Source organism: Mycolicibacterium hodleri (assembly GCF_025822245.1).
Taxonomy (GTDB): Bacteria; Actinomycetota; Actinomycetes; order Mycobacteriales; family Mycobacteriaceae; genus Mycobacterium; species Mycobacterium hodleri.
Window position 1 is genome coordinate 167603 of sequence record NZ_JACKTL010000008.1, and the last position, 57671, is coordinate 225273.

Annotated in this window: 50 protein-coding genes and 1 pseudogene (2 of these 51 running past the window's edge); 30 read left to right on the top strand and 21 right to left on the bottom strand. The window is 67.5% G+C overall.

The genetic code is table 11. The annotated features are described in order from the left end of the window. Positions 1 to 392, bottom strand: the 5' portion of a protein-coding gene (gene rplJ / locus H7J06_RS01945; protein WP_264036490.1) for a 50S ribosomal protein L10. It extends 223 nt beyond the left edge of the window; 392 of the gene's 615 nt are visible here — the first part of the coding sequence; its start codon is at positions 390 to 392; the stop codon falls past the left edge of the window. A 566-nt stretch (positions 393 to 958) separates the two neighbouring features. Between rplJ and H7J06_RS01950 the strand changes: the two genes are divergently transcribed. Next, positions 959 to 1336 (top strand): hypothetical protein, encoded by a 378-nt coding sequence (locus H7J06_RS01950; RefSeq protein WP_264036492.1) that lies wholly within the window; start codon positions 959 to 961, stop codon positions 1334 to 1336. On the opposite strand, the gene H7J06_RS01955 is transcribed toward H7J06_RS01950, so the two are convergent. Next, entirely contained in the window at positions 1337 to 2980 is a 1644-nt protein-coding gene (locus tag H7J06_RS01955) for a glycoside hydrolase family 13 protein (RefSeq protein WP_264036493.1), read from the bottom strand. It lies immediately after the preceding gene. A gap of 225 nt (positions 2981 to 3205) precedes the next feature. On the opposite strand from H7J06_RS01955, the gene H7J06_RS01960 reads away from it, so the two are divergent. From H7J06_RS01960 to H7J06_RS01990, 7 genes are all read left to right on the top strand, one after another. Beyond that, complete coding sequence (locus H7J06_RS01960; RefSeq protein ID WP_264036495.1) at positions 3206 to 4516, top strand: extracellular solute-binding protein; 1311 nt, start codon at positions 3206 to 3208, stop codon at positions 4514 to 4516. Further along, positions 4513 to 5457, top strand: coding sequence for a carbohydrate ABC transporter permease (locus H7J06_RS01965; RefSeq protein WP_264036496.1), 945 nt, complete (start codon positions 4513 to 4515; stop codon positions 5455 to 5457). Before H7J06_RS01960 ends, H7J06_RS01965 begins: the two co-directional genes overlap by 4 nt. Next, on the top strand, positions 5454 to 6287 hold the full coding sequence (locus tag H7J06_RS01970) for a carbohydrate ABC transporter permease (protein WP_264036497.1): 834 nt from the start codon (positions 5454 to 5456) through the stop codon (positions 6285 to 6287). Before H7J06_RS01965 ends, H7J06_RS01970 begins: the two co-directional genes overlap by 4 nt. Positions 6288 to 6289: 2 nt before the next feature. Further along, positions 6290 to 7498 carry an ABC transporter ATP-binding protein gene (locus tag H7J06_RS01975; protein ID WP_264036498.1) on the top strand — a complete coding sequence of 403 codons (1209 nt, stop codon included), beginning with the start codon at positions 6290 to 6292 and terminating at the stop codon, positions 7496 to 7498. Positions 7499 to 7510: 12 nt separating this feature from the next. After that, positions 7511 to 8776 (top strand): DUF4032 domain-containing protein, encoded by a 1266-nt coding sequence (locus H7J06_RS01980; protein ID WP_264036499.1) that lies wholly within the window; start codon positions 7511 to 7513, stop codon positions 8774 to 8776. Positions 8777 to 8881: 105 nt separating this feature from the next. Next, positions 8882 to 10069: a cytochrome P450 gene (locus H7J06_RS01985; RefSeq protein ID WP_264036500.1), complete on the top strand. Its 1188-nt coding sequence runs from the start codon at positions 8882 to 8884 to the stop codon at positions 10067 to 10069. Positions 10070 to 10081: 12 nt separating this feature from the next. Further along, complete coding sequence (locus H7J06_RS01990; RefSeq protein WP_264036501.1) at positions 10082 to 10279, top strand: ferredoxin; 198 nt, start codon at positions 10082 to 10084, stop codon at positions 10277 to 10279. Here the strand turns inward: H7J06_RS01990 and H7J06_RS01995 are convergent. After that, positions 10266 to 10925 (bottom strand): TetR/AcrR family transcriptional regulator, encoded by a 660-nt coding sequence (locus tag H7J06_RS01995; protein ID WP_264036612.1) that lies wholly within the window; start codon positions 10923 to 10925, stop codon positions 10266 to 10268. The two genes, H7J06_RS01990 and H7J06_RS01995, sit on opposite strands and share 14 nt — an antisense overlap. A gap of 135 nt (positions 10926 to 11060) precedes the next feature. On the opposite strand from H7J06_RS01995, the gene H7J06_RS02000 reads away from it, so the two are divergent. From H7J06_RS02000 to H7J06_RS02020, 5 genes are all read left to right on the top strand, one after another. Further along, on the top strand, positions 11061 to 12182 hold the full coding sequence (locus H7J06_RS02000; RefSeq protein WP_264036503.1) for a VOC family protein: 1122 nt from the start codon (positions 11061 to 11063) through the stop codon (positions 12180 to 12182). Continuing rightward, on the top strand, positions 12179 to 13117 hold the full coding sequence (locus H7J06_RS02005; protein ID WP_264036505.1) for a fumarylacetoacetate hydrolase family protein: 939 nt from the start codon (positions 12179 to 12181) through the stop codon (positions 13115 to 13117). Before H7J06_RS02000 ends, H7J06_RS02005 begins: the two co-directional genes overlap by 4 nt. After that, the gene (locus H7J06_RS02010; protein WP_264036507.1) at positions 13114 to 15000 is read left to right on the top strand and encodes an acyl-CoA synthetase; all 1887 of its coding nucleotides are present in this window, start codon (positions 13114 to 13116) and stop codon (positions 14998 to 15000) included. The genes H7J06_RS02005 and H7J06_RS02010 overlap by 4 nt, the downstream gene beginning before the upstream one ends. Before the next feature lie 8 nt (positions 15001 to 15008). Further along, positions 15009 to 16562, top strand: a complete 1554-nt coding sequence (gene mhpA, locus H7J06_RS02015) for a bifunctional 3-(3-hydroxy-phenyl)propionate/3-hydroxycinnamic acid hydroxylase MhpA (RefSeq protein ID WP_264036509.1) — start codon at positions 15009 to 15011, stop codon at positions 16560 to 16562. A gap of 394 nt (positions 16563 to 16956) precedes the next feature. Next, positions 16957 to 18108, top strand: a complete 1152-nt coding sequence (locus H7J06_RS02020) for a PucR family transcriptional regulator (protein ID WP_264036511.1) — start codon at positions 16957 to 16959, stop codon at positions 18106 to 18108. A gap of 72 nt (positions 18109 to 18180) precedes the next feature. Here H7J06_RS02020 and H7J06_RS02025 read toward each other — a convergent pair. Continuing rightward, positions 18181 to 18363: pseudogene (locus H7J06_RS02025) on the bottom strand (cytochrome P450); the annotation flags it as partial. A gap of 155 nt (positions 18364 to 18518) precedes the next feature. On the opposite strand from H7J06_RS02025, the gene H7J06_RS02030 reads away from it, so the two are divergent. Genes H7J06_RS02030 through H7J06_RS02040 form a run of 3 tightly spaced genes read left to right on the top strand, consistent with a single transcriptional unit; the run spans position 18519 to position 21943 of the window. After that, positions 18519 to 19490, top strand: coding sequence for a fumarylacetoacetate hydrolase family protein (locus tag H7J06_RS02030; RefSeq protein WP_264036513.1), 972 nt, complete (start codon positions 18519 to 18521; stop codon positions 19488 to 19490). After that, on the top strand, positions 19487 to 20122 hold the full coding sequence (locus tag H7J06_RS02035; RefSeq protein WP_264036515.1) for a VOC family protein: 636 nt from the start codon (positions 19487 to 19489) through the stop codon (positions 20120 to 20122). The genes H7J06_RS02030 and H7J06_RS02035 overlap by 4 nt, the downstream gene beginning before the upstream one ends. A gap of 3 nt (positions 20123 to 20125) precedes the next feature. After that, positions 20126 to 21943 carry an FAD-dependent monooxygenase gene (locus H7J06_RS02040; RefSeq protein ID WP_264036516.1) on the top strand — a complete coding sequence of 606 codons (1818 nt, stop codon included), beginning with the start codon at positions 20126 to 20128 and terminating at the stop codon, positions 21941 to 21943. 63 nt (positions 21944 to 22006) lie between these two features. On the opposite strand, the gene H7J06_RS02045 is transcribed toward H7J06_RS02040, so the two are convergent. From H7J06_RS02045 to H7J06_RS02075, 7 genes are all read right to left on the bottom strand, one after another. Continuing rightward, positions 22007 to 22912, bottom strand: a complete 906-nt coding sequence (locus tag H7J06_RS02045) for an ROK family protein (RefSeq protein WP_264036518.1) — start codon at positions 22910 to 22912, stop codon at positions 22007 to 22009. Continuing rightward, the gene (locus H7J06_RS02050; RefSeq protein WP_264036519.1) at positions 22912 to 23613 is read right to left on the bottom strand and encodes a DUF7158 domain-containing protein; all 702 of its coding nucleotides are present in this window, start codon (positions 23611 to 23613) and stop codon (positions 22912 to 22914) included. The genes H7J06_RS02045 and H7J06_RS02050 overlap by 1 nt, the downstream gene beginning before the upstream one ends. Beyond that, positions 23520 to 27647 (bottom strand): glycoside hydrolase family 38 N-terminal domain-containing protein, encoded by a 4128-nt coding sequence (locus H7J06_RS02055; RefSeq protein ID WP_264036521.1) that lies wholly within the window; start codon positions 27645 to 27647, stop codon positions 23520 to 23522. The genes H7J06_RS02050 and H7J06_RS02055 overlap by 94 nt, the downstream gene beginning before the upstream one ends. A 90-nt stretch (positions 27648 to 27737) precedes the next feature. Then, positions 27738 to 28691, bottom strand: coding sequence for a helix-turn-helix transcriptional regulator (locus H7J06_RS02060; protein WP_264036523.1), 954 nt, complete (start codon positions 28689 to 28691; stop codon positions 27738 to 27740). A 37-nt stretch (positions 28692 to 28728) separates the two neighbouring features. Beyond that, positions 28729 to 30138 carry a DUF1254 domain-containing protein gene (locus tag H7J06_RS02065; protein WP_264036525.1) on the bottom strand — a complete coding sequence of 470 codons (1410 nt, stop codon included), beginning with the start codon at positions 30136 to 30138 and terminating at the stop codon, positions 28729 to 28731. 102 nt (positions 30139 to 30240) lie between these two features. Then, on the bottom strand, positions 30241 to 31656 hold the full coding sequence (locus H7J06_RS02070) for a carboxylesterase/lipase family protein (protein ID WP_264036527.1): 1416 nt from the start codon (positions 31654 to 31656) through the stop codon (positions 30241 to 30243). Next, a complete protein-coding gene (locus tag H7J06_RS02075) occupies positions 31649 to 32557 on the bottom strand; it encodes an MBL fold metallo-hydrolase (RefSeq protein WP_264036529.1) in 909 nt (302 codons plus the stop codon). The genes H7J06_RS02070 and H7J06_RS02075 overlap by 8 nt, the downstream gene beginning before the upstream one ends. Before the next feature lie 102 nt (positions 32558 to 32659). Between H7J06_RS02075 and H7J06_RS02080 the strand changes: the two genes are divergently transcribed. From H7J06_RS02080 to H7J06_RS02105, 6 genes are all read left to right on the top strand, one after another. Further along, positions 32660 to 33529 carry a helix-turn-helix transcriptional regulator gene (locus tag H7J06_RS02080; protein WP_264036530.1) on the top strand — a complete coding sequence of 290 codons (870 nt, stop codon included), beginning with the start codon at positions 32660 to 32662 and terminating at the stop codon, positions 33527 to 33529. A 51-nt stretch (positions 33530 to 33580) separates the two neighbouring features. Beyond that, positions 33581 to 34543, top strand: coding sequence for an ABC transporter substrate-binding protein (locus H7J06_RS02085; protein ID WP_264036532.1), 963 nt, complete (start codon positions 33581 to 33583; stop codon positions 34541 to 34543). Then, a complete protein-coding gene (locus H7J06_RS02090; protein ID WP_264036534.1) occupies positions 34533 to 35444 on the top strand; it encodes an amino acid ABC transporter permease in 912 nt (303 codons plus the stop codon). Before H7J06_RS02085 ends, H7J06_RS02090 begins: the two co-directional genes overlap by 11 nt. After that, positions 35437 to 36204, top strand: a complete 768-nt coding sequence (locus H7J06_RS02095) for an amino acid ABC transporter ATP-binding protein (RefSeq protein ID WP_308205674.1) — start codon at positions 35437 to 35439, stop codon at positions 36202 to 36204. Before H7J06_RS02090 ends, H7J06_RS02095 begins: the two co-directional genes overlap by 8 nt. Beyond that, a complete protein-coding gene (locus tag H7J06_RS02100) occupies positions 36201 to 37934 on the top strand; it encodes an aminotransferase class V-fold PLP-dependent enzyme (protein WP_264036536.1) in 1734 nt (577 codons plus the stop codon). The genes H7J06_RS02095 and H7J06_RS02100 overlap by 4 nt, the downstream gene beginning before the upstream one ends. A 112-nt stretch (positions 37935 to 38046) precedes the next feature. Further along, entirely contained in the window at positions 38047 to 38559 is a 513-nt protein-coding gene (locus H7J06_RS02105; RefSeq protein ID WP_264036538.1) for a hypothetical protein, read from the top strand. 67 nt (positions 38560 to 38626) lie between these two features. Here H7J06_RS02105 and H7J06_RS02110 read toward each other — a convergent pair whose 3' ends face one another. Continuing rightward, a complete protein-coding gene (locus tag H7J06_RS02110) occupies positions 38627 to 39373 on the bottom strand; it encodes a hypothetical protein (RefSeq protein ID WP_264036539.1) in 747 nt (248 codons plus the stop codon). A gap of 94 nt (positions 39374 to 39467) precedes the next feature. After that, positions 39468 to 42131, bottom strand: coding sequence for a cadherin-like domain-containing protein (locus H7J06_RS02115; RefSeq protein ID WP_264036540.1), 2664 nt, complete (start codon positions 42129 to 42131; stop codon positions 39468 to 39470). Here H7J06_RS02115 and H7J06_RS02120 point away from each other — a divergent pair. The 4 genes from H7J06_RS02120 (at position 42100) to H7J06_RS02135 (ending at position 45005) form a co-directional block, all read left to right on the top strand. Further along, positions 42100 to 42624 carry a hypothetical protein gene (locus H7J06_RS02120; RefSeq protein ID WP_264036542.1) on the top strand — a complete coding sequence of 175 codons (525 nt, stop codon included), beginning with the start codon at positions 42100 to 42102 and terminating at the stop codon, positions 42622 to 42624. The genes H7J06_RS02115 and H7J06_RS02120 overlap by 32 nt on opposite strands. A 305-nt stretch (positions 42625 to 42929) precedes the next feature. After that, on the top strand, positions 42930 to 43472 hold the full coding sequence (locus tag H7J06_RS02125; RefSeq protein ID WP_264036545.1) for a hypothetical protein: 543 nt from the start codon (positions 42930 to 42932) through the stop codon (positions 43470 to 43472). Positions 43473 to 43522: 50 nt separating this feature from the next. Continuing rightward, complete coding sequence (locus H7J06_RS02130) at positions 43523 to 43909, top strand: hypothetical protein (RefSeq protein ID WP_264036546.1); 387 nt, start codon at positions 43523 to 43525, stop codon at positions 43907 to 43909. Between the two features lie 76 nt (positions 43910 to 43985). Further along, the gene (locus H7J06_RS02135; protein ID WP_264036548.1) at positions 43986 to 45005 is read left to right on the top strand and encodes a serine hydrolase domain-containing protein; all 1020 of its coding nucleotides are present in this window, start codon (positions 43986 to 43988) and stop codon (positions 45003 to 45005) included. A 50-nt stretch (positions 45006 to 45055) separates the two neighbouring features. On the opposite strand, the gene mraY is transcribed toward H7J06_RS02135, so the two are convergent. From mraY to H7J06_RS02160, 5 genes are all read right to left on the bottom strand, one after another. After that, entirely contained in the window at positions 45056 to 46135 is a 1080-nt protein-coding gene (mraY, locus tag H7J06_RS02140) for a phospho-N-acetylmuramoyl-pentapeptide-transferase (protein ID WP_264036549.1), read from the bottom strand. A gap of 131 nt (positions 46136 to 46266) precedes the next feature. Further along, entirely contained in the window at positions 46267 to 46905 is a 639-nt protein-coding gene (locus H7J06_RS32295) for a DUF3887 domain-containing protein (RefSeq protein ID WP_264036551.1), read from the bottom strand. Between the two features lie 181 nt (positions 46906 to 47086). Continuing rightward, positions 47087 to 47437, bottom strand: a complete 351-nt coding sequence (locus H7J06_RS02150) for a type II toxin-antitoxin system HicB family antitoxin (RefSeq protein WP_264036553.1) — start codon at positions 47435 to 47437, stop codon at positions 47087 to 47089. 257 nt (positions 47438 to 47694) lie between these two features. Continuing rightward, positions 47695 to 48216 (bottom strand): aldo/keto reductase, encoded by a 522-nt coding sequence (locus tag H7J06_RS02155; protein WP_264036555.1) that lies wholly within the window; start codon positions 48214 to 48216, stop codon positions 47695 to 47697. Positions 48217 to 48304: 88 nt separating this feature from the next. Continuing rightward, a complete protein-coding gene (locus H7J06_RS02160) occupies positions 48305 to 49204 on the bottom strand; it encodes an SDR family oxidoreductase (RefSeq protein ID WP_264036556.1) in 900 nt (299 codons plus the stop codon). Positions 49205 to 49291: 87 nt separating this feature from the next. Here H7J06_RS02160 and H7J06_RS02165 point away from each other — a divergent pair, with 87 nt between their 5' ends. Beyond that, the gene (locus H7J06_RS02165; protein WP_264036557.1) at positions 49292 to 49867 is read left to right on the top strand and encodes a TetR/AcrR family transcriptional regulator; all 576 of its coding nucleotides are present in this window, start codon (positions 49292 to 49294) and stop codon (positions 49865 to 49867) included. Positions 49868 to 49883: 16 nt separating this feature from the next. Here the strand turns inward: H7J06_RS02165 and H7J06_RS02170 are convergent, their stop codons facing one another. Further along, positions 49884 to 50792, bottom strand: coding sequence for a LysR family transcriptional regulator (locus H7J06_RS02170; protein ID WP_264036558.1), 909 nt, complete (start codon positions 50790 to 50792; stop codon positions 49884 to 49886). A gap of 121 nt (positions 50793 to 50913) precedes the next feature. Here H7J06_RS02170 and H7J06_RS02175 point away from each other — a divergent pair, with 121 nt between their 5' ends. Then, the gene (locus H7J06_RS02175) at positions 50914 to 51654 is read left to right on the top strand and encodes a 3-oxoacyl-ACP reductase family protein (protein ID WP_264036560.1); all 741 of its coding nucleotides are present in this window, start codon (positions 50914 to 50916) and stop codon (positions 51652 to 51654) included. A gap of 255 nt (positions 51655 to 51909) precedes the next feature. Next, positions 51910 to 52527, top strand: a complete 618-nt coding sequence (locus H7J06_RS02180; RefSeq protein ID WP_264036561.1) for a nucleotidyltransferase domain-containing protein — start codon at positions 51910 to 51912, stop codon at positions 52525 to 52527. 58 nt (positions 52528 to 52585) lie between these two features. Here H7J06_RS02180 and H7J06_RS02185 read toward each other — a convergent pair whose 3' ends face one another. Then, positions 52586 to 53323 (bottom strand): VC0807 family protein, encoded by a 738-nt coding sequence (locus H7J06_RS02185; RefSeq protein WP_264036562.1) that lies wholly within the window; start codon positions 53321 to 53323, stop codon positions 52586 to 52588. A 482-nt stretch (positions 53324 to 53805) separates the two neighbouring features. Between H7J06_RS02185 and H7J06_RS02190 the strand changes: the two genes are divergently transcribed. Beyond that, the gene (locus tag H7J06_RS02190; protein ID WP_264036616.1) at positions 53806 to 56961 is read left to right on the top strand and encodes an arabinosyltransferase domain-containing protein; all 3156 of its coding nucleotides are present in this window, start codon (positions 53806 to 53808) and stop codon (positions 56959 to 56961) included. A 253-nt stretch (positions 56962 to 57214) separates the two neighbouring features. Here the strand turns inward: H7J06_RS02190 and H7J06_RS02195 are convergent, their stop codons facing one another. Next, on the bottom strand, positions 57215 to 57671 hold the 3' portion of the coding sequence (locus H7J06_RS02195; RefSeq protein WP_264036564.1) for a TetR/AcrR family transcriptional regulator. It continues 155 nt past the right edge of the window; the window shows 457 of its 612 coding nt (coding positions 156-612); the start codon falls outside the window, past its right edge — the gene reads right to left on this strand; the stop codon is at positions 57215 to 57217.

The following is a 57671-nucleotide window of genomic DNA, read 5'->3' on the forward strand; positions in this document are numbered from 1 at the left end:
ACCTCGCGCGACTCGAGGTCGGCGATGCGGTTGACCTCGTCCACGGACAGCGCCTTGCCGTCCATGAAGCCGCCCTTGATGACGAGGGCCTTGTGATCCTTGGCGAACGTCTTGATTGCCTTGGCGGCATCGACGGGCTCACCCTTGATGAACGCGATGGCGGTCGGGCCGGTGAACAGCTCGTCGAGACCCGTCACACCTGCCTCGGACGCGGCACGCTTCACCAGGGTGTTCTTGGCGACCGAGTAGGTCGCGCCGCCACCGAGGGACTTGCGCAGATCCGCAAGGTTGGCCACGGTGAGGCCGCGATACTCGGTGACGACCGTGGCGGTCGACTCCTTGAACTGCTCGGCGATGTCGGCAACGGCGGTGGCCTTGTCAGCTTTGGCCATGCATGCCTCCTATCTCGGTTGGGTCCGGTCCCCGGAAAGAGGGAAGACCCCGGAAACGACGAACGCCCCGGACGCAGTGCGGCCGGGGCGTGAAGATCCGCTGACGCTAGCCAACGGTGATGCCTCGTCCTCCTGCGTGGGCCGCCCGGATCCTGATGAGCCGCTTGCGCGAAGAACAACAGGCGTAGCCGGGACCTTCAACCGATTTCTCGGTGACCGACGGTCTTCGGTGGAACAGAGGAGAGAATAGCGCGCCGGGCGCCGATCAGCCAAAACGCGCGCCTTCCGCTGGTCCATGGCGACGTCGAACGCGGGCCGCGCGCGGGCCCGAACCTGGAGAAATGCTGGGAATGGCCCGCGCCAGCTACTCACAGCTCGCTGCCAGAGTGCGCGGCCGCTCCGCGACGCGCTCGCCGGGTTCCTTCCATCGGTCGCCTTCCTTGCAGGTAACACGTAATACTTTCCGCATTGCCATTGCGGTGGGGGGCTGTAATCATTGGTGCACTGATTGGGGGATCGGCAAACACATGAAAAGTTCCAACGGGCGTCGTCATGATACGAACGCAGTGGTTCGCTCAACATCTCGGAACAGCCCGGAGCTGGAACGTCTGATCGAAGCGCAGGCCACACTCGACCACGCGCGACGCAACGCCAAGTGGAAGCGCGAGTGCAAGAACTTGCAGTCGGCCTCGCACGCGGTGCAGGTCGCGGCCTTGGCCGCGCACGAGGCCGGAATCGGGTGGGCCGAGATCGGCGACGTCCTCGGGATCGAACGTGCGATGCCGCAGCCGAGTAGCGCGACCGTGGCCCCGTTGCCGACCCCGCCTCCGCCGCCCGTGCACGAGCCCGTCGTCGAACTCGACCCCGCCCGGCACCGCAACCATCACGTGGTCACCGCGGCCCACTGCCTCTTTCCCGACAAGAGGCAGTGGGCCGCGAACTAGTCAGGCCTTCGGGGTCACCAGCCAGGCCGCCGCGTCGGGCGGCAGCTCGGTGGTGGTGCCCGCAACCGATGCCAGCACCACCGTGGCGTCGGTCGGCAGCTCTACCACCCGGTCGCCCGTGTTGACCCAGCACTGCGCGTCGCCCCGCCGGAACGCGGCCACCTCGGGCGCGGTGGGGATCCACTCCAGCTCGCCTGACTCCACCCACGTCGACGCACGCACCGACAGTGCTTCGCGATACAGGTTGAGCGTCGAGTCGGGATCGCGGTCCTGCGCGGCGGCGGTGCGCGAGGCCCAGTGTCGAGGTTGCGGCAGCCACGTCGTGGCGTCGGCGTTGGGCGAGAATCCGTATGGCGCAGCGTCTCCGGCCCACGGCAGGGGTACCCGGCATCCGTCACGACCGACGTCGGTGTGCCCGGACTGCTCCCAGATCGGATCCTGACGGACGTCGTTCGGCAGGTCCTCGACCTCCTCGAGCCCCAGCTCCTCGCCCTGGTAGACGTAGGCGGTGCCCGGCAGCGCCAGCTGCAGCAGCGCCGCCGCCCTGGCTCGGCGCAGCCCCAACGCGTAGTCGGCGGGCTCTTCGCCCCAACGGCTCCGTTCCCAGTCGGTCTCGACGAGGTGGTCGGGTTGCGACCTGGCGTATCGGGTGACGGTGCGGGTCACGTCGTGGTTGGACAGCACCCAGGTCGGCGGGGCGCCGACGGACGCCGCTTCCTTGACGGCGTCGTCGACGACGGTTCGCAGGATGCTTGCCCGCCAAGGCGCGCGAAGGAAGTCGAACTGGAACGCGGTGTGCAGTTCGTCGAAGCGAAGGTAGCGCGCCAGCCGCTCGTTGTTCGGCACCCACGCCTCGGCGATGAAGATGCGTTCGGGCACATAGCGATTCGCCACCGCGCGCCACCCCCGGTAGACGTCGTGGACGCCGTCTTGGTCCCAGGCGGGGTGGGACTCGTTGTGCTGGACCAACGTCGGCGCGGCATCGTGCCCGGGGCCACCGTCGGGCAGCCCGTCGGCCTTGACCAATCCGTGGGCGACGTCGATGCGAAACCCGTCGACGCCCTTGTCGAACCAGAACGCCAGGACGTCTTCGAACTCGGCGCGCACCTCCGGGTTCTCCCAGTTGAAGTCGGGCTGACCGGGCGCGAAGAGATGCAGGTACCACTGGCCGTCGGGCACCCTGGTCCAGGCGGGCCCGCCGAAGACGCTCTGCCAGTCGTTGGGCGGCAGCTCGCCGTCCTTCCCCTTGCCGGCCCGAAAGTGGTAGCGCTGCCTGGCCTTTGAATCACCAGCCAGTGCCGCGACGAACCACCTGTGGTGATCCGAGCTGTGGTTGGGCACGATGTCGAGCAGCACGCGGATGCCGGCCTCGTGCGCCTCGGCGATCACCAGGTCGGCCTCGGCCAGGGTTCCGTACAGCGGTTCGACGTCGCGGTAGTCGGCCACGTCGTAACCGCCGTCGGCCAGCGGTGACGGATACCAGGGGTTGATCCAGATGGCGTCGACGCCGAGCCGCGCCAGGTACGGCAGGCGGTCGCGCAGGCCCGCGATGTCACCGACGCCGTCACCGCTTCCGTCGGCGAAGCTGCGGATGTAGACCTGGTACACGACGGCGGTCTGCCACCAGGATTCTGCGGGTGCCACGGCTCTCCTCGGATCGGTTGGACGGACGTCGTTGCGGACTACCCGCTGGGCGGCCCGACGATACCCTCACGCCGCTGGTCGATCGGGAGTCTCAGTTCTACAACGGCTTTCGAGAGTCGGCGTCGACCGTCGTCGTCAAGCCTGGGCAACCTCCCCACAGTCCCTGTGAGTTGTGCCACACTCGTGTGCAGGTTGAGATGGCTGCTGCTCGACAGACGAGGATGCATGAAACGAATTCAGTTCGCCCATTCACCGATACGACGGGCAATCGCGCTGGCCAGCGCTTCGATGGTGGCGGCAACGGTGTTGTCCGGCTGCGGGAGTGAGGGTGGTCCCCCGACGCTGACGTGGTACATCCTGCCCGACAACGGTGGATCCGCCGCACGCGCCGAACAGTGTGCGGACGCCTCGGGTGGTGCCTACGAGGTGCGGATCGAGTCGCTGCCCAGCACCGCCACCGCGCAGCGGGAGCAGATGGTGCGGCGCCTGGCGGCCGGGGACAGTTCGATCGACGTGGTGAGCCTCGACGTGGTGTTCACCGCGGAGTTCTCCCATGCGGGCTTCCTGCGCCCGTACTCCGCCGAGGAGACCGCCCGCCTCACCGCGGGAATGCTGCCGGCGCCGGTGAAGACCGGCATGTGGGACGGCAAGCTCTTCGGCGCACCGTACAAGTCCAACGCCCAGCTGCTCTGGTATCGCAAGTCGTTGGCGGCCGCGGCCGGCGTCGACCCCACCAGTCCGAACTTCACCTGGGACGACATGCTGAAAGCCGCTGTGGGTCAAGGGAAGAAGATCTCCACCCAGGGTCAGCGGTACGAGGGTTACATGGTTTGGATCAACGCGCTGGTGCTCTCCGCCGGCGGCCAAGTGCTCCAGGACGTCGAGGCGGGACGCAAGGCCAAGCCGTCGCTGGCCAGTCCCGCCGGCGAGAAGGCCGCCGAGATCGTCGGAAATCTCGCACGATCCACTGCCGCGCCCGTCGACCTGTCCAACGCCGCCGAGGAGCAGGCGCGCGCGACGTTCCAGTCGGAGCAGGGCATGTTCATGTTGAACTGGCCATACGTGCTCGCCGCCGCCCGCACCGCGGCCAAGGCGGGGACACTCGACCAGGCCGTCGTCGACGACATCGGCTGGGCCCGCTACCCGAGGGTCTTCGCCGACCGTCCCAGCGCTCCCCCGCTCGGCGGGGCCAACCTGGGCGTCGGCGCCTACTCGAAGCATCCGGACCAGGCCGTCCAGCTGGTGGAGTGCATCAACGCCGAACCGAAGGCCACCCAGTACATGCTCGACGAGAGTGAGGCGTCGCCGTACGCCGCCTCCTACGACGATCCCAAGGTCCGTGCCGAGTACGCCAACGCAGACCTGATTCGCGAGTCCATCGGCGAGGGCGGTCCCCGCCCGGTGACGCCGTACTACACCGACGTCGCGGGGGCGATCACCCAGACGTGGCACCCGCCTGCGTCGGTGACCGAGAAAACACCCAAGGAGTCAGACCAATTCGTGGCCGACGTACTGGCGGGAAGGCGGCTGCTGTGACCGCGGTCGAGGAGGCGCCCGTCCAGACGAAGGACGCCGGCAAGTCGGGCAAGAAGGTGACCAGTGAGCGTGTCCGCGGCGAGCGTCGGCTCGGCATCTATCTGACGCTGCCGTCGTACGTGGTGATGCTGCTGGTCACCGCCTACCCGCTGGGTTACGCACTGGTGTTGTCGCTGTACAACTTTCGGCTCACCGACCCGGATGGCCGCACCTTCGTCGGGCTGGGCAACTTCGGGGTCATCCTGACCGACCCCGTGTGGTGGAACGACTTCGTCACGACGCTGGCCATCACCGTCGTCACCGTCGCGATCGAACTCGTGCTGGGGTTCTGCTTCGCGTTCGTGATGTTGCGCATCATTCGGGGCCGCGGCCCGCTGCGCACGGCGATCCTGATCCCCTACGGCATCGTGACCGTGGTGTCGGCCTTCATCTGGCGGTACGCCTTCGCCACCGACTCCGGGTTCGTCAACCAGTGGCTCAACCTGACCGACTTCGACTGGTTCGGCAACCGCTGGTCGGCCATCTTCGTGATCTGTCTGTCCGAGATCTGGAAGACGACGCCGTTCATCTCGCTGCTGCTACTGGCCGGTCTGGTTCAGGTGCCCGAGGACATGCAGGAGGCCGCCAAGGTCGACGGGGCGACGGCGTGGCAGCGGCTGTGGAAGATCACGCTGCCGAACATGAAGGCCGCCATCATGGTGGCGCTGTTGTTCCGCACGCTGGACGCGTGGCGCATCTTCGACAACCCGTACGTCATGACCGCCGGTGCCAACAACACCGAGACCATCTCCTTCCTGGCTTATCGGCAGAACGTCACGCTGGTGAATCTGGGCATGGGCTCGGCGATCTCGGTGCTGTTGTTCATCACCGTGGTGGTCATCGCATGGATCTTCATCAAGGTGTTCAAGACCGATCTCTCGCAAGTCAGGGGTGACCAGTGAGCAGCGCCAAGAGCGCCCGGTGGTGGACGATCGCCGGCATCGTGATCGTGCTCTACAGCTTCGTGCCGCTGCTGTGGATGATCAGCCTGGCCTTCAAACCGCCGTCGGACATCGTGTCGGGAACGCCGCAGTTCCTGCCGAGCACCTTCACCCTGGACAACTTCGCGCAGATATTCAGCAACCCGCTGTTCACGCGGGCGCTGATCAACTCGATCGGCATCGCGGTCATCGCCACCCTGATCTCGGTGGTGGTCGCCATGTTCGCCGCGTATGCGATTGCGCGGCTTGAGTTTCCGGGCAAGAAGGTGCTGCTGTCGCTGGCATTGGGCATCGCGATGTTCCCGCAGGCCGCGCTGGTCGGCCCGTTGTTCGACATGTGGCGCGGACTCGGGATCTACGACACCTGGCTGGGGTTGATCATCCCCTACCTGACGTTCGCGCTGCCGCTGTCGATCTGGACCATGTCGGCGTTCTTCCGGCAGATTCCGTGGGAGATGGAACACGCCGCCCAGGTCGACGGTGCCACGGCGTGGCAGGCGTTCCGCAAGGTCATCGTGCCGCTCGCGGCGCCGGGGGTGTTCACGACCGCCATCCTGACGTTCTTCTTCTGCTGGAACGACTTCCTGTTCGCCATCTCGTTGACCTCCACCGACAGTGCCCGCACGGTTCCCGCGGCGCTGGCGTTCTTCCAGGGTGCCTCGTACTTCGAGTCGCCGGTGCCCTACATCATGGCGGCGTCGGTCATCGTCACGATCCCCGTCGTCATCCTCGTCCTCGTCTTTCAACGCCGCATCGTCGCCGGCCTCACCTCCGGCGCAGTGAAGGGATAACCATGGCAGCGATCACCATGCGCAACATCGTGAAGAAGTACGGTGACGGCTTTCCCGCCGTCAACGACGTCAGCATCGACGTCGCCGACGGTGAGTTCATGATCCTGGTCGGTCCGTCGGGTTGCGGGAAGTCCACGCTGCTGCGGATGATCGTCGGATTGGAGGACATCACCTCCGGCGACATGATCATCGGCGACACCCGCGTCAACGACAAGGCGCCCCGCGAGCGCAATCTGGCGATGGTCTTCCAGAACTACGCGCTGTACCCGCACCTGACGGTGTTCGAGAACATCGCCTTTCCACTTCGGTTGTCCGGCAAGCACTCCGAGGAGGAGATCCGCAAGCTGGTGTCCGAGGCCGCTGCCACCCTCGAACTCGGCGATCACCTCGACCGCAAGCCGGCCAACCTGTCCGGCGGTCAGCGGCAGCGAGTGGCCATGGGCCGCGCGATCGTGCGGCAGGCCGACGCCTTCCTGTTCGACGAGCCGTTGAGCAACCTCGACGCCAAGCTGCGCGGCCAGATGCGTACGGAGATCCTGCGACTGCAGCGCCGTCTCGGCGTCACCACCGTCTACGTGACCCACGACCAGACCGAGGCCATGACGCTCGGCGATCGCGTGGCGGTGTTGAAGAAGGGTGTGCTGCAACAGATCGCCAGCCCGCGGGAGCTCTACGACCAGCCGGTCAACCTGTTCGTCGCCGGCTTCATCGGGTCTCCCCCGATGAACTTCGTGCCCGCGCGCATCACCGGTGACACCATTGAGTTGCCATTCGTCACGATCCCGCTGCGCGACGAATGGCGCGACACCGTCGAGGACGGGAAGGTCTACATCGCGGGCATCCGTCCCGGCGCCTTCGAGGACGCCGAGTTCGTCGACGCGGGCAAGAAGTCGCGCGGCGTCACCTTCGACGTCACCATCGACGTCACGGAGTGGCTGGGCAACGAGCAGTACGCGTTCGTGCCGTTCGAGGCGCCGGCCGAAATCAGCTCGCAGCTGGCCGAACTCGCGAGCGAGCTGGACAGCGAGCAGATGCGTACCCAGCTCTGCGTCGAGCTCGATCCGCTGAGCCGGGTTCGCAACGGCGACGAGGCGACGCTGTGGCTCGACGCCGAGCGCATCCACCTGTTCGATCCCGCGACGGGTGACAACCTGACCCGAGTCGGCGAGACCAGCGACACCTCGGGCCGCCACGCCGCCGCCACGGGCTGACGGAGGCCGGTCGTGGCCGCGCCCGAGTTGCGGCTGCGGACCCCGTCCCCCGGGCTACTGGGTCTGCCGTGGGAACGGCCGCTGGCCGAATGGCTGGTGCCCGAGGTGCCGTTGCGCGACATGGCCGTTGGGCCCAGCAGGCACCTGGTCAAGTTCGTCGAGTGCGACGGCGCCCTGTGGGCGCTCAAGGAGCTGCCGCCGCGCATCGCGGTCCGGGAGTACGACGCGCTGGGCCGCATCGAGGGGTTGCACCTCAACGCGGTGCGGCGGGCGGGTCTGGTTCGGCAGCCCGACTTCGACACCGCAATCTTGCTGACCCGGTACCTGGAGGGGTCGTGGCAGTACCGCCGGCTGTTCCTGCGACTGCCGCCCGACGCACCCAAGCAGCGGTCCCGGCTGCTCGACGGCATGGCGTCGCTGCTGGTGGAACTGCATCGCCGGGGCGTGTTCTGGGGGGACTGTTCGCTGGCCAACACGCTGTTCTCACGGGACGGTCAGGTGCTGCAGGCGTCGCTGGTGGACGCGGAGACCAGTGAGGTCCATTCGCATCTGTCCGACGGCCAGCGCGAGCTGGACGTCGACGTGATGGTCGAGAACGTCGCCGCCGGGCTGATGGACGTCGCGGCCCGGATCGACGGCGGCACGGCGTTGCGCGATCAGCTCATCGGGGAGGCGCTGAGCCTACGGACGCGTTATCTGGGGCTGTGGGAGCTGCTGCACGACGAGCCGGTGTTCGGCTATGCCGATCGTTACCGCGTGGAGGGGCGGATCCGGAAGCTCAACGAGTTGGGCTTCGCCGTCGACGAGGTGTCGCTGCAGCACGTCGAGGCGGCCGGTGACCAGTTGCGCCTGAAAGTCGCAGTGGGCGACCGCAATTACCACGCCATCCAGCTGCGGGAGCTGGCCGGCATCGACGTCGGCGAGGGTCAGGCCACCCACCTGCTCGGCGACCTGCACGCCTATCAGGCGCAGTTGTGCAGCGAGGCCGGCCACGACGTCGACCTGCCGAGCGCCGCACAGCTGTGGGTGATGGAGCTCGTCAGACCAACCATGGCCCGCGCGCACGTGGCGGTCGGGCGCCGGGGTACGCCAATTCAGGCGTATTGCGATCTGCTGGAGGTGCGCTGGCTGCTGTCGGAGCAGGCCGGCCGGGACGTGGGCACCGAGCGGGCGTTGGCGGCCCTGGCGAACGCGGTCGTGCCGAGCGACTCGGCAGCGCAGTTGATGGTCGTGGAGATTCCGACCGAGCCGTTCCCGGTGCTCGACGACGTGGACTGAACGCCGTCACCCGGTAGGTGCCAGATTCACTCATACTTGACGATATCGTCATTCTTTGGTTTGGTTGACCTCGCCAGCGCCAAACGCTCGAGGGAAGGACCTGCCATGGGCAATGCCGCCCACGCTCCGGTCTATCGCCGGGACATGTTCTCCCGCAGCGGAATCCGTGATCCCTACCCCCACTACGCCTCACTCCGCGAGCTCGGCCCGGTGGTCTGGTTGAGCCGCCAGCGGGTGTACGCACTGCCCCGCTACACCGAATGCAAGGCGGTGCTGCGCGACGACACCAACTTCATCTCCGGTGAAGGCGTCGCACTCAATCCGCTGACCAACCGGCTGTCCCGCGGAACCACCCTCAACAGCGACGGCGCCGACCACCAGCGCCGCCGCAAGTTGCTCGCCCACCGCCTCACCCCGAAGGCGCTGCGCGCGATGAGCGAGGCCGTCGACGCCAAGGCGCAGGCGGTCGTCGAGGCGGCGGTCGCCCGGCGACACGTCGACGGGGTGCGCGACGTGGCCATGGCGTTGCCACTGGCCGTGGTGCCAGACCTGGTGGGGTGGCCCGAGGACGGCCGCGAGAACCTGCTGACGTGGGCGGGGGCGACGTTCGACTCGCTTGGACCGCTAAACCGGCAATGGCTGCGGACGACACCCGCCGCCATGTCGATGCTGCGCTTCTCGCGACGCGTCGTCCGCGACCGCAGCGTGCTTCCCGGCAGCATGGGCGACGACGTGCTGCGCGCCGCCGACGACGGTGCACTCCCCCGCTCGGAGTGTTCGGCACTGATGATCGACTACCTGGCCCCGTCTCTCGACACCACGATCAGTGCCATTAGTTCGGCGCTGCATCTCTTCGCGACCCACCCCGACCAGTGGCAGGCCCTGCGCGAGGACCCGTCGCTGGTGGCCAACGCCCTCAACGAGGTGGTGCGCCTGGAGTCGCCCCTTCGGGCGTTCACCCGAAAGTCCGTCACCGACGCCGACGTTGGCGGCGTCCGAATTCCGAAGGGGTCACGGGTTCTGGTGGTCTACGCCTCGGCCAACCGCGACGAACGCGAGTGGGACGATCCCGACACCTTCGACATCACCCGGGACGTCAACCGTCACTTGGGGTTTGGCTACGGCACCCACGGATGCGCCGGACAGGGCTTGGCCCGGTTGGAGTCGCAGGCGATTCTGCGCGAGCTCGCCGCCCGGGTGGATCGCATCGAACTCACTGGCACGCCGACCTGGGCGATCAACAACATCATCCACCGCTACGACCAGCTTCCCCTCGAGCTGGTCCCGGCCTAGAAGGGACCGCCCATGCGCGTCACCATCGACCACGATCGCTGCGAGGGCCACGGCTTGTGCACGCAGGCCGCTCCGGCCATCTTCTCCTTCGACGACGACGGCGAACTGGTCAACGCCTTCGCCGACGTCGACGTGCCCGACGACTTGGCACCGGCGGCCCGCGAGGCCGCCGACGTCTGTCCCGTCGCAGCCTTGCTCAATCGGGAGTAGCCGGGGCGATCGCGTCCAGGTCGGGCAGCGGCCGGGAGCAGACGTCGGCCGCATCGGCGGCGGACATGCCGAACAGCCGCAGCACGTCCGCGGTGACGGAATCGGCCGCGACGGCGTCGTCACGATCTGGATCGTTGCTCAGCAGCGCACCCAGGCCCATGATTGCGCCGCCTGCGACGGCGAGTGCCAACTGCGGGTCCTCGACGGTGAAGCGACCGGCGGCGACGCCGGCTTCGATGTCGCGAAGCGCGCGGGGCGCCAACCCCCTGTCCGAGGTCAACAGGGCGACGCCGTTGGCGAGCAGGATTTGGCTCTCTTGGGGACGGCGGCGGAAGAGCCGTCCGGTGAGCCGGAACCGGCAGCCGAAAGTCTCTGCGGGATCGTCGATGTCGGCGGTCAACTCGTCGAGGAGCGCGCCGTGGGCGTCGAGCGCCTCACCCACCGCGACGGCGAAGAGCTCTTCCTTGCTGTCGAAGTAGTTGTAGAACGAGCCCATCCCGACGTCGGCGGCCTGGGTGATGTCCAGCACCGGCACGCTGAGCCTGCCTTGGGCGATGAATCCTTGCGCCGCGGTGATCAGCGCGGCCCGGGTGCGTTGCTTGCGTCGCTCTACTCGACTGACGCCCGGCTCGGCCGACTCCTGCATCACTACCTCACCGTCTCTGGAGGGACGCGGTGAATATACCAGTCGCCTCAATACTGAGGATTTCGTCAATCACCTTGACTGAGCAAGGCGTCGTATGTGACGATTTCATCAGTATTCGAGAGGAGCGACCCGCCCATGGCTGGTAGCCACAGCGATTTGCACAGCGAGCAGGGTGCCGTCCGCGGCGAGCACCCCGGCCGCGCGGCGAATCCCGTCATCAAGATCCGCGACATCGCCTGGCTAGAGTTCGACAAGCCCGACTTGGTTCGCGCCGAGGCCTTTGCCCGCGCATTCGGGTTCCAGACGTCGTCGCGCGGACCCGACGAATTGCATTTGCGCGGAACCGATTCCGGCGCACCGTGTGTACAGCTGCGGCGCGGCGACAGGTCACGCTTCACCGGGATCGCCTTCCGCGCCGCCGACGAGGCCGACGTCCGTCGCCTCGCCGCCAAGACCGGGTCGACGGTGCAACCCCTGCCCGATGACGTCGGCGGCTCGGAGGTTCGGCTGGTCGACCCGAGCGGCATCCCGGTGCGCGTCGTCGCGGGTCTCCACGACCTGCCCCAATTACCGACGCAAACACCACTGCTCGTCAACTCCGGACATGACGTCATCCGGGCGAACGCCACCCAGCGCCCCCCACGGGCTCCGGCCCGGGTGCAACGGCTCGGGCACGTGGTGTTGCAGTCCACCAAGTACGTCGCGGCGTTGAACTGGTATCTCGAGAACCTCGGGATGATCGTCAGCGACTTCCTCTTCTTCCCCGGGCAGCGCGAGCGTGGGCCGGCCATGAGCTTCATCCGCTGCGACCGCGGGTCGGAGTTCGCCGACCACCACACCCTGGCGATGGCTCTCGGCCCGGCCAACCGCTACGTGCACTCGGCGTTCCAAGTCAGCGACCTTGACGCGCTGGCTGCCGGCGGCGAATACCTGCGCGACCGTGGCTACTTCAGGTCGTGGGGGATCGGCCGCCACATCCAGGGCAGCCAGCTCTTCGACTACTGGCGCGATCCCGACGGGTTCCTCGTCGAGCACTTCGCCGACGGCGACATGTTCGACGACTCGCTCGAACCGGGCTGGGCGCCGTTCACCGCCAGCGGCCTCGCCCAGTGGGGCCCACCGGTGAGTGGCGACTTCCTCGGCACCAGCCCCCGCGGGGCGCGCGCAGAAGCCCTGTCGATTCTCCGCGCGCTGCCACGACGCAACGAATTCGACGCCCACCGCCTCATCGGCCTACTGAAAGTTGCCCGCTCATGAGCACTTCCGTCATCCGCACCTCCGACGCCTGGTGGGTCAAGAACGCCGACCGCGCCACCAAGATCGACACCACCGCAGTCACCACCGGGGAGCTCCTCGCCGACCGCGCCGCGATCACCGCGGCCGCCACCTCCGGCGAGTCCGTCGCGGTGGAGGGGCTGACCCTGCTCTCGCCGGTGACGCGGCCGTGTCGAGTCGTCGCCCAGATGACCAACTTCGAGTCCCACGTCAAGGACTCGGGCATGGATCCCAAGACCATTCCACTGACGTTCTTCCGGAAGTCCTCCGCGTCGATCAGTGGTCCGTTCGACGACATCGTCAAGCCCCAGCACGTCCGGTTCCTCGACTACGAGGTGGAGATCGGTCTGGTCATCGGCCGCGACATGCCGGTAGGCACCGTCCTCACCGACACGAACCTCGGTGACTACGTCGCCGCCCTGGTCATCACCAACGACGTGTCGGCGCGCGACATTCAGCTCCCCCAGACCCAGTTCTACGAGGCCAAGTCCTACCCGACCTTCACCCCGGTCGGCCCCGAACTGGTGCTGATCGACGCCACCGAACTCGCCCGCTTCGGCGATCTGCGACTGACGCTCAGCGTCAGCGGCGACGAACGGCAGAACTCGGTCGTCGAGGGCGACATGCTCGTCCGTCCGCTGGCCGCGTTGCAGTCGTTGACCCGGTTCCAGGACCTCGCGACCGGCGACCTCGTGTTGACCGGCACCCCGGCGGGCACGGCGTTGAAGGCCCCGCCCAAGCCCGTCGAGATGATCGGCGCGCTGCTCCCGCCCGCGGTGAAGTGGAAGGCGTTCTTCAAGCGCCAGGCCGGCAACCAAAAGTACCTCCAGCACGGTGACGTCGTGGAGGCCACGGTCGCCACCGACGACGGCGCGATCGATCTCGGTGCTCAGCGGATGAAGGTGGTCTACGCGTGACCGACGACGCGTTGTGGCCGCGGTACACGGGCCCGGACGACCTCGACGCGGTCGAAGGCGTTGCGCTGCACGATCGCGCACTGCCGACCTCGACCTACGACATCCTCGAGCGCGCCGCAACGCTGTGGCCGGACGCCCCTGCGGTGACCGTCCTGCCGAACGCGACGCAGTGGGAGCACGGCGTCTCCCGCACCTTCGCCGACCTGGCCGCCGAGGTGCGCCGAAGTGCAAACTTCCTTCGTGACATCGGAATTCAACGCGACAGCGTCGTGGCTTTACTCTGCCCCAACTGCGACGGTTTGATCACCGCCACGTTGGCGGCGCAGCTCGCCGGCATCGCGGCGCCCATCAACAGCGGACTGAGTGCCGCTCATGTGGCCGAGCTCGTCGCCCGCTCCGGTGCACGCACGCTGATCAGTGCATCGCCTGAATTCGACTCCGCAAGTTGGGACTTGGCGAAGTCTCTGGTTGCCGAAGGCCAGATCGACACGGTGCTGCTGCTCTCGCCGACGGGGACGGAACCGACCGAGCCGGCCCCCGCACTTCACGGCGCCAGCGTCGGCTATCTCGCGGTCATGGCCTCGGGCTACGACGGCGCCGCCTTCGACGGACCGCTGCCCGAAGCGGGCGACGTGGCGGGGATATTTCACACCGGTGGCACGACCGGCACACCCAAGCTCGCCGCCCACACCCACGCCAACGAAGTCGTCGACGCGTGGATGGTCGCCGCCGCCGACACCGTGTTGGACCACGACTCGGTGGCCTTCGCCGCACTTCCGCTCTTTCACGTCAACGCCTTGATCGTCACCCTGTTTGCCCCGATGCTGCGTGGCCAGCAGGTGATCTGGGCCGGACCGCTGGGCTATCGGGATCCCGACCTGTACGCGAACTTCTGGAAGATGGTGCAGCACTACCGGATCGCGGCCATGAGCGCGGTTCCCACCGTCTACGCGGTGCTTGCGCAATGCCCAGTGGACGCCGACGTCTCAAGCATGAAGATCGCCATCGTCGGCGCGTCTGCCCTGCCGCCTGCCGTGCGCAAGGACTTCGAATCCGCCACCGGAATCACCCTTGTCGAGGGGTACGGGCTGACGGAGGCCACGTGTGCGAGCGCCCGCAGCTTTCCCGACCATCCCCGCCCTGGCTCGGTCGGACAACGACTGCCCTACCAGCGCATCGGCGCGGCCAGGCCCGACGGAGAGGGTCGCTTCGAAGAGCTTCCGCCCGGTGAGATCGGCACCCTGTTGATCGAAGGCCCGACGGTGTTCGCCGGCTACGTGTCGGGCATCGACGAGCACGGGCTGCGGCTCGACGGGCTCGGCAGCCTCGTCGACGGGCGACTCGACACCGGGGATCTCGGGTGGGTGGACGACGACGGCTTCGTCTATCTGACGGGGCGGGCCAAGGATCTCATCATTCGCGGTGGGCACAACATCGACCCCGCCCAGATCGAGGACGCCTTGCTGACACATCCCGCGGTGGCCTCTGCCGCGGCGGTCGGTGCTCCCGACGTCCACTCCGGTGAGGTGCCCGTCGCTTACGTCACGCTGCATGCCGGGTCCGACGTCAGCGAGTCCGAGTTGGCGACGTGGGCCGCTACGGTGGTGGGCGAGCGGGCCGCCGCGCCGAAGTCCGTCACCGTGCTCGACGCCCTGCCGGTCACCGCGATCGGCAAACCTTACAAGCTGCCGTTGCGCACCGACGCCGCCCGCCGTGTCGTCGTCGAGGCGCTCACCGGGCAGCCCGGTGTGACCGTGGACGCCAACGTCGAGGACGGCGCAACCGCACTCACCGTCATCATTGCCGACCAAGCGCAATGGGAAGACGTCGACCGCGTACTGTCGCGCTACGCGCTGGCGTATCAGATCGCCATCACGGACTGACGCCAAAAATGTTGCAAAACAACGATATTCAATGTGCGCCTGTCGTCATCGTCGGAGCCGGACCCACCGGCGCCACCGCGGCGATACTGCTGGCGCAGTATGGCATCAGAAGTCTGGTCCTCGACCGCTGGGACGGGGTGTACCCGCAACCCCGTGCCGTGCACATGGACGACGAGGTGTGTCGCGTCGTGGCGCGGCTTGGGCTCGCCGACCGGTTCGCGAGCATCTCGCGGCCGGCGCACGGATTGCAGTTGCGTGACCAGCACCACCGCGTGCTGGCCGAATTCCGCCGCGACACCGCCCCCAGCTCGAATGGCTATCCGCAGGCGAACATGTTCGACCAGCCCGAGCTGGAAGCCGTGCTGCGTGACGAGCTGATGCGGCAGCGAAGCATCGAATTGCGCGGCAACGCCGAGGTGACCGGCGTCGAGCAGGTCGACGGCCGTGTCCACGTCACCTACCGCGACCACGCCGGCGAAACCACGACGAGCGTCGACGCCAACTTCGTCCTGGGGTGCGACGGCGCCAACAGCTTCGTGCGCTCGACCATCGGTTCCCGGATGGAGGACCTGCACTTCGACCAACGCTGGTTGGTCGTCGACGTCGACACCGACGCGGATCTGAAGCAGTGGGAGGGCGTCCACCAGGTGTGCGACCCGGCACGGGCGGCGACGTACATGCGCATCGGCGCCACCCGTTATCGTTGGGAATTCCAGCTGCTACCCGGAGAGACCGCCGCGCAGTACGCCAAGCTCGCCGCTGTCGAACCGTTGATCGCGCCGTGGACGCGCGGCATTCGTACTGACCAGCTGCAGTTGATCCGCGTCGCCGAGTACACCTTCCGCGCCCAGATCGCAGACCGGTGGCGGGCTGGCAACGTGTTCATCCTCGGCGACGCCGCCCACCTGACGCCGCCCTTCGTCGGCCAAGGCATGGGCGCCGGACTTCGAGATGCGCACAATCTGGCGTGGAAGCTGGCCGGCGTGCTGCGGGGCGATCTGTCGCCAGGGATCCTGGACAGCTACCAGCAGGAGCGAAAGCCACACGCGCGGGCCATGATTCGACTCGCGTTGGCGGTCGGTCGATTCATGACCGCCGGCGGCGAGGTCGGGAGCGTCCTGCGCGGCGTCGTCGTGCCGCGGCTGGGCCTGATTCCCGGGCTTCGCAGTCGGATCGTGGACTCGTCGACTCCCGCATTACATCGGTCGCCCCTCGTTCGGCGCCGACTGGGCCCACGGTCGCTCACCGGAACGTTGTGCCCCAACCCGACGCTGCCGGACGGTCGTCGGCTCGACGACGTCCTGGGGTTGGGCTTCGCGGTGGTCACCGCGGTACCACCGACCTCCGAACAGCGGACCCTGATCGAACAGCGCGGCGCCACCGTGTATCTCGCCGAGCCGGGCACCGAGCTGGCCCGGTGGCTCCGTCAGCGCCGTACGGCCGCCGCACTGGTCAGACCCGACCGCACCGTGATGGCCACCGCGCGGCGGCCCGGCGATCTGCTTGCGCACACACCACGCTACCGCCGCACGGTGGTCTTACCGCACGCGAGGGAGGACTAGCCCTGAACGAACCAGTCGCCTGAACCCGGCGACGGCGAGCCCCTGTTGGTGTCGAGCCGCCTGATCGGGTCACCCTCGCAGGCAAGGGCACCGGCGGAATGAACGTCTCGTCGACGTTCTCGGTGGAACCCGAGGGTGACGGCAAGGCGGTCGCTACCATCGAGGTCGACCTAGCCGGCGCGCTGTTGTTCGGCCCCTTGGGTTAACGCATCGACAAGAGCCTGGTGGCCGGAGGAGACAGGTGCACAGCATGCAACGTCCGTGGCTTGCCGGCTTGGAACCCGTTGATGCGCAATCATTTTCGACAGCATCGCTCAGTCGTGCCCGCGCCGACGAACTAGCCTCCCTGTTGGGGCCCGGACCGGCTGGATGGGCCGTCGAACTCGGTGCGCTCATGGCCGCTCGTATCACGTCGGCAATCCCCGAGCTGGCGGTCGACGCGGTCGCCACGGAGGTGCGCAGGGGATGCGAGGCAGTGGCGGTGGGCACGCTCATTGCGCTCGCCAGGGATACGGACGTGACGTTCGCGGCGATGTCGGAGGTGCTCACCGGCCCGGCCGAGGTGGTGGCGCGCGGCATCGGCGTCGAACACATGCTGCGGAGCATCCACATCGCGCACGCCGCCGCCACCGAGGTGCTGCTCGATGCTGCCGAACGCGCGATACCCGAACCCCAACGCTTCTCCGAGATGCGGCGGATCAACGACCTCTTGTTCGGCATCGTCGACGTCGTGACCGCGTACATGTCGACCGAGTACGCCCGCGCGCACGAGGCGTGGTTGACCAGCTCGACCGCGTTGCGCATGGAGGTCGTCGAGGATCTTTTGAGCGGCAACGAGATACCGCTTGGTCGAGCGACCCGCGTCCTGGGATATGACCTGAGCCGCTGGCACCTTGCCGTGATCGCCTGGACCAGTGGCGACACCCCGGCCGATCCGACGCAGCTGCACACCATCGCGGCCGAGGTACTGGCCTCCGCGGGCTGCGTCTCCACCCTGGTGCTTCCGGTCGGCGCCCACCGCGTGTGGGCGTGGGGCTCTCGTACTGCTGTGCCACCGATGCCGACGGACGCTGTGGCGGTGGTACCGCCGCCGGGCGTGCGGGTCTCGACCGGATTGGGCGCCATCGGCGTCGACGGGTTTCGACGCAGCCACCACCAGGCGAGCTCCGCGGCCCGCGTCGGCATCATGTCGACCCGCGACGAATGGCTCGTTCGCTACGACGACCTCGACGTCGTCGCGATGCTCAGCGCCGACCTGGCAGCTGCCGGCGAGTTCGTCGTCCGCGAGCTCGGCGCGTTGGCAGGACCCGGCGAGTCCGTAGCCGTGGTGCGCCACACCCTCAAGTGCTACCTCGACCGTGATCGCAGCCTCGCGGGGACGTCCGACCATCTTCACGTCGCCCGCAACACCGTGGCCTACCGGGTGCGACGAGCCGAGGAACTGCGGGGACGCCCTGCCTCCGACCGACGATTGCAGCTGCACGCCGCGCTGGTCCTCGCTCACGAACTCGGCGACGCGGTGCTGCCCCGGACGTCGTCAGACTGACTTCACCACGGGCGAGAGACGCACGGGCAGGGTCGCCCAACCGCGCAGTACGCGGGTGTCACGCCGGCGGCCCGCGCGGCCACGGACCAGCCTGCCAGCTTCGCGCAACTCGTCGGCGAACGCGCCCGGGTCCGCGCGGACGGCGGGATCGGCGATCAACCGGGCCTGGGGGTCACCGCGGCGCTCCCCGAATGCCGCGGCGGAGCGGACCACCCCGTGAAGGGCGAGCCCGTGCAGGCGCTGCCGGACTGTCATGACACGAGCCTAAAGACGCCGCAGCACGTCTCGTTTGCATCGAAGTCCAACAGCACGTCCGCCCTTTGGGACTCAAGGCCAAGCTCGGCCCGGAAGTCGTCGCATTGACTCTTGGCAGATCCCCAGAGTGGGCTTCACGAACCGAAGGAGAGCACGTGGTCGTCCACCTCGTCCGCTACCGGCACGACCAACGCGTCGCCTGGGGCGTTCTCGACGGGGGCCTCATTTCCCCACTGAAGGGCGATTACGACCGCACGGCCGACGTGATCGAGGACGGTGAACCCGATTGGCGGGCGGCCGCGGCGACGCCGGGACACCTCGCGTTCGGCGACGTCGAACCGCTCGCGCCGATCACCACGCCATGCCGGGTGATGTGCCAGGGCGCCAACTACCGTCAGCACGCAATCGAGTCGGGGATGAACCCCGACGAGCGGGCGTTCAACCTGTTCTTCGACAAGACCGACGCTTCGGTCACCGGTCCCCACGCCCCGGTTGCGCGTCCGGCGCACGTGGAACTTCTCGACTACGAGATCGAACTGGCTCTGGTGATGCGCCGACGTGTCACCCAACCGACGACGATCACCGTGAAAGAGCTGCCCGAGTACGTCTTCGGCGTCACCATCGCCAACGATTTGTCCGCCCGTGACGTGCAGCTGCCCCAGGGACAGTTCCTCAAGGGCAAGAGCTACCGCGGGTTCTGCCCAACCGGCCCGGTGTTGGCGGTGCTCGAACCCGAGGAGTTTCCCCTACTCGACGACCTCGACCTACGGCTGAACGTCAACGGCTCACCGCGCCAACAGGACAACACCGCAAACATGCTTTACCGCCCCGCCGAAACGCTGACCGAGTTGACCGAGTTCTGCAACCTCAGCCCCGGTGACGTCCTGCTCACCGGCACCCCACATGGATGTGTCGCGACCTCCCCGCCGCCGCTGGTGCGCCGACTGGCCACTGCGCTTCTGCCCGAGGACAAGCTCTGGGCATCGTTCATCAAGCTGAACAAGAGCAAGCCGTATCTGCAACCGGGCGACGTCGTCGACGCGACTATCCGCAACTCCAGCGGTTCGCTCGACCTTGGGTCGCAGCGAACCACCATCACCGCACCATCGAAGGGACTCTCGACGTGAGCGCCACCCCCGATCTGGATCAGCTCCCCGACCGTGTGGTGCCCGCGTTCATCGCCCACTGGGTGGTCAAGACCGCCCGCAGTGCCGAGATGATCGACTGGTACGGACACGTCTTCGGCGCCCGGGTCGTCCACGAGGACGACAGGATCGCCTTTCTCACCTGGGATCACGAAAGCCATCGACTCGCTCTGGTCAAGCTTCCGCCTCCGGTGCGCCACGTCTTTCCGTTGGCCCGGCTGCGACGCAAGACCTACGGCATCGACCATCTCGCGTTCACCTTCCCCTCTCTGAAGCACCTGCTGCTGACCTACGAGCGGCTCAAGAAGGTGGACATCACCCCCGTGTGGTCGATCAATCACGGCCCCACCACCAGCCTCTACTACGAGGACCCCGAGGGCATTCGGCTGGAATTCCAGGTCGAGAACTTTCCCACCGCCCAGGAGACCGCCGACTACTTCAACAGCCGGGAGTTCGCCGACAACCCCATCGGCGTCAACACCGATCCGGACTACCTGTTGGAACGACTGCGCTCGGGCACCGGAGAATGCGAACTGCTTCGCCGAGGTGCTGGCACCCGGCCAGGCACCAAGCAGCGCTCCAACAAGCGAACCATCACGTGGAAGACGCTGTGACGCATGGAGTCTGACGCAGTAGTCATAGTCGGCGCCGGCGCTGCGGGATCCACCCTTGCGTTGCTGTTGGCGCGTTACGGCATTCCCAGCACCGTCGTCGAGCAACGGACCGATACACGGCTGCATCCCGCCGCGCACGTGATCAACGCCCGTACCCTCGAGATCTGGAAGCAGGCCTCGCCCAGGCTGTTACGCGCGGTAGAAGCCATCACCCCGCCGATCGACGAAGTCAACGTCATCCGGTGGTGCACCGACGTCCGAGCCCTCCCGCTGGGCGAGATCGATCTGCTGTCCGAACCCGACCGACTTGCAGAAGTCCGGGCGCACAGCCCATTCCTGATCTCTCACATTGGTCAGCACCTGCTCATGCCGGCGATGTGGGAAGCGCTCGACGACGAGGAGCTGGTCGACTTCCGCCGCGGCTGGCGCGCCGACATGGTCGACGACATGCTTACCCTGCGACTGCCCGGGCAGCCACCGAGCACCGAGACGCCGCGGTACGTCATCGCCGCCGACGGCGCCAACAGCGCGCTGCGTGACGCGGCCGACATTGAAATGCACGGACCCGTCCTCGCCAACATGGGAAGCGTCTTCTTTCACGCCCCGAACCTGTACCCCGACGGTCATGCCCGCCCGCTGCTGAGTTGGATCTACCATCCTCGCTTCAGCGGGGTGATGATCGCCCACGCCGACGACGACTACGTGCTGATGACCCCGTATCTGCACGAGGCCCAGGCCTTGGCGCGCCGCAGCCGCGACTACTGGAACCGTCAGCTATCCCACGTGATTGGCACGACGGACTACGAGATCCGTTCCACGGGAACGTGGACCATGACATCACAGATGGCCGAGAGCTTTCGCCGCGGTCGCTTACTGCTAATCGGCGATGCGGCACATCGCTTTCCGCACACCGGTGGGTTCGGCCTCAACAGTGGCGTCCAGGACGCTCACAACCTGGCTTGGAAGCTGGCCGCGGTGCTCACCTCCGGCGCACCTGACTCACTGCTGGACACCTACGAGACCGAACGCCGGCCCGTCGTGTCGCGGTTCGCCGAACAGAGCACGACCAACCACTTCAGGCTCGACGAGGTCACCAAGCCACTGGGCATCACCAACCGCTCGCTGCACCAAGCCACCGAGTTCATGGCCAAGCCGTGGTTGTCGTGCGTCCCCGACCGTGTCATGGCGGCGGTCGCCGACGGTCTGACTCGTGCGCAGACGTCACGGACGAAGGCTCTCCTGCAGGATCATTCACGCGGCAAGCGATTGCGAAGGAGCATGGCGGAGTCGATTCCGGGACAACTGGAGCACTTCGTAGCCAGCGGTTTGGAATTCGGCTATGCCTACGAGAGCCCACTCATCGACACCGCCACCGACGGGCCCTGCCCGGTCGGCGACGTCTCCTTCTATCACCCGACCACCCACCCGGGCGCCCGACTGCCGCACACCTTGGTCCTCGACCAGACCGGTGCACCCCGGCCCCTGCATGACCTGATCGCGACGACCGGGCTCACGTTGTTCACCCCCAACCCTCGGGGATGGACCGCACGGATGCCGCGGTCGCTCGTCGACGTCCCGCTCTCGGTAGCGGCGTTGACCCCACCCAACCCCGACGCCCGGCAGGCGATACTCGACCTCCTCGAGGTCGGTGAGCGCGGCGCGGTCGTCGTTCGCCCCGATGGTCACGTCGTGTGGCGCAACCGAACTGGACCCGATGAGGTTGATGCGTTGGAGAGGTTCGTGCTCGCAGCCTGGGCCCCGCTGAACGGAAGCCATGCCAACCCCACGCGTTCGCTCGCGGACGATCGAGTCGAACGGTGAATGAGCGAGTCGCGAGCCGGTCAGGTGAGGGCGTCGACGTTCAGCTCAGCACGCACCAATCGCTCAGGAGGAGGCGTTGAACAGCGCCGCCGCACCCACCAGCCCGGCCTCCCCGCCGAGTTCGGCAGGCAACACGCGCAGGTCCCTGATGAAGCTCAGGCCGGCATAGTGGCCGAGCGCGTCGCGCAGCGGATCGAACAGCAGCGCACCGGATTTCGCGACACCGCCGCCGATCACCACCAGGTCCAGGTCGCACACCGCCGCCACCGAGGCGATCATCCTGGCGATCGCATTCGCCCCGCGACCGAAGGCCCGCAACGCCACCGCGTCACCGGCATTCGCCGCGTCGGCGAGCTCCTTGGCGTTGGCATCCGGTGGTGCGTCCCAGCCGTTGGCGCGGGCCCACCGGGCCAGGTGCGGCCCGGCCGCCACCGTCTCGGCGCATCCGTGGCCTCCGCACGTGCAGAGGTCGCCGTCCGGTTCGACGACGACGTGGCCGACGTGCCCGGCGTTGCCAGTGCGCCCGTCGTAGGGTGCGCCGTCGAGCACCAGTCCGCCGCCGATGCCGGTCGACACCACCATGCCCAGCAGGAACTGGGCGTCACGGCCCGCTCCGCGCCAACGCTCGCCCATCGCCGTGCACAGCCCGTCGCCGCCGAGGCGCACCGCGAGACCGGTCGCGGCGGTCACTCGCTCGACGATCGGAAAGCGTTGCCACGCGGTGATGTTGATGGGACTGACGGTGCCGCTCGGCAGGTCGACGGGCCCCGCCGACGAGATGCCGACGCCGCGCACGTCGTCGGTGGCCGTCGCCAACACGTCGGCGATGAGTCGGTCGGTGACCGACCAGATGGCCTCGGCGTCGGTGCGCGGCGTGGGCAGCTGTGCGTGGTGCAGCAGAGCGCCGTCGGAGTCGACGAGCCCGACGGCGATCTTGGTGCCGCCGACGTCGACGGCGAGTGTGCTCATCAGTGTTTGTGGGAGTTGTCGGGTTGGCGCGGGTCGCCCGGATGCTCGAAGCCGGGGGCCAGGTGCACCAGTTCCGCGCGGCGGACGTCGAGCCACCGGCGGAACTCACGGCGGCGGGCCGAGGCCAGCAAGTACCCGGCGATCTCGCCGCGGACGTCGTCGAGCACGGCCTCGGTCGGTCGACCGCGCCACCCATCGGCGCCGACGGAGCGACCGCCGAAACGAAACGGGTTGCGGGCGTGGTAGTCCACGATCTCGCGATCGGTGACGGCGACGCCGGCGGTGACGTGGACGAACACCGCTCGCGCCACGCCGTCCTCGAGCGCCGACGCGGCGACGCTGCCGATCTCGAGACGCGCGGACACGTCGGGCAAGAGCTCCTCCTCGGTCGGCGCCCCGTGGGCGGTCAGGCCGGCGGCCGCCGCCTCGGCAGCCACGATGCGAGCGGTGACGAGTACCTGCACCAGCCACCGTCGGAGTTGCCGGCCTTCGCTGGTGCCCGGTCGGGGCAGGGCGCCGGCCAGTCGGGTCGCGCGCAGTCGATCCTCGCTGGCGTCCACCTCGCCCTCGAAGACGGCGTCACCACCGACGGTCGCCACGACCGCGTTCACTCCACCACCACCTTGACCGCCGGCGAATACAGTAGCTCGCCCGCACAGGCGACGCGGATCAGCGCCCACCACTCGCCGGGCTCCTGCCACGCGGGTGGGGCGACGTCGAACTCCAGGTCGACCGTTCCGCGGGCGGCGAGGTCTGCGCCGATGGCGTTGGGCCCCATCCACTCCCACGTCCCCCACGGGCTGATCAGATGCGCCTCGACCGCGAGGTCGGCGTACGCGTCGGTGGCCACGGTGACGCTCAGCGTGGCGGTGCCGCCGGCCGCCAGCACGACGGGTTGCGGGTCGGTGACGAACTTCAGCACGCGGTCGTCGGTCGCGCCGACGGCGATGACGCACACGTCTTCGACCACCTGGCGCCACGCCGCCGGGATGGCGCTGCCGGTCACCCCGAGCTCGGCGCGCAGCGGGTAGAGCCCCGGCGGTGTGCCGGCGGGCATCGTCAGGTCGACGACGGATTCCAGGAAGTCCCCCGGCGGCAACACGAACGGCAATTCACCCAGCTGGACCGTCCACCCCGGGGCGGGGACGAGCCGTACCTTGCCGTGCAGCGGCACGTCGGTGACGTCGCTGACGGCGGTGAGCTGAAGTCGCACCGGCTCGTCGGCGTCGACGGCGAGTTGATGCGGGTGCAGGTGCGCGACCGCGGGCAGGCCACCGAGCGGGGCGGGGCCGCGGTTGTGCAGCCAGTATCTCGCGTAGAGCGGCTGTGCCGGTTCGGCATTCGGTCCGAGTTCGACGTCGTCGGCGTCGAGGACGCGGGGCAGGTTGAGCTGGGCGCCGAAGGTCGCGATCTCGTATCCGTGCATCCTGAGCGCGTCCGACCGGTCGGCCAGTGGCACTTCGAGCAGGTCGAGTCGCTGCGGGGCCGACACCGTGCGCAAGCCCGAGCGGATGACGACGTCGGTGGTCGTGCCGCGTGTCTCCACCAGACGCAGCGCGATGCCGTCGGTGGCACTGACCCGCCGGCCGCTGCCGCCGGGGGTCGGGTTGCCGAGAACCTTCAGCGCGCCCACGGCCACGTCGCGCGCCGGCTCGACCTCGAGCAGCGACCCCCATGGCGGCAGTCCCCCGGAGGTGGGGTCGTGCACGGCGGCGACGGTGAGCATGGGTTGGCCGAATTCCGCACTGCGCGAGGGAATTCCGGATTCTCGCCAGTCCCCTGCGCCGCAGGCGAGGGCGTAGTCGAAGGTGTGCGTCCAGTGCTGCAATTGGAAGTTGGATCCGTCGGGTGCGGTGCGCCGGGGCGGGTCGACCCACGTGCCGGACGGCCAGCCGGTGCAGGACCGCATCAGCGAGGTGTGCAGCGTCCCGTCGGCGTCGACTGCGAAACTTGGGACGCCGCGGTTGAACAACGCGACGGTGCGGTGCTCGAAGTCCTCGAGGTCGTGGGGCGCGTCCTGGTCGACGACGATCTCGGCGTCGGCGAGCTCCGAGACCACCGCCGTCACCGCGGCGACGTCGACGATCAGCACCGGCAAGGCGTGCACGTCGCGCAGGTCCGCTCCCGGTACCCAGACGTCCTTGAGTGGCCGCCCCGCCGGCACCCACGTGCGGTCGGCACCGGGGGACGCACCGCCGAGGACCGCGGCGGCGAAGGCGTTGACGTCCGGGCCGCCGACGGCGATCCGCACGTCGGGCAGGTTCGAGTCGACGGTGAGGTCGCCGTACCGGGGCGACGCGGCGTCGCTGCAGGTGGCCGTGACGCCGGCCCGCGCAAGCTCCACCATCAGTTCGCGGACCACCGGGGCGGCGTCCCCACCCGGTGACACGACCTCGGCCACCGAGATCGCCCGGGTCCCGTTTCGCTCTCCGGTGAACCGCACTCGCACCGCCGACGACAATCCGAACCACCCGTAGGCGGGGTTGTCGAGTGTGGACGGAAAGGTGGCACTGTCAACGGCTTTGGTCGAACCCCGGTCGTGGGTCAACCCGAATCCGCGGCCGATCACTGCGTCGCCCACCTCGCTGACGGGCATCGCACCGGGGACGGGGCACGGCCACCGCAGCCGCAGCATGCGGTCCTCGTCGGTGAAGTCGTCGACCGTGGTGCGGCAGTCGACCCGGTCGACGCCGTGCCACAGCGTGATCGTCTGGGTGTACCGCAGCACGTTCCTGACCCGTCCGGTGACGACCATCCGCTCACCCAGCGCGCAGCGGTAGCGCTGCATCGAGGTGGCACGGTCGCCCGCGGACGTCGTGACCGGCCCCTTGGGCAGCAGGTGCCACGGCCCCTCCCCGGCCTTGGGATGCGCGGAGTACTCCTCGTAGACGGCCAGCTCGTTGCCGACGCGGCCGACGGCGATCCGTTCCTGGCCGTCGACGGTCAGCGAGGCCACTCCCCCGCCGCGTGCCGCGTCGACCCGCAGTTGGTAGAACTCGTTGCCGATCCCGTCCCCCGGCACCGGATCCCACTCCGATGCGCCCGCGCCGTCGACGAGGCGGTAGGACCGCCAACCCAGCGACGGGACGTCGCGGGCGAGCCAGCTGACCGAGTGCCCGTCGTGTTCGACGAGGACGTCCACCGGTGCACCGTCGGCGTCGACGACGGCACCGGCGAAGGGCACCTCGAGGCGCACCGTGACGACATCGGTCCGGTTGTGTGCCAACGGGTTCCACACCACCACCGAGGCGTCGACCGCCGTCGACAGCAGGCTCAGGGCCGTGTCGCGCACGTCGGTGCCCAGCTGCCAGGCGTCGCGCCAACTGGTGAGTAGGTCGAGGTACACCTGGTCGGACTCCGACCCGGTGATCGCGTCGTGGTGGGCACCGTAGGCCAGCTGCACCCACGCCTTGGCCAGCGCTGCCTCGGGATACTGCGCACCGGAGAGCAACCCGGCGAAGACGGCGAAGCGTTCGGCGTCCAGGACGGCGTTCTCCGCGGCGCGGTTGGCCTGCTTGGTGTCGACGTACGACACGTCCTTGCCCGTGTAGATCGGGTTCATGTCCCGCGTTTGGGGCGACGGCGCCACATCGCGTTCGTCGAGCTCGGCACGTACGGAGGCGAAGAACTCGCTCGGCAGCGCGCAGACGAACCGGGGCCAGGTGTAGCGCGCGTTCCAGTCGCGGTGAATGTCGGTGACCCACTTGTTGGGCGGGGTGTAGTCGGTGCCAACGGGCAGCAGCACGTTGCGCGTCAGCGCGACCTTCTTCATCTTCGCGAAAAGGTCGTAGGTCGCGCTTTCGGCGTCCTCGAGCGAGGCCGACGAGTCCATCCACCACCCGGCGGCGTAGTGGGCGGGCATGTAGTGCGTCAGGAGGCCGCGGCCCGAGGGCGCCATCCACTCGAATTCGCTGGCGAACTGCATGCGTTCGGGATCGCCGCCGTCGGCCATGGGACCCCACTGGTGATACGGGCCGCGCGCCCACGAGCTGGAGGTCAGCCCCGCGTCGGCGGCCATTCCCGGAAATTGCGGGTCGTGGCCGAAGACGTCGAGTTGCCACGCCGTCGCCGGATCGGCCCCCATCACGTCACGTTGAAAGCCGATGCCGTGCACGAAGTTCCGGATCGCGGTTTCGGGGCTGGTGAGGTTGGTGTTGGGTTCGTTGTACGTGCCGCCCATGATCTCGACCCGGCCGAGGGCGATCAGCCGCCGAAGGTCGTCGCGGTCCTCGGGGTTGGTGTCCCAGTACGGCTTGAGGTAGTCGACCTCGGCGAGGACGAACTTGTATTCCGGCTCTCGCCTTGCCATTTCGAGGTGCGCGGTAACCAGTTCGAATCCGTTGGTCTGCCGGCAGCGGCCGGGTGGGTCTTCGGTCCACACACTCGTGTAGGCAGCCTGGGTGTTCCACCAGACCGGGTCGTAGTGGAAGTGGCTGATCATGTGCATGGTCCACCCGGGTTCGGCGACGACGAAGTCGAACTCCGTGACGCTTCGACCGACGACGACCTGAGCCACCCGCCGCTCGCCGACCACCGGGTCGGCCACCCGTACCGACACTTCCACGGCGCGCCCGCGGGGCTGTGCGGTGGCGTCGCCGACCGTGTGCAGCCCCGGGCCCTCGACGTGCACCCGCGCCGGTTGGGAGCAGAAGCGATAGGCCACCCGCACCACCTGCAGTGGGTTGTCGGCCGGGCCAGTGAACAGCTCCGTCGACTCCGCCGAGATGACGTGCATCCCGCTACCCTACGGTTCACCACCTCCGCGAGTGTGGACTTCCGTCACGGCGGCAGCGTCGAGGGCGTGTCAGAAGTCCACGCTCGGCGGTCAGCGGGCGGCCCGCAACAGGCGTTCGGCCACCGTGCGCACCGCGGCCGCCACCTCGGGCGGTTCGAGAACCTCGAACTCGACGCCGGGCATCGCCAGCCACGGCACCATGCGCTCGGGATCGTCGGCGCCGGCGGTCACGACGCACGCGTGCGGACCGTCGGCCTCGATCTGGGCGGACGTATCCGAGAAGCACTGAGCCACCTCGTCCTTCGACGCGGCGTACCGCACGCGCGCGACGTACCGGTACGGGGAGGCGGTGATCGCCCGCCGAACGTACTCGGCGGCGTCGGGCGCCTCTCGCGGCCGGAAGGTGGTGCCGCGCGCCGTGACGTCGGACATCCGGTCCAGCCGCAGGCTGCGCCAGTCGTCACGGTCGCGGTCGAAGCACAGCAGATACCAGCGCCGGCCGGTGGTCACCAGTTGATAGGGCTCCAGGCGCCGGTCGGTCGTTGCCCCTGCGCGGTCGACGTATCCGGCGGCGACGTGTTCGTGGTCGCGGCTGGCGCGTGCCAGGGTCATCAACACGTCGGGGTCGACGAGTTCGTCGGTCTGGCCAGGGGTCAACGTGGTCGTCGCGTCGTGGACGGCCGCGACCTGTGACCGAAGCCGCGACGGCATCACCTGGTCGAGTTTCGTCAACGCCCGCAGCGCGGATTCGCCGACGCCGGCCACGCTGCCACCCGCGGCCACGCGCAGGCAGACCGCCACGGCGACGGCCTCGTCGGGGTCGAGCAGCAACGGCGGCAACGCCGCACCGGCGCCCAGCTGATAACCGCCACCGTGCCCCTTGCTGGCGTGCACGGGATAGCCGAGGTCGCGCAGGCGCTCCACGTCGCGGCGCACGCTGCGGCCCGTCACCCCCAGGCGCTCGGCGAGCTCCTCCCCGCCCCACACCCGGCGGGACTGCAACAAGCCCAGCAGCTGCAGCACCCGGCTCGTCGTCTCGGACATGACCCGAGTCTGCCCTACTAATAGGACCGATTTCGTCCTATGACTCCGCGGAGCCGCTCGCGACGACGTCGTCCAGTCGCCAGCTGCGGTCGAAGTACGGCTCGAGCGGTCCGTAGAGGCGGAAGTAGGTGAACCAGTGCTGATCGGGAAGCGTTTGTATCCAATTGGATTCACGGCCCGCGGGTGCGTCGGGCCCGAAGTACAGCTCGACCGATCCGTCGTCGTTGTAGACGACGTCGGTGTTGCGTGAACCGCGGTCACCGCGCTGCTGGGGGTTGTCGACGAGGCAGCGGGTGTCGGCCGAATACACCGTGACCGACCAAAACAACTTGGCGGGCGGATCGGGTGGAATGTGCAAGGTGTAGTCCCGGCCCCCGTCGAGCCAGTGGCCGTCACGGTCGGTGTAGCAGCTCAAGTACGCCTGCCCCACGCCGGGAGTTTGGCTCTTCATGGCGGAGGAGAAGCTGAAGGCTTCGTAGAACCAGGAGGCACGTTCGAGGAGTTGGTCGTAGTTCGCGGCCCGCTGACTCGAGTCGTCAACGGCCAGAACCAGATCCCAGCGGCGGTCCGGCCAGTAGGCAGAGCCCGGGAAGCGTTTGGCGAAGGTGTTGGCCTGGGCCATCAGTTCTCCGTCGGCAGCGGCGGCGGTGAGGATCCGGGTCAGCCGCTCGTCGGGGTTGAAGGCCTTGCCCTTCTCGATGCCGAGCGCGGCGAGCATCGCGAGGTAGAACCGGTCGCGTTCGTCGACGACTTCGCGTTGGTAGACGTCGTGCAACAGTTCCCAGTAGTGCATTCCCCGGGGTTGGTCTCCCGACCATGGTCGACCATCGGGTGAGAGCAGTCCGGTCGGCGGCGGGTTCCGTCGGTCGGCGTAGGAGTAGATCTTCACGTTCTCGACGAGCGCTTGGGCTCGGTCGGCGTCCGCGTCGAGGGTGCGAAAGCCAAACAGGATGTTCATCCCGGTGGCACGGTGACAAGTGAATCCGTCGGAGTCCTCGGGCTCCTCGGCGCCGGGAGGAAGAACCAGATGCCTACCGCCCGCGCCCTTCTCGGGGCCCATCTCCCCCAGGGTGGCGATCTCCCGCTGCCAGAAGTCGGAGATTCCACCGGCCGTGGGACCGGCGGGAAGTTCGATCACCAGCGGCCCGGTCGCGCCCAGGTCGACGAAGCTGAGGATGTACGGGGTGGTGGCATTGGCGGTGATGATGCCGAGTCGGTCGCGGTAGGTGCGGTACACCACGAGGTCCGACGCCGTTGCCTCGAAGATCTCGACGCAGACCTTCTGCCACTGCGCACAGGCAACCAGCGGCAACGCCCAGAGGTAGGCCTGACACGCCATCTGGTAGTCGAGCTCGTCGAAGATCGACGGAAGATCTTCACGACGCGGCAGCTCCCGGTCGCGTCCGATGTGTTGCAACCGCCCGGGCCGTTCGTCCACCGTCGCCATCACCTCAATCGTGTCGCCGTCAGTCGACTCTATGGGCCGACGCCAGTCCTCGCGGGCGATATGCCCGGCGCGGATCTGGGTGGGGGCGACACCACAGGTCAACTAACCCTCGAACGCGTGGCGGGATGCCTGCGCCCACCCGGGGTCGCCGGTGGTCGCGTACCGGACCCAGGCCCGGTGTATCTGCGTCGCCAGCGACTGCGGCGGCGCCTGTGGGCCGAGCAGGCCATCCGGGCCACCCAACGTGGGTTCGGCCAGGCAGTCGAAGACGAACGGCAACTCGACGGTGTGCGCGGCACCCAGCCGTCCACCGAGAGCACCTGAGCACCAGTTGAATTGATACTCGTGCAGTGGCGCAGCTGACCGTGACGTGTGCGCGTCGACGAGGCGGCGCGTGCCCGCACCGAACAGCGCGTCGCCGAGCAGTGCGGACCGGATCTGGCCCCACGTCCACCGGGGCTGGCGGCTGCGCAGGTCGGCGACGACCGCGTCGGGGTCCGCGTGACTTCGGGCCGCCAGTTCGCGCACGTCGCCCTCGGTCGAGCTCTCGAGGTCACCCTGCGGCGCCAGGTAGAGATTGCCCTCCTCTGCATTGGTGCCGATCAAGAGGGGAATCTGCGCCCCCACTCCGGATGCGACGGCGTCGGCGGGCTGGTGCTCCATCGCCACGCTGAACGGGCTGAGCCCGACCAGCGGATCGACACGACGCGTCGTGCGCAGGTCGGTGCCGACCAATTGGGCGCCCAGGTCGACCAGCGCGGCGTCGGACAGCGACTCGAGTGCGGCGGGCGTCGGCGTCGCGCCGAGGACCACGCCGACCCGGCGGGTGACCCGATCTGCCTGCTCGAGGTCGAATGCACCGGTTCCGTTGCCACTCTGCATGATTGCCCGCTGCACCAGATCCCCGGTACCGGGGGTGGCGAGAAGCGCTCCGACGAGAGTGGCCCCGGCCGACTGCCCGAACAGGGTCACGTTGTCGGGATCGCCGCCGAAGGCAGCGATGTTGGTCTGCACCCACTCCAACGCGGCCATCACGTCCAGCAGTCCGCGGTTGCGTGGCGCTCCGGGGACGTCCAGGAAGCCGACGACGCCGAGCCGGTAGGTGACCGTCACCAGCACCACACCGTCGCGGGCGAAGGCGGACCCGTCGTACAGCGGCGACCGGGTGCTGCCGGAGACGAATCCGCCGCCGTGCACGAAGACCATCACCGGCCGTCGGGTGGCGTCTCTCGGTGCCCACACGTTGACGCGGAGATAGTCCGGATCCCCCGTCCGCACGGTCCCGAAGTACGGGGCCATGTTCAAGGCACCGAACCCGGTCCGCGCCCTCTGCGGTGCGGCCGGGCCGGGCTGGGTGGCATCACGGACCCCCGTCCAGCCCGGATGTGCTGTGGGACGGTCGAATCGGGCGACGGCCGCCGGCGCGGCGGCGTACGGGATCCCGAGGAAGGCCACCCCGGTGGCCGTGCTCGCTCCACGCACCCGCCCGGATGCGGTGCCGACGACCGGTTCAGCCATGAGTCGCTCGCGCGAAGTCAGCCCACTGCGTGACCGCGAAGCCGTCACCCTGGTGCCGAACCTCCGCCGCTCCATGACCGCCGAAGTGGGCGGGGAACACCAGCGTGTGGGTGTCGGCGGCATGACCGAGGACACGGCGGCGCGTTGCCCTGGCCTCGGCGGGATCCTCGCAGAAGCAGCTGTTGACGTCCGGTTCGGCCACCTGCAGCGCGGTGTGCAGCAGGTCGCCGACGAAAACCGCTCGGTCCGTTCCCGATTGGAGGGTGAGCAGCGATGACCCCGGGGTATGTCCAGGGGCGGGTTCGAGGCGCAGGTTGCCGTCGAGATCGAGGTGCGTGTCCCACAGGTCCACCAGACCGGCCTGGTGCACCGGCGCGACGCTGTCCTCGAAGACGACGTGGCTGGCGGCACCCAGTCGGGAGGGGTTGCCGTTGGCGGGATTCCAGAACTCGAAGTCGGCCCGGGGCATGACGTATCTGGCATTCGGAAAGGTGGGCACCCACTGCCCGTCCTCGAGGACCGTGTTCCACCCGACGTGGTCGTTGTGCAGATGGGTGTTCACCACGACGTCGACGTCGTCGGGGTGGACTCCTGCTCGCGCCAGATTGCCCAGGAAGTCGGTGTCGAGCCGATGCCAGACGGTGCCGGGACGGTGCTTGAGGTTGCCGGCACCGGCGTCGACGAGGATCGTCGCGCCGGCGCTGCGCAGAACCCACGTCTGAAGGGCGGCGACACACATCCCCGAACCGGGGTCGTAGAAGTCGGGAACCAGCCAGTCCTCGTTGGATTCCCAGGATTCGGGGCGACTGTCGGGGAAGAAGGTCGCCGGCGACAGTTCGACGGATCCGAAGTACTCCATGACGCGGGTGACCGTGACGTCACCCAACACGATGTGGTTCATGCGACCCAGAGTCGTGGCCCGCCGGTGCGGCAACCAGCCCCAACGGTGCCTACCCACGAGAGGGTCAGGCAGACCGGGCGCGTCGCGGCGCATAGTGGAGTGATGACCTACAGCAGTCTCGGGGAGTTCCTCCGCGCCCGGCGCGCTCAGGTCGATCCGCATGACGTCGGACTCACGTGGGTCGGCGGACGACGCCGCGTCGCCGGATTGCGCCGCGAAGAACTGGCCCAGTTGGCCGGCGTCAGCGCGTCCTACTACACCCGCCTCGAGCAGGGCCAGTCGGTGAACGCCTCCGATGCGGTCCTCGACGCGATCGCCGGGGCACTTGGCCTCGACGATCACGAACAGCAACACCTGCGCACGCTGGCTCGAGCGCGGCCCGCACGACCGAGCCGAACCGTCAGTGAACGCGTCGACCCGCTGACCCGCGATCTCCTGGATTCCCTCACCGATCTGCCCGCCCTCGTGGTGGGTCTGCGGCTCGACGTCCTGGCGTGGAATCCGCTGGCTCATGCCCTGCTGGCGGGTCACCTGGACCGCGATGCGGTGGACCGCTCCGCCGAGCGACCCAATCTGGCGCGCATGCTGTTCCTCGACTGCCACACCCGCGAGCTGTACCTCGACTGGCAGCACAAGGCGCGCGCGGTCGTCGGCAACCTCCGCCTGGTCGCCGGCCGCCATCCCGACGACCCAGCCCTGGCGGCCCTGATCGGCGAATTGTCAATGAAGAGTCCGCAATTCGTCACGCTGTGGCGCGACCATCGGGTCAAGCCCTGCGAGGCCGATTCCTACCGTCTCCAGCATCCGACGGTGGGCCCGTTGACCGTGACCCAACACAATCTCGTCGTCGCACGGTCCACCGGCCAGTCGGTGTGCATCGTCACCACCGTCGCCGGGTCGCCCTCGGCGGACACCCTTGGCCTGCTGGCGGGAGCGGTCGCCAGCACTCAGACTTCTTCAACAGTTTGTTGAGACGGCTTCAACAAAATGTTGTAGCGTCGCCCGCATCACACCTTGGAGGTCATGATGCGTTCACCGCTGCCGGTCCGTACCCGGTTCTCCCTGCTGCTCGTCGGAGTCCTCGCCGCGGGTGTCACCGCCTGCGGCAACGGGGTCGGCGGCGACACGGCGGAACCGCCGGCCGCCAGCGGCGCCCAGTCGGCGATCCCCGACAACGCGGCACTGATCGAGGCCATCACGCCGGACGAGGCCCTCACCGCCGGACTCCCTCCCGCGGTCGCCCAGTCCAAGACCGTCAACGTCGGATCCAACATCCAGTCGGCGCCCAACAACTTCTACGCCGAGGACGGCAAGACGCCCATCGGTTTCGAGGTGGACCTCGCCAAGGCCATCGCCAAGAAGATCGGCGTGCAGACGGCCTACCAGGACATGGCGTTCGGCTCGCTGATCACCAGCCTGCAGTCGGGGCGCGTCGACATGACGATGGCCGGGATGAACGACACCAAGGAACGCCAGCAGCAGATCGACTTCGTCGACTACTTCTCCTCCGGCATCACCATCATGGTGCAGAAGGGCAATCCGCAGGGCATCACCGGCGCAGACAGCCTGTGCGGCAAGAACGTTGCCGTCGTGCAGGGCACCAGCCACCGGACGTTCGCGGCCGCCCAGAGCGACACGTGCGTCAAGGAGGGCAAGCCCGCCGTCAACGTGACGGCCACCGACAGCGACACCCAGAACCAGAACCAACTCCGCACCGGCCGGGTCGCCGCGATCCTCAACGACCTCCCCAGTGCCGCGTACATCTCGCGCACCGCGGGTGACGGCAGCATCTTCGAGGTGGTTCCCGGTGAGCCGATCGACGGCGGCCCCTACGGTATTGGGTTCGCCAAGGACGATGTCGCCCTTCGCGACTCGGTGAACAAGGCGCTCGGCGAACTGATCGCCGACGGAACGTATCTCAAGATCCTGCAGAGCTGGGGTGTCGAGCAGGGCGCGCTGAAGGAATCCGCGATCAATGGCGCCTGAGGTCGCCGCGGATCGCCAGGAGCCGCTGGAGATCGTCCGGCTTCGGCATTGGGGACGTTGGGTGAGCGCCGTCGTCATCCTGGCGCTACTCGTCGCGGCATTCGTCGTACTGTCGCAGGCACGGATCAAGTGGGCGTCGGTGCCCGACTTCGTGATCTATCGCGTGATGCTCGTCGGGTTGCTGAACACCGTGCTGCTCGCCGTCATCGCGCAGACGGTGGCCATCGTGATCGGGATCGTCATCGCCCTGATGCGCCGCAGCGCCAATCCCGTCGCGAAATGGTTTGCGACGGGCTACATCTGGCTGTTCCGCGGTCTGCCCGTGCTGCTGCAGATCCTCATCTGGTACAACTTGGCGCTGGTCATTCCGACCATCGCCATTCCGCTGCCCTTCGGGGGATATCTGCTCAACGAGCCCACCAACGTCCTCGTCAGCGCGTTCACCGCCGCGCTGCTCGGCTTGGCCCTCAACGAGAGCGCCTATATGGCCGAGATCGTGCGGGCCGGGTTGAACAGCGTCGACGGCGGACAGACCGAGGCCGCCAAGTCGATCGGCATGTCGCCGAGCCTGACGCTGCGGCGAGTGGTGCTCCCCCAGGCCATGCGGGTGATCATCCCGCCGACGGGCAACGACTTCATCGACATGCTGAAGGGCACCTCGATCGCGTCGGTGATCGGCGTGACCGAACTGCTGCACGCGTCCAACAACATCTCTTCGCACAACCTGCTGGTCATGGAAACCCTGTTCGCCGCGGCCATCTGGTACATGGTGGTGGTGACGATCGCCGGCGTGGGGCAGCACTACCTGGAGCGCACCTTCGGTTCGGCCGAGCGCAGCGTCGCCGCGCAAGCCGCGAAGGCGCTGCGCGCCATCCCGTTGACGAGAGGCGCCCGTGTCTGAGCCATTGCTGCGGGCCGTCGGCGTCCGAAAGAGCTACGGCCACATCGAAGTCCTGCGGGGCGTCGACATGGAGGTGCACCGCGGCCAGGTGGTCTGTCTGCTCGGTCCGTCGGGCGCGGGCAAGAGCACCTTCCTGCGCTGCCTCAACCACCTGGAGTCCGTCGACGAGGGCGAGGTGTGGGTGGACGGCAAACCGATCGGGTTCGAGTTGCGCAACGGCAAGCTCTACGAGCTCCGGGAGCGTGACGTCGCCAAGCAGCGGCGCGACATCGGCATGGTGTTCCAGCGGTTCAACTTGTTCGGCCACCGCACCGCGTTGGAGAACGTGGTCGAGGGCCCGATTCGGGTGCTGGGCACCGCGCCCGACGTCGCACGCAAGGAGGGCCTCGAACTGCTCGACCGGGTCGGCCTCGGCCAACGCGGCGACGCCTACCCGGCGCAGCTGTCCGGTGGTCAGCAGCAGCGCGTGGCGATCGCCCGATCCCTGGCGATGAAGCCGAAGCTCATGCTGTTCGACGAGCCGACCTCGGCACTGGATCCCGAGCTCGTCGGCGAGGTGCTCGCCGTGATGAACGGGCTGGCCGCCGACGGGATGACGATGGTCGTGGTCACCCACGAGATCGCGTTCGCCGCGGAGGCGGCCGACGAAGTCGTGTTCATGGCCGACGGTGCGGTGGTGGAGACCGGACCGCCCGAGCGCATCCTCAAGTCCCCCGAACATGAACGCACACGCCAGTTCCTGGCGCGGGTGCTTGCATGACGCCCATCTCGCCGCGCTACCTCGTGCAGTTCTCCGAGCCGGCGGGCTACCTCGACTTCGCGCGCTTCGGACCACCGTCGCACGCCGTTCTGGACACCACCGCCCGGCTGTTGGAGAAGGCGACGCACGCCGGGCCGGCCACCGTCGACGAACTGATGCGCGAGGAGACCCGTGCCAAGGCGGCGGCGGCGCGGTTGTGCCGCAGCGACGTCGACCACGTCGTGCTGCAGCCGCACACCAGCCTCGGGCTGCTGCAGGCGGCGTTCAACGCCGCGGGCGGCACCGTGCTGGTGTCGGCCGCTGAGTTCCCCGCCAACACGTACCCGTGGGCCCGCGCCGAGCAGGCCGGGCGGTTGACGGTCCGGCGGCTGCCCGGCGGTTACGTCACCGCCGACCGGGTCGCGGAAGCCCTCACCGACGAGATCACCATCGTCTCGGTCAGCGCCGTCGACTACCGCACCGGCTACCGGGCCGATCTCGCCGCCCTCCGGGACGTCGTCGGTGACCGCGTCCTGGTCGTCGACGGCATCCAGGGCTTCGGCGTGATCGAGGCGCCGTGGGAAGTGGCCGACATCCTCGTCGTCGGCGGCCAGAAGTGGTTGCGAGCCGGGTGGGGAACGGGATTCGCGGTGCTCTCGGACCGCGCGCTGGAGCGCATGGACCCGGTCCTGTCGGGCTGGACGGGTGCGCGCGATCCCGGCTTGTTCGACGACGAGATCCACCCCGCCGACACCACCGCGGCGGCCTGGTCGATCTCCAACCTGAGCCCGGTGACCTCGGGTGCGTTCGCGGCGGCGCTGGAGCTGGTCGAGGAGACCGGCGTCGGCGTCATCGCCGCGCACCTCTCCGCCCGGGTGGCCGAGCTCGAGGAGGTGCTGCTGTCGCGGGGCGCCCAGATCGTCTCCGCCTGCGAGCGGCGCGCCGGCATCCTGGCGTTCACCATGCCGGAGCATCCTCCCGAGCAGATCGGCGCCGCGTTGACCGCGGAGGGCATCGCGGCGACCGTTCGGCCCGAACACATTCGGCTCTCCCCCCACGTGAGCACCACGTCGGAGACCGTCGACCGGCTGAGCGCGGCCCTGCTCGCGTTGACCCAGCCGAGACGGCCGGACCCCGCGCCGGTTCCCGTCCCCGCGGGCGATGCGACCCACGACCTGCTCGCGTCGCTGGTGCCGGCAGTGCACGGACTGGCCGCCATGCTCGGTCCCGGCAACGAGGTGCTGCTGCACGACCTGTCCCGGTTGCCGGACTCGATCGCCGCGATCGCGGGCGACCTCACTCACCGCACGGTCGGCGGTCCGATGACCGACCTGCTGCTCGGACTGATCCGCCGAGGGACCACCCAGGACCTCATCAACTACCGGACCAACAGTCCCGACGGTCGTCCGATCCGGTCGTCCACCCTGTTCCTCCGGGACGCCGACGGTGTCGCGATCGGCTGCCTGTGCGTCAACAGCGTGGAACCCGAGACCGTTTCAGTCGAGGTGGCCCAACGCGAGGAGACCTTTCCGCCCGACGTCGACAGTCTGCAACGGTTCCTGGTGGATCGTGCCATCACCAAGGTCGGCGTGCAGACCCCCGAGATGAAGAAACACCACAAGGCGGCGGTCGTCCGCGAGCTGGACGAAGCCGGCTTCTTCCTGATCCGGGATTCGGTCGACCACGTCGCAGGCCGGCTCGACGTGACCCGCTACACGATCTACAACTACCTCAACGAGATTCGCGGCTGACGGCGCCGCGTCTGCTAGGGACGCCTACAGCCACACGGAAGTGCGAGCAAGCCAACGACTTCAGGCCTCGACTCACAAAATTCAGTTGCCACTCGCTGCCAGCCATGATGCGATGCCGTTCATGGAGGTGATTTTCAGGAGGCTCAGCGACCGACAGTACGCAATCGGACTGATCCGCGACGGACCCCGAGACGTCGGCGGCGACGTCGCGATGAGGCTTGCGCCTGGTGACACTCACGTGCCACACGACCTCGTACATTTCATCGTCGAGGAGCAGGCCGAGTTGACGCTCGGAATCTTTGGCCAGTGTGCTGCGGGTGGCGATGTCGGGGGCTTCTTCCGCGCTTCGGGCGGTAAGCGCGGAAAGGCCGTTCAGCTCAAACGATCTCGTCGACTGGGCGGTGCTGGGAGATCAGATGTCGGGAGATCTGAGGAGCTGGCCGGCCTTGCGCGGGACGGCGCAATCTCAGCCCAAGTCGACACAGCGGTGGTGTCAGCGGCGTTGAGGGAGGCTATCAACAAGCGACTCAGCGAGGTCCTTGCGCAATGGAACGGAGTCCCCGTGGGCGACGACCTCGTGCTGGCTTGGCCGACGCACCTGACGATTCGACGCGGTCAGCTGTAGCGCTCGGAGTACTCGCCTGCTGCTCGCACCCGAACCACAAGGCCGTCGAAGCCAGTTGGCTCGATGGCTACCCGGCGTAGAACAGCAGCAGAGCGCGGGCAGGGTCGGCGGCGTTGCCGACGTTGGCCGCCGCCAGGACGAGCACACCGATCCCGACCATCGCGAAAACCGTACTCGCCAGGGCCTTCTTGCGGCGGGCAGCACGATCGGAGCGAGCAGTCGTCACGAACGATCGCCCGACGACGTCGCCGACGGCTACCGTGGCGCAGGCCAGCACGACAGCTGACGCCGCCAAGACGGCATGGTAATTGCCGAAATCGTTGATCATGTGGGCAAGTACGGGGCGAGGCGTGCCATGCGCACGTAGTTGCTGCGACACCTGCGCTCGGGCCTGCCCGACGGCCGGGTCGTCGACCGCCGGTGGGAGCAGGGTCAGGACTGACGACAACGGTGCGACCGCGCCCTGGACGTTGGCCATCAGCAACAGAGCTGCCCCGAAGCCTGCCGCGGTGACGGTTGCTCCTGCCGCCCCCGCCACCCGTTGGCGTCGGGTCGCGATGGCGCTGTCTGTGGACGACTTCCACAGCCGAGTCGCCCACGCTGCCAGCACCACCACCAGCAGGCCCGCCAGCACGGCCTTCGCGACGTGATATCGCCTCCAGTACTGGACGAGGTCGTTCATCCCCGCCGGCATCGCCCGATCACCCGAGTGCCACAACGCGACGAAGTTGTCCGCGACCGAGCTCGACAACGCGGCACTCCCGAAGAAACCGCCGCCGTAACCTCCGCCTGCCAAGCCGACTGGAGCGACCACGAAGGCCACCCCGAGCAGCAACGCAATAGCGGCAAGCGAAAGCGACCCCCGAGCCCCGCTGTGGCCCTCGTCAGGCAATCCCATCTGATGCTTTTTAGGGCCCCGGTTTCACGCCGCCTGAGAGTTCAACGTCGCGTTGGGTGTCGGGGACGTCGTAGACGACCCCGGTGATGGTGGCCGTCGAGTTGCCGACTGTGATCGTGATGTCGCCGGTGTAGCGAAGTAGAGGCGCGCGGACTTGCAGGCGTACGGACGAATGTGGCGGCAACTTGTACAGAAGTGACGGCGGGAGGAAAGTCCTGACGTTGGGAATGACCTTTCCGGACGCGTCGGTGAGCGTCTCGAAGATGGGCTTCTCGAGGGCTAGGCCGGTTTTGACGCCCACGTCGTTGACTACTCCCGCGACGGCGGTGTAACCAATTTCGAATCGTGGCCCAACATCGTAGGAATGGTCGTTGTACTCGTAGACGACGCCTCCCTGCTTTGTCATTGCTTGTTGCCATTCCGTCCACGTCACCGTAGGAGCGCCGTTCGGCTGGAACGTGCACTTCGCCGAGGAGCCTTTCGCGCAGGCGCTGAGAAGGTTCGACGCTTCTGGATCATTGACGGACAATGTTCTCGTCGTGGGAAGGCTGTCGCTGATCCGTATGGGGTCCACCGCTGAGCCGAAATAACTGCTCTCGGGGGCGTTCTGGGACCACGAGCCGATTCCGCCCCCGGTACCGCCTGGGATCCGGTTTCCTTGCGCGTCGTAGTGGAACAGCGTGAATTGGGCGCTTCTGATAAACGCGGTCAAAGGGTTGTAGTCCGACGGAGAGCCCACGCCAAAAGCAGTCATTGTCAACTTCCACGACTCGCCGGCGGGCTTGGTCAAGATGACGGTGACACGTGTAGCAGAGCTGAACGAATCGGCCGGAATCTCGAGGTGCAGATGGGCTCCGGGGGCGAGGACTGTTCCGGCAGCGGGACCACCGCCATTGGGCCGACCGTTCCCTTCGTAGGTGAGAACCCAACCGTCGAACGTGTCGTTGTAGATGTCGAAACCCTTGGTGGACGTCGACCATTCCTGCGTCGGCGCAGGCGGAGTTGCCGCGGCCGCAACGGGGTTGGTGGTGATCGCCGCGGCGAGGGACGCATTTGTGACGACCGGGGTGACCACCCCGCCCACGTCGAGGGGGTCGACGGTGCCCGACATGTAGCCGGCCACGAAGAGCTCTCCGTCCGCACCGAGCGCGAGTCCGGTGGGACCGGCCGCCACGGCACGGGTCTGGTCGGTCATCGTCGCAGCGGCGATGTCGAGAACCGAGACCACCGACCGCTCCTCGTCGGCGATGTAGGCGTAGGTTCCCGTCGCGTCGATCACCACCGACGTCGGTGAATCCCCCGCCGCGATGGGCGATCCCACCACCGTCAGGGTGTCCAGGTCGATGATCGACACCGTCCCGTCCCCCGGTGTCGTCGTCGTGCCCGCGTTGGTGACCACCGCGCGGTTGCCCACCGCGGCGATGCCCGTGGGCGCGTCACCGACGGCGATCGTCGCGGCGACGGTGTTGGTGCTGAGATCCAGCACGGTCACGGTGTCGTCGAACTCGTTGGTGATCAGCGCGCGGTTGCCGCTGATCGCCACACCATAGGGGCCGTCGCCGACCACCACCCGGGTGACGTTCCACGTGCCGGTATCGATCACCGACACCGAATCCTCATAACCGTTGGCCACCACCACCCGGGTTCCCGCGGCGTTGACCGCGATCCCGGTCGGGTCGCTACCCACGTACACGTACGGGCGCACGATGGTGTTGGTGGCGGTGTCGAACACCGTGACGGTGCCGTCGGCGGAATTCACGACGTAGGCGCGGCCGTCGGCGGCGACGGCGATACCCGAGGGGGCACCACCGACAGCGATCGACCCGACCACGGCGCGCGTGGCGACGTCGAGCACCGAGACCCGGTCGTTGGTGGAATCGGTGATGTAAGCGTGCTTTCCGTCCGGGCTCATGGCAACCGCGAACGGTGTGCCGTTGACGCCCAGGGTGTCGCCGGCGCCGACCTGAACGGTCACCGACACCGGTGTGATCGCGGTCTGACTGAACAGCCGCCATCCGCCGTCACTGACGTTGACGGTGAAGGTGTCGGTGCCGCCGTCGACGGCCAGTGCACTGTTGGGGGTGTAGGTGTAGGTGCCGTCGGCCCGTACCGCGACGGTGCCCCGCGTGGGACCTTGGCTGACCGTATAGGTCAACGGGTCCCCGTCGGGATCGGTCGCGCCGATGGTGCCGATGACCTTCCCGTTGGCGTCTTCGCCGATCTGTAGTGGCGCTGCTCCCGGCGCCCGGTTGTAGAACGCACCCACCGCGGTCCGGCGGAACCACTCGACCGCCAGCAGGAACGGCGAGGAGTCGAAGCCGACGGGAAGTGGATTCGCCAACGGCGCCAGCAGCGCGTCGACGATGCGTCGGGCGACTGCGATCACCATGTCAGGCAACGACGGCACGGCGGCCGGAACAGCCGCCGGTGTCACCTCCAGCGCCGCCGTCGCCGTCGCCGCCGCGGCGCTCACCGTCGCGCTCACCGCCGGCCGGAGCGTCGGTACGTCGGATCCGGTGACCGTGTCGGCGACCTTCGTGGTGGGCGTCGCCTTCACCTGGGTCGCGGGGGCCGGCTGATCGGACGTGACGTTCACCGCGTGGGGCCGCGCGTCGGCGTCGGGCTGATGATGATCGCCACCCGTGCTCGTCACCTCGTGCGCGGGGTTGGTCACCGAACCCGGCTCGGCCGACGGCGCCGTGGTGGTCGGCGCCGGCGTAGTAGTCGGCGCCGGCGTGGTCACCTCCGGCGGGGAGGTGGCGTCGGGACTCGACGGTTGCTCCTCGGGCGGGGCCGTGACGACCGTGGCACCGGTGTGCTCAGGCTCATCGGTGCGATGGTCACCATCGCCGTCGGTGTCGGTGTCGGTGTCGGTACCGGCCTGCGCACGGGTGCCGGACGACGTCGAGAGAGTCTGGCGAGTGGGCGTCGACGACGTCGAGGAAGCCTCACGAGCGGGCGTCGACGACGTGCCCGGCTGTGAAGCCGTCCCCCCGGCGGTCGCTCCCCCAGCATCCGAGGTCGACGACGAATGCGTCTGCGATCCAGAGGAACTCGAGCTGGAACTGGAACTCGACGATTCCTCGTCCGCCCAGGCAATCGGACCGCCCGACACAGCGGCCCCGATCCCCAAGGCAACCGCCAACGCCCCGACACGACCCACATAACTGGCACCGCTCACCAGCAACCCCTACTCACCCCGGCCGAGCTGGCACCCCGGTCCCACGACCAGGAGCCCCAGTACGGCGACACCCCATCAGAACGCACGGCCAAGACCGGCAACGGGCATTGACGATAGCGTCAAATCGGTCGTCGCGCAGCAACCACGGCGATTGGGTCTAGTCGCTGATCGTGATTCCGTGGGGCGACGGTTGGGGGTTAGCTGGTCGATCACGCCACGTGGGCTGGCAGGATCGCACCTCCGAGCCACTAGCGATACCGAAAATGCTCCTCAACGGTCATCATGGTGGTCGTGGGAAGGACGTCGAGCACGCGGACCCGTCGATTCCTGCTCGTATCGTTCATCGTCGGGATCGTCGCCGTGTTCGTCGCCGAGGCGACCTTTGCGTCGGCAGTTCTGCCACGTACCAAAGCAGCGGTGATAGTGCGCAACGCGATTCCGTTGGACGCCGAATTCGCAGAAATCAACCGGGTCTCGCACTGGCCGGCCGACTGGATTGACGCGGTCTGCGAAAAGCCGGTGTACGCGTTAAGCAACTACACGCGACTGCCTCACTCAACGGCCAACGCCTCCTGCCGATCGTTGATCAAGCCCGGTGGCGAGGTGGACTATCTGATGATTTCCCGCTTCCCAAGTGAGCTGCCGATGCAAGTGGACCTCCACAACGCGGGCTACCAGTGGTACGCGTTCGCGTTCAATGACGGCTCATTGGTTGCGTTCGAAACCGTCTCGGAGACAGCGGTGGCCGGAAACAATGGTTTCCAGGAGTCACCAGTGCTTCAGCCGCTCAAGCGGTTCGGGTTCAACATCTACTCCGGTCCCGGCCCACCGTAGCGAGCTCAGACCCGCGGCCCGAGTCGCCGGCGCGCCCTACGATGTCAACCATGCGCAAAGCGTCGCCTGCCATCGCCGTTGCTTTGCTGGCGGCGGCGTGCAGCTCCCCCGCGCCGACGCCCATCAAGCTAGCGCCGACCACGACGGCACATCGCTCGACGTCGATGGTCTGCCGGATCGATCAGGTCGACGATCGTGGTCGCGCTGCGACCTACTACCTCTTTGTTCGTTCGGCAGACTTCGACTTCGGGCCGTGCGCCTCCGGCGATTCGATGCCGGATGGTCCACCCGCGCTGATCGAGGGATTGACGCAGCGGTGCATGTACAGTCCGACCACAGATCGCACCGTGCACTCCATCGTCTACGTCAGCAGCACTGACAAGCCGGCCAATGTGTCTGCCGCCGAGGCTCTTTGCGTAGCTCACCACGGAGTATGAGCCAACGTCCCACCGATCGTCTGAGCGCGATCGAACCCACGATGACGACGGTCCGCGGACGGGCCCTGGAGCAACTGTGAGAGACCACACGAGCGCCAGAGCGTCAGGACCGCCTGGACTCGGGCCGGCCACCGGCGACCCCGATCTGATCGCCCGGGTCGAACCGCTACTGCGCGTCGGTGGCCTCACAGACCGCGTCAGCGTCGTTCACATTCAGAATCGCGATACCGCCTGGGCGCACTTCGGCGCGGGGTCTGACACGCTCTACGAAATCGGGTCCGTCACGAAGACCATGACCTCCCTGCTCTTTTCACACGCCGTTGAGTCTGGCGAGCTATCAGCCGACACCACGTTGGGAAGCCTGCTCGACGTCCACAGCAGCCACGTGGCTGGTGTGACACTGGAAGAACTGGCGAGCCACCGGTCGGGTTTGCCTCGTATATCCAGACGCCGTGGGGACCTCGCGAGGGTCTCGTTCGCCGTTCTGCGGAACCGCAACCCGTACACGGCTGACGTCCGCACGCTGCTCGCGCAGGCCGACGCGGCGACGATCGTCGACGGAGGCTCGTTTTCGTATTCCAACCTCGGCACCGCGCTTCTCGGCCAAGCGCTGGCCGCCCACGCCGGTGTCGGCTATCCCGAACTGCTGAACCGTCACCTGTTCAGTCGACTGGGCATGACCTCGTCGGTGGCACCCCTGTCTGCTCACGACTTGCCCCCCGATGCACCGACGGGGTGGAACGCGCGCGGCAAGAGCGAGCAGGCGTGGCCCATGAACGCATACGCCCCTGCCGGCGGGGTGCGCTCGACCCCCGAAGACATGGCTCTTTACGCACGAGCCGTCCTCGAGGGGAGGGCGCCGGGCCTCGGCGCGCTCGAACCGCGTTGGGATGCCGGCAACGGGAGCCGGGTGGGCTATGCCTGGCTCACCGACCGAATCGGCGACGCGCACATCTCGTGGCACAACGGCGCAACGGGTGGCTTTTCGAGCATGATCGCCCTCGACCGACGTCGTGCCGTGGCGGTAGTCATCCTCGCCAACTCGGTTGCAGCCCTTGACGAGATCGCCGTACGTGTTCTGGTAGAGGCAAATTGACCGGCGAGAGTCACTTACGCGAAGGCGCCCTCTCCCGTCATCCTGGGGGCTCAGGCGCCGGTGGCCGTCAGCCACTCGCCGTAGAAGAGCGCGAGTCCGAGGCCGCACGCGATGGCGGTGATCAACCAGAATCGAATGGTCAGTGTGGTTTCGGGCCACCCCATCAGCTCGAAGTGGTGATGGAGCGGAGAGTTGCGAAAGACCCGTCGGCCGGTGGTGCGAAATGAAATGACCTGGATGACAACCGAGGTCACCTCGGCGACGAACAGTGCGCCCAGGATGACGGCCAGTATCTCGGTGCGACTGGTTACCGACAGTCCGGCGATGATGCCGCCCAGCGCCAGCGAACCGGTGTCTCCCATGATGATCTTCGCGGGTGCGGCGTTCCACCAGAGGAATCCGATGCAGGCGCCGGCCGTCGCGGCGGCGACCAGCGCCAGATCGAGAGGGTCCCGCACCTGGTAACAACCAGGGTCGGGCGTGACCGCACACGCGTTGCGGAACTGCCAGAACGTGATGAGCACGTAGGCGGCGCTCACCATCGCCATGGCACCCGCGGCCAGACCATCCAGGCCGTCGGTGAGGTTCACGGCATTCGACCACGCGGACACCACGAGGATGCAGAACACCACGAACACCACGGCTGGCATCGCGAACGTGGCAACGTCGCGGACGTAGGACAGTCCGGCGCTGCCCGGGGTGAGACCGTCGGCGTTGCGGAACTGCAGCGCGAGCACGCCGAAGAGGATTGCCGCGAGGAGTTGGCCGGCGCTCTTGGCTCGCTTGTTCAAGCCGAGGTTGCGTGCACGCCGCACCTTGACGTAGTCGTCGGTGAAACCCACCGAGCCCAGAGCGGTAGCCAGGCCGAGGACGAGCAGTCCCGACGCCGACGGGCCCTCACCACCGAAGGCGAGCGAGACGAGGTGTGTGCCTAGGTAGCTTGCCCATATCGCGGTGAGGATCGCCAGACCACCCATCGTCGGCGTGCCACGCTTGCGTTGGTGGCTCTCCGGGGCCTCGTCGCGGATCTCCTGACCCAACCCCAACCGCGTGAACACCCGGGTCAACACCGAGGTAAGCAACAAGGCGACGGTCAGGGCCACGCCGGCGGCGATGAGTATCTGGGTCATGGAACGCCGCAGATCTCCGGCACCCGGTTCGGCCGACGGCAGCTGCACCACACCGAATCCCCCACCCCCACCGGACCAGTATGGCGGACCCCCGGGGCGCCCCACCGCGGCCAATTTGAGTGGTTACTGTTTCACGTACCTGTCGATGCACCGGCGCCGCTGGCAGCGGCATCGGGGTTGAGGATGAACAGTCCGGCAATCGTCCGATCGTCGCGAAAGGTGATGCGAGCGACGAAGTCACCGGCCTCGAAGGCCAACGGCGTGTTGGTGACGGTGAAGTCGCCAGCGCGCACGACGTCGGTGTCTCCGTGGCGCTCGTAGGCGCCGGCCAAGCCCACGATGTACGCCCACGCCTCGGCAAGCCCCTCCTCGGTCAGCCCTGCACGCATCGAGTCGTCGAACCGCGCGCTGACCTCGGTCCACCGACCGTGAAGGTGATGGTCGATGACCGCCCTGGCCAACTCGACCGCATCGGGAAGTGGGTTGGTGTTCATGGGTTCGCCGTTTCGGGGATCGATCGGCTTGCCGTATCGCTGGAATGCGGCCTGACGCGAAACACCAATCACGTCGCCGATTTCCTGCCAGGTCCGGCCCGCCTCTCGCGCCCGCTCCACCGCCGCAACCATCAACGCCTCAGCCCCGCTTCGGATCTCGAGCGCCGAGCGAACCAACTCGAGCGGATCGTTCACGCCACCCAGAACCGGGTCGGCGAGAATCTGACTGAGCTGGCGGTAAAGCTGCTGACCAACTAGTGCGAACGCCTCGGGCACGCGTCAAGGCTACGTTGACAAAGCGACTGCAGTCAATCAAAACTTGACACCCCAGCCTCTATCCTGGGCCACCAATCGCAGTGACCGTCGGTTCTGCGCCCACCGATCGTCACCGTGCCGCCGTGGGACGGGCGAGCGAGAACTTCAGATGTGCCACTCACGACCGTGGTGGTCTCGTTGCTCAGAAGAATGGGTCGGTGGTGGCGACCGGTCCCCGGTCCGCCAGCTTCTGGACCACCCAGTGGTTGAGGGAGACGCCCTGTTCGGCGGATTCGACCATCAGCCGCGCGTGCAGCATCGACGACGTGCGCACGATGAAGTTGCCGCTGTAGTGCCGGTCGGTGAGCGACGAGGGAGGATCGGCGTCGTCCCTCTCGTACTCCGCAAGGATGACTGCGACTCTCTCGGTGATTTTTGCCATCGTCTCCAGAGCGGTCGGGGCATGGGTTTCCTCTAGTGGAAACTCGAGGCAGATGCCAACGTAGTCGCCTGACTCCATCGACCACTGTGCTCGGTAGGTGTAGTTCTTCATGGCGTCGATCGTGTCGGGGCGGTCCGACACCACCGGCGACGATTTACCGGGTCGTCGACGGTTCATCCCCAGGAGCAAGGACCCACCCGATCTGGAAGTCGTTATCACCGGCGATATCACCCGCGCAGTGATATCGCCGGTGATAGAGACTTCGGGAGTGGGTCCTGAGCCGGCGCCCTGCAAGGCTTCACAGAACCAGATCCCTTGGTCAACACTTCTTCGACCGCAGCCTCGCAGCAGTTGGCGGCGTCGACCGACTACCCGTCGATCGGCAACGGCGCCGCCGTCGACACCACCCCGCTGTCCCTGAGATCGCGCCAGAAGTCATCGGGGACGGCGAATTTCATCGCGGCAACGTCTTCGGTGATACGACTGGGCCGGCTCGAGCCGGGAATGACCGCGGCCACCGCGGGATGGGCAAGCGAGAAGTGCAGCGCGGCTGCCTTTATCGGCACGTCATGCTTCTCGCAGAGGGTCTCGATCGTCTTGACTCGCTCGGCTATCTCCGGCGGGATCGGACCGTATTCGAAGTGGGCGCCGCCGACGAGGGCGCCTGAGTTGTAGGGACCGCCCACGATCACGTCGACGTTCTCTCTGATCGCGAGGGACATCAACCGCTGCAGGGCGGACTCGTGGTCGAGGATGGTGTAGCGGCCCGCGAGCAGCATCCCGTTGGCGCTCGGCTCGGACAGTTCGAGCCCGATCTCGATCGGCTCGACCTTGTTGGTGCCCTGCCCCCATGGCCTCCCGGGTCGATCGGTATGCGGCGACGCGCTCACTACTGGCGAGGCCGGCAGTCCTCGCCGACCATTGTCCAACCCTGCTGGCCGTGATGCACCCCCCGAACTCCAGAAAGTGCCGGACCGGTCACGATGCCCGCCCATACGCGCCGCCGTCGATGTCCTCGACCAGGGTGGGCCCAGTGGGCGTCCAACCCAGGAGACGTTGCGTCGCAAGGCTACTGCCGGCCATGTCGCTGCTGAAGAAACCACCGATCCAGCCGAAGTGCTCCTGGACGCGATCGGCCGGGATGGCCGCGACGGGCACGTCGAACGCCCGGCCGATCGCCTCGGCAATCACCCGGGTGGGGATCCCCTCTTCGGCGACGGCGTGCAGACGTGCGCCGGCGGGGGCCTTCTCGAGGCCCAGTGCGACCATGCGCGCGGCGTCGGCGACGTGTACTGCCGCCCAGCGGTTGAGCCCCTCGCCGGGGTACCCGGACACGCCTCGATCGCGGGCGACCTGACACAGGGCGGCGATGAAACCGTGGTCGCCGGTGCCATGAGTGGTGGGCGAGAAACGCAACGCCACCGAATGCACTCCGCGGTCGGCGAACTCGAGCAGCAGGTTTTCGCTTCCCCCGCGCGGCGACTCGGGTCCGTGAAACGGGGACGCGTCGTCCTCGGTGGCCGGCCGCCCGTCGGTCAGAGCGGCGAGTCCCGACGCCAGCAGGAACGGCTTGCCGGTGTCGACGAGTGCGTCTCCGATGGCCTGCGTCGCGGCTCGTTCGGCGGCGTTGGTTCCCGCCATGTCCGCCCAGTCGTGCTTGTTGGCGAGGTGGATGACGGCGTCGGCGTCCTGGGCCCCGGATCGAATGGCGTCCAGATCGTCGAGCTCGCCGCGGCGGACCGCGACACCCTTTCGCTCGAGAGCGGCGGCCGACGCGTCGGAGCGAGCCAGCCCGCTGACGGCGTGGCCAGAGGCCAGCAGTTCGTCGACGACGGCGCTGCCGATCCAACCCGAGGCTCCGGTGATGAAGACGTGCACGATGAACTCTTTTCAGTCGATGTCAGTTGCTGACATCAGCGACCGTACACGCGAAGTCAGTTCCTGTCATCACCTAGACTGCTCCCCATGGTCAGGTGGGAGCCCGGAACGCGCGAGCGGCTCCAGGACGCCGCCCTCGAACTGTTCGCCGCCCGCGGATACGAACAAACGACCGCCACCGAGATCGCCCAGGCCGTCGGCCTCACCGAGCGCACCTTCTTCCGCCACTTCACCGACAAACGCGAGGTGCTCTTCCACGGCCAGCAGACCCTGACCGACGCCTTCCTGGCCGGGCTGCAGGACGCACCCCCCGACGCATCGCCAATTGACTTGGCGGTCAGCGCGTTACGGTCGTCCTCGGGTTTCTTCGACGACGGGCGCCGGTCGCACTCTCGCCTGCGCCAGTCAGTCATCGACGCCAATCCCGCCCTCCAGGAACGGGAGGCACTCAAGCTCGTCGGACTCGGGCGCGCCCTCGGCGGTGCCCTCCGGGACCGCGGGGTCAGCGACATGACGGCCGAGGTGGCCGCCCAGATCGCCGTCATGGCGTTCGGCATCGCCTTCGGGCACTGGATCGCCGACGGCGAACGACGCTCGTTCGAAGCCATCGTCATGGACGTCGTCCGCGAAGTGGCCGCCGTGGCAGGTGAACTCGACCGCTGATCAGTGCGGCATGGACTTACGTCTCGCCTCGGTGGGCAGCACCTGCACGTCCGCTCAGCCGAGACAGAAACAGCTTCAACACCGGCGAGGTGTTGGTTCTGCCGTAGCCCATCACCACGTCAATCGTCGGCGGCTGTCCTTGCAGTGGTCGGCTGACGACGGACGGCGGGAGCAGCCCCAGGGCGTAGGCGGGCATAAGCGCCACTCCCCGGGTGGACGCGACCAGCGACATGGCCATCGCCATGTTGTCCACGCCATGGTCCATGGTGGCATCGACGCCGCAGCGCCGCAGATAGTCCTCGGTGACCGTTTTCAGAACACCGGCCTTGTTCGACCCACCGATGAAGGTTTCCCTGACCAGCTCGTGCGGAGAGACGGTCTCATCAGCGGCGAGGCGATGGTCCTTGGGCATCAACACGACGAGCGGTTCATGTTCCACGACAACGTATTCGAGGGAGTAATCGGGTTCCGGTCGCATGAAGGCCACGTCCATGCGGCCGCGAGTGAGCGCGTCGGCCAGGTGCGGGGAGTAGTCACTGGAGACCGCGACCTGGATGTTCGGCAGTTGGTCCTGCAGCGCCCGCATCGCCTGTGGCAACCACGTCATCTCAAGCCCGGTCAGGAACCCGATGGTGAAGGTCCGCCGCATCGGCTGCGCCGCCCGTCGTGCCGCTTCCACGCTGGCGTCGACCTGCATCAGCGTGGCGCGCGCGTGATTCAAGAAGACCCTTCCCGCCTCGGTCAGCTCGACGCCGCGCACGCTGCGGCTCAGCAGCTCGACGCCCACCTGGTGTTCCAAGTCGCGGATCTGGCGGCTCAGCGACGGCTGCGAGGTGTGCAGTCGCCGTTCGGCTGCCTCGGTGAGGCTGCCCGTCTCCGCGACGGCGATGAAGTAGCGAAGATGCCGCAGCTCCAGCGATCCCATGCCTCAAAGATATGCCCCCGGCCTCGAAAGTCCTTTTCACGACTACAGGGGGTCACTAGCGTCATACCAGGGACAGTCCAATGTCCGCATCGACGCTGCGCTACCGAAGGGACCCGCTTCCATGTCTGACTTGACCAACAAGGTCGCCCTCGTCACGGGAGCCTCTCGCGGCATCGGTGCCGCCATCGCCAAGCGCCTCGCCGCCGATGGCGCCGCCGTGGCGATCACCTACTCCCGGGGCGCTCAGGACGCCGCACGGGTCGTGGAAACCATCGAAGCCGCCGGCGGCACGGCGGTCGCGATCCAGGCCGACGCCACCGACGCCGCCGCCGTCCAGTCAGCGGTCGACAACGTGGTCGCCACCTTCGGGCGGCTCGACATCCTCGTCAACAACGCCGGTACCGCCATTCCAAAGCCGTTCGAGGAGACCACACTCGAGGAACTCGACCAGGTGCTCAACCTGAACGTGCGAGGGCTATTCGTCACCACCCAAGCAGCACTCAAACACCTCCCCGACGGCGGACGCATCATCTCCATCGGCTCCTGCGTGGGCGAGAGAATGATGACACCCGGCTTGGTCGCCTACTCGGCGACCAAGGGCGCCGTGAAGATGTTCACCCAGGGCCTGGCCCGCGAAGTCGGACCCCGCGGCATCACCGTCAACAACATTCAGCCCGGCCCCATCGACACCGACCTCAACCCCGCCGACGACCAGTGGGCCGAACCCCAGCTCGCCGCGACCGCACTCAAACGCTATGGCCACGTCGACGACATCGCCCCCATGGTCGCCTTCATAGCCGGACCAGAGGCCGGCTACATCACCGGCGCGAGCCTCACCGTCGACGGCGGCACCAACGCCTGACCCTCGGCGCGCACCCGACGTCGTCGCAACGTGTAGGTTCTCGATTCCCGTGGCATTTGGTCATCGCCTGAGCAGTACGACCGTGAGCGTTCTCATTGCGGCGTCATCGACCTTGTTCTCAATCGTGTGTCATTTCCCCGCGACCCCTTTGAGGGACGGTCAAGCATTACGTCCGACGCGGACACCCCACTTACCCGCCCACACCAATGCGTCACGTGACGTAGGGGTGGCCGCGGCGGCACGCTTACTCTCACGGTGCTCGATCATTCCGAGGTGCTGGGGCTGTACGGCCCATGGAAAGTTCGCACTCCGAGCGACGCAGCCGACTTTCTCCGCCACTACTCGGGCAGGTGGTGGATCGCCGGCGGCTGGGCGATCGACGCGTTCACCGGAACCGCCCGAGCGCACGGTGACCTCGACGTCGGTATCCCCCGCACGGAGGCACAGGGTTTCGTTGAGTTCGTTGGCGGTGCCCTGGACGTGTGGGCGGCGGCAGGCGGCCTGACACCGCTACCTCGCGATGGGTCGAGTGTTCCGGATGACTGCGGCAACCTTTGGTTGCGGGCCAGCGGTGCCGACCCGTGGGAGTACGACGTCCTGCTCGAAGACGTTCGCGACGAGACCTGGGTCTACAAGCGAGCTCCCCACATCATGCGGCCGCTTAGTCACTGTCTGTGGTCACGCGATGGCATCACCTACCTGCGACCTGAGATCCAGCTCCTCCTCAAAGCGGAGCACTCCCGGACCAAGGACACTCTCGACCTTGAGCGCTGCCTCCCAAAGCTCGACGCCGACAGCCGCACCTGGCTCACTCAGTCAGTGCGGCAAGAGGACCCTCAGCACCCTTGGCTCGGCAGACTGACCGACACGTAGCCGGCGAATCAGACACGGTCACTGTAAGTCTCACTATCGAGCTGCCGACCGGCAGTCATCACGTTGACGGATCGTCGGGCCTTTGCGAACGGTTGGACTCTTCCTCGATAAAGAAGCGTCGAAGTCCGACGACGAGAAGGGCGGGGATGGTGACGTTCACGCCGAGTGCCATCGCGGCGAGGAGGCCTTTGGCGGCGTCGATGGGCATCGTCAGGATGATCACGGCGATGGCGACGAGGTGCGCGGTGTGCAGGACGGCGACGCCCAGGCTGAGTCGCATGTGCGCTCGGTAATACGCCTGCGCCTGGCACGTGCTCCAGGTGTTTCGGTCGATGTGCTGTTCAACCCATCCGGGGCGTACCCACGCGACGATCGTCTCGGTGACCGGTCGACGCAGGACGAGACCACCGAACACCCACACGGCGAATACCACGCCGGAGATGTGCTCGCTGATCAGCGTGATGAACGGAGAACGGGTAATCAACCCGACGGCGATGGTCGAGGCGTCGAGGAAGAGGATGAAACCGGCGATGGCGTCGATGCGCTTGTCGCGCAACGCTACCCAGGCTATCCGAATGGCTGATGCCGCAGCCGAGGCGATGAGCGCTCCGGTCGGTGAGGCTCCGAACGTGCGCGCACCGTAGTACGCGGCTATGCCCACGACCGCGCTGAGCAGTGCCCGCCGCAGCGGGCCGTGAGTTCGCGGCGGGACGGTGTGGTGGTGTGCGTCGGGCCCCGATGGTGGGACCTGACGCGGCGCGCCGGTGCTGACGCCGGGTGTCGGGTCGTAGCTCATCGATGCCCTCCATTCGTCGCTGGTCGGGGTTTGGGGGCCGGGTTGGAGGGGTGGCAGCGCGACGTCCTCGACCAGGGCGCGCGCCGGGTGCTCATCTCCGCGGCCAGGCCCCGCAGTGACGTGTCGACGATGCTAGTTCCGGCCAGGATAGTTTCCGTGGCTGCTGCCAGCAGGTTCCTACCCTTCTCGAGGTCGTGAGGCCGCGGCACACCTTGACTGTAACAACTGTTTCATATACTCATGTGGGCATGACACACCGCGATGCGGACCGGCGTCACGGCGCCGATGTGGCCCCTGAGAACACCTGGGTGCTGCGCAATGGACCGGCGGCGGTCTACGTGGCGTGGGGCAACTGAGCGGTGGTCTCCGAAGTAAACGGGTTGACTGAGCCGACCAAAACGGTTCCATCCACACTATTTTCGCGACCGACTCGGCTGATCGCCGTCATAGCTGGCCTGCTGGGGATCGCCTTGGCCATCGGGGTGCCGTTGTTGCCCGTGATCAGTGATGACGTCACGCTGCAGTGGCCGCAGTCCGATGAGGTAACCAGCGTGAGCGCCCCGTTGGCCGGGTACGTGCCCATCGACGTCGACGTGGTCATTCCCTGCGCGGCGGTTCGGGAATTGGCGGGACGTGCCGCGGTGGTGTTGTCCACCATCCCCGGCGGGTCGCCCAATGCCCGCAAGGACGGGTTGATCGCGGTGACCGACCCTCCGCGCCCGGGCCAGCCCGCCCAACTGCGGATCGTCCTGCGCAACATCGCGGTGCTCACCGCCCCACTGAGCCAGCTCACCGGGGCGGGGTGTCAGGTGCAGATCACCTCGACCGCCACCCAGACCACCACGACGATTACCGGCGCGCCTAGTGTCGATGCACCGGTGTTGCGGGGGGACTACCGCCCTCAGATGGTCGGAGTGTTCACCGACCTGACGGGACCTGGACCGGCCGGCCTGGCGGTCACCGCCCACCTGGACGACCGTTTCGCCTCGACGCCCTCGGTGGTCAAGTCGATCGCAGCGATCCTGGCCGTGATCGCGACGTGCGTGGCGCTGGCAGCCCTGCACTGGGCGGACCGCAGCGACGGTCGAGGGTCACTGCGGGTCCTGCCACCGCGGTGGCGCACGTTCACCATCCTCGACGCGACGGTCCTGGCGACGTTGTTCCTGTGGCACGTGATCGGCGCGAACACCGCCGACGACGGTTACCAGCTGGGCATGGCGCGGGCCTCGGAGCGCGCCGGGTACATGGTGAACTACTTCCGCTACTGGGGTGTGCCCGAAACACCCTTCGGCACACCCTATTACGACGTGTTCGTCCTGTTCGCCAACATCTCGACCGCCAGCATCTGGGTGCGGGTACCCGCCCTGATCCTCGGTGTGGCGTCGTGGTGGGTCATTAGTCGCGAGGTGCTACCCCGGCTGGGGTTGGCGACCCGCTCCTCGCAGTTACCCGCCTGGACGGCTGGATTGGTGTTCCTGGCGTTCTGGTTGCCCTACAACAACGGCCTGCGGCCCGAACCCGTCGTCGCACTGGGGGTTCTGCTGACCTGGTGCGCAGTGGAACGGGCCGTCGCAAACCGACGTCTGTTTCCGGTGGCGATGGCCATGCTGGTGGCGGCGTTCACCCTGACCGCAGGCCCGTCGGGGCTGATCTGCGTGGCCGCGTTGATCGCAGGGTCCCGGCCCGTCGTCGCAATCGTGCGTCACCGGGCGGCGCGGGTGGGATATCCGGCCGTGGTGCTGCCGCTGATCGCCTCCGGTGTCGTCGTGCTGGCCGCGGTGTTCGCCGATCAGCCGTTGGCCACGGTGCCGGCGATGTTGAAGGCCCACCTCGCGGCTGGGCCCAGCTTGGGCTGGTTCGAGGAGTACATGCGCTACCAGTACCTGCTGCAGGACACCGTCGACGGTTCTCCTGCACGGCGATTCGGTGTCTTCGTCATGATCGGCGCCGTGGTCGCCGTCACCGCGGTGCTGCTGCGCAAAGGTGGCCGCATCCCCGGTGTGGCGGCCGGCCCTGCGCGTCGACTGTTGGGGGTGACCGCCGGGTCGATGGTGTTGATGATGTTCACTCCCACCAAGTGGACCCACCACTTCGGGGTGTTCGCCGGACTGGCAGCATCGGTGTCGGCACTCTTAGTCATCGCGGTGGGCGCCAACGTGCTGCGCTCACGGCGCAACCGCGCCCTGGTCGCCGCCGCGACATCATTCCTGATGGCGCTGGTTCTGACCAGCCGAAACGGCTACTGGTACGTCTCGACCTGGGGTGTGCCGTGGTTCGACAAGGCGCCGTCGGTCCACGGCTTCGCCGCCTCCACCGTCTTTCGCGGTGCCACCGTCCTCGCGCTGGGTGCCGCACTGTGGTTTCACGTGCACGACCCCAGCGGTGGGACGCCGCCGCATGAACCCGGCCGGCGCCGGTGGTGGTCGCGGACCTCGCCGGTCACCGTCGCGGCGGCGCTGATGGTGCTGCTCGAAGTCGGCTCGCTGGCGAAGGCGACGATCACGCAATACCCGGCCTACTCGGTCGGCCGCTCCAACATCGATGCCCTCACCGGTCATCCCTGCGGGTTGGCCAACGACGTCCTCGTCGAGACCGACCCCAACGCCTCCATGCTGACCCCGTTGCGCGGGTCCGCCGCCGAAGCGTTGAGTGCAGGCAGCGCTGTGGGTTTCACTCCGAACGGGGTGGCCGCCGACCTCGCCTCTGACGAAGATGCGAACCCCGCCGGCACGGCCAACTCGGTGACGACGAACACCGCGGGCACCACCTCGGCACCGACCAGTTCGGCGGGCACAAGCGGTGGCCAAGGGGCCACCGGCACCAACGGCAGCTCCGTGGCGTTGCCATTCGGACTCGACCCCAAGACCACTCCAGTACTGGGCAGCTACGGCGCCACCGGCCCCGCGACGCTGACGACCGGCTGGTACCGCCTGCCCACGACCCCACCCGACGGGCACCGCGGCGACCTCATCGCCATCGCCGCCGCCGGGCGCGTCGCATCGACCGACCACGACGGCATCAGCCACTACGGCCAAGACGTCCACCTCGAATACGGCACCAGCACAGCCTCCGGTGACGCCGCCGCGCATGGCAGCATCACCCCCATCGACATCGGGCCCACCCCCTCGTGGCGCAACCTGCGAATTCCTCTGTCCGACATCCCCTCCGATGCCGACGTCATCCGCATCGTCGCCACCGACACCGACCTCGACCCCGACCAGTGGGTGGCGATCACTCCACCGCGAGTCCCCCGAACTGAAGTGCTGAACACCCTCGTCGGCCCGACAGCCCCGGTAATGATCGACTGGGCAGTCGGGCTGAACTTCCCCTGCCAGCACCTAATCACCCTGCGCGACGGCGTCTTACAGTCACCGGGCTATCGCATCCTGCCCGACCGTCATGGGGCGCAGACCACCAACCTCTGGCAAGACCACACCGGCGGCGGCCCACTTGGCTGGATCGACCTCCTCCTCACCGCCAACACGCTGCCCTCCTACCTCAAGGACGACCTGTCACGCGACTGGGGTGAACTCGAGCGATACACCCCACGGCAACCCAACACCCAACCCGCCCGACTGAGCACCGCCACCAGCACACGATCCGGACTCTGGACCCCCGCCCCCATCAAGACCAACTGAACAACGACCCCGGCATCCTGAACGCCGAGGAGGGCAGCGAATGGAGTACTGCGGAATCCACGACGTACTTTCTGCGTCCAGTCCGCGCCGAAGCGATTACCACGGCAACGCCGCTCAAGGACGCCCGCTCATTGACCACGATCAGAATCCACTCGGACGACGACGCGGACGAACCGTGCGCGTGCACAACTGAGATGGTCCAGATCACTAGGCCGCCGTCCAGACAGGCCCGCCGTTGCCGGCCCCCGGCCGTCTAACTTTCGTTCTGGGTCCAGTCAGCCCCAGAAGGGAATGGCGCGAGGAGGAACTCGTCGACGAATCGGGCGAAGGTGTCGTCGACGAACGCTCGATCATCGGTGGTGAAGAATTCGATGATCATCCCCTGGAATGTCGCCAGGGCGATGCGAGACCGGGTCTCGGCAACATGGCGAGGCATCCCGACCGCTTCGAGACGCGCCTGAGAGTTCCGGGTCAACAGCGACAGGGTGTCCCAGGTGTAGGCCCGATAGGGGCTATCCACCCCGCACGCTGCGCCGAAGACCTGTAGGACCACGCGCAGATTGTCGTGGCGTTCTCCGCGGGTGCATTCATACCAGTCGTCGAAACACCATCGACGATGCGCAGCAACCGAACTAGGCAGATCCAGCTCGTCGGTCTTGGGGATGGCGGCTCGCTGCTGACGGGTCAGCACTTCCAAGATGAGCTGCTCC

Excerpts from the sequence above, each read along its gene's own strand:
- H7J06_RS01960 (WP_264036495.1), top strand. The coding sequence starts at position 3,206 with ATGAAACGAATTCAGTTCGCCCATTCACCGATACGACGGGCAATCGCG.
- H7J06_RS01975 (WP_264036498.1), top strand. The coding sequence starts at position 6,290 with ATGGCAGCGATCACCATGCGCAACATCGTGAAGAAGTACGGTGACGGC.
- H7J06_RS01985 (WP_264036500.1), top strand. The coding sequence starts at position 8,882 with ATGGGCAATGCCGCCCACGCTCCGGTCTATCGCCGGGACATGTTCTCC.
- H7J06_RS01990 (WP_264036501.1), top strand. The coding sequence starts at position 10,082 with ATGCGCGTCACCATCGACCACGATCGCTGCGAGGGCCACGGCTTGTGC.
- H7J06_RS01995 (WP_264036612.1), bottom strand. The coding sequence starts at position 10,925 with ATGCAGGAGTCGGCCGAGCCGGGCGTCAGTCGAGTAGAGCGACGCAAG.
- H7J06_RS02000 (WP_264036503.1), top strand. The coding sequence starts at position 11,061 with ATGGCTGGTAGCCACAGCGATTTGCACAGCGAGCAGGGTGCCGTCCGC.
- H7J06_RS02005 (WP_264036505.1), top strand. The coding sequence starts at position 12,179 with ATGAGCACTTCCGTCATCCGCACCTCCGACGCCTGGTGGGTCAAGAAC.
- mhpA (WP_264036509.1), top strand. The coding sequence starts at position 15,009 with ATGTTGCAAAACAACGATATTCAATGTGCGCCTGTCGTCATCGTCGGA.
- H7J06_RS02020 (WP_264036511.1), top strand. The coding sequence starts at position 16,957 with ATGGCCGCTCGTATCACGTCGGCAATCCCCGAGCTGGCGGTCGACGCG.
- H7J06_RS02040 (WP_264036516.1), top strand. The coding sequence starts at position 20,126 with ATGGAGTCTGACGCAGTAGTCATAGTCGGCGCCGGCGCTGCGGGATCC.
- H7J06_RS02045 (WP_264036518.1), bottom strand. The coding sequence starts at position 22,912 with ATGAGCACACTCGCCGTCGACGTCGGCGGCACCAAGATCGCCGTCGGG.
- H7J06_RS02055 (WP_264036521.1), bottom strand. The coding sequence starts at position 27,647 with ATGCACGTCATCTCGGCGGAGTCGACGGAGCTGTTCACTGGCCCGGCC.
- H7J06_RS02060 (WP_264036523.1), bottom strand. The coding sequence starts at position 28,691 with ATGTCCGAGACGACGAGCCGGGTGCTGCAGCTGCTGGGCTTGTTGCAG.
- H7J06_RS02065 (WP_264036525.1), bottom strand. The coding sequence starts at position 30,138 with ATGGCGACGGTGGACGAACGGCCCGGGCGGTTGCAACACATCGGACGC.
- H7J06_RS02070 (WP_264036527.1), bottom strand. The coding sequence starts at position 31,656 with ATGGCTGAACCGGTCGTCGGCACCGCATCCGGGCGGGTGCGTGGAGCG.
- H7J06_RS02075 (WP_264036529.1), bottom strand. The coding sequence starts at position 32,557 with ATGAACCACATCGTGTTGGGTGACGTCACGGTCACCCGCGTCATGGAG.
- H7J06_RS02080 (WP_264036530.1), top strand. The coding sequence starts at position 32,660 with ATGACCTACAGCAGTCTCGGGGAGTTCCTCCGCGCCCGGCGCGCTCAG.
- H7J06_RS02085 (WP_264036532.1), top strand. The coding sequence starts at position 33,581 with ATGATGCGTTCACCGCTGCCGGTCCGTACCCGGTTCTCCCTGCTGCTC.
- H7J06_RS02090 (WP_264036534.1), top strand. The coding sequence starts at position 34,533 with ATGGCGCCTGAGGTCGCCGCGGATCGCCAGGAGCCGCTGGAGATCGTC.
- H7J06_RS02100 (WP_264036536.1), top strand. The coding sequence starts at position 36,201 with ATGACGCCCATCTCGCCGCGCTACCTCGTGCAGTTCTCCGAGCCGGCG.
- H7J06_RS02105 (WP_264036538.1), top strand. The coding sequence starts at position 38,047 with ATGCCGTTCATGGAGGTGATTTTCAGGAGGCTCAGCGACCGACAGTAC.
- H7J06_RS02130 (WP_264036546.1), top strand. The coding sequence starts at position 43,523 with ATGCGCAAAGCGTCGCCTGCCATCGCCGTTGCTTTGCTGGCGGCGGCG.
- mraY (WP_264036549.1), bottom strand. The coding sequence starts at position 46,135 with ATGACCCAGATACTCATCGCCGCCGGCGTGGCCCTGACCGTCGCCTTG.
- H7J06_RS02150 (WP_264036553.1), bottom strand. The coding sequence starts at position 47,437 with ATGAAGAACTACACCTACCGAGCACAGTGGTCGATGGAGTCAGGCGAC.
- H7J06_RS02165 (WP_264036557.1), top strand. The coding sequence starts at position 49,292 with ATGGTCAGGTGGGAGCCCGGAACGCGCGAGCGGCTCCAGGACGCCGCC.
- H7J06_RS02170 (WP_264036558.1), bottom strand. The coding sequence starts at position 50,792 with ATGGGATCGCTGGAGCTGCGGCATCTTCGCTACTTCATCGCCGTCGCG.
- H7J06_RS02175 (WP_264036560.1), top strand. The coding sequence starts at position 50,914 with ATGTCTGACTTGACCAACAAGGTCGCCCTCGTCACGGGAGCCTCTCGC.
- H7J06_RS02185 (WP_264036562.1), bottom strand. The coding sequence starts at position 53,323 with ATGAGCTACGACCCGACACCCGGCGTCAGCACCGGCGCGCCGCGTCAG.